The organism is Agromyces sp. Soil535 (genome assembly GCF_001428255.1).
Taxonomy (GTDB): domain Bacteria; phylum Actinomycetota; class Actinomycetes; order Actinomycetales; family Microbacteriaceae; genus Agromyces.
The window spans coordinates 334,703-389,396 of sequence record NZ_LMRW01000024.1; the positions used below are offsets into that span (position 1 = coordinate 334,703).

The window sequence follows — 54,694 nt, forward strand, 5'->3', positions numbered from 1 at the left end:
AGCGTCGAACTCGCCTTCCCCGAACTCGGCGAGACCGGCACGAGCGCCGAGGTCATCGCCCTGCTGCCCGCTGCCTCCGCGACGACGACCGCGCCCCACGCCGCCGACGAGGCGTGACCCGGCCCGCCGCACCCGGCGCCGGCGCGGTCACGCATGCTGCGGTCGGGCGGGTCAGGCCGCGGCGGGCTCCCGGCGACGCCCCATCCGGAGCCTGCCCTGCGTGAGCAGGATGCCGAGCAGCACGAGCACGGCACCCACGGGCTCGTGCCAGCTGAACCGCTCGCCGAGCAGCAGCACGCCGAGCACCACGCCCACCACGGGTGTCACGTAGGTGACCGTCGACGAGCCGGTCGGCCCCCACGCGCGCAGCACATTGATCATCCAGATGTAGGCGAGCCCCGTGCCGAGCACGCCGAGCGCCAGCAGTGAGCCGACGATCGCCCAGTCGAGGTCGACCGGCGACAGCGCGACCCACGGCGTCAGAGCGAGCATCACGACCGCCGAGACGCCGATCGAGAGGAACGCGAACGTCGCCGGCGCGATCGGCCGCTGGCTGAGGAAGCGGCGCTGGTAGCCGAACGTGAACCCGTAGCACAGCGTCGCCACGAGGCACGCGAGCTGGCCGGCCAGGCTGCCCGTGAGCGCCTGGTACTGCCACGGACCGATGATGACGAGCACCCCGAGGATGCCGACACCCACGCCGACCCACCGGCTCAGCCCGAGCCGCTCGACGTGGAACACGAGCGTCGCCATGAGCGCGGTCATGATCGGCGTCGTCGCGTTGTAGATCGAGGCGAGGCTCGACGACACGTACTGCTCCGCCCACGCGAAGCACAGGTACGGGATGACGCACGTGGTGAGCGACACCACGAGGAAGTGCAGCCACACCACGCGCTCGCGCGGCAGCACCGGGCCGGGCGTTCCGTCGACGCGGGGCACCCGCGGACGGGTGATGAGCACGATCGCACCGAGCGCAAGGGCGCCGAGCACGGTGCGCGACCAGGCCACCTGCCCGAACGAGACGCCCTCGAGCGCGACCTTCATGAAGAGGAAGCTCGCGCCCCACACCACGCCCATGGCGAGGAACTGCACCCACGTCGACAACCGCCTGGATCGCCTCGGCGCGGACACCGCGACGGCGGCCTGCTGGGTGGTACTGGTGCTCACCGGTCGAGCGTATGCCCGGCCACCGACCCGCGGGGAGGCCCTGGAGGGTGCTTGTCCGGAATCCGCCGGAGGTCGGCAGACACGGCATCGTCGGCGTCCGCTCGCCCGCCCGACGGCCCGCGGCATCCGCCGGCTCACTTGCCCCGCCCCCGGGGCAGCCGCCTAGGCTGGCCCGCATGACCAGCCATTTCGATGTCGTCGTCCTCGGCGCCGGCCCCGGCGGGTACGTCGCCGCCGTGCGCGCCGCCCAGCTCGGGCTCAAGACCGCCGTGATCGAGGAGAAGTACTGGGGCGGAGTGTGCCTGAACGTGGGATGCATCCCCTCGAAGGCCCTCCTCCGCAACGCGGAGCTCGCCCACATCTTCCACGCCCAGGCCGCGATGTTCGGCATCAGCGGCGAGGCGTCGTTCGACTACGGCGTCGCATACGACCGCAGCCGCACGGTGGCCGACGGTCGTGTCAAGGGCGTGCACTACCTGATGAAGAAGAACCAGATCACCGAGTTCGACGGCCGTGGCACCTTCCGCGATGCGAACACGATCGACGTCGCGAAGGCCGACGGGTCGACCGAGACGCTCACGTTCGCGAACGCGATCATCGCCACCGGATCCCGCGTGCGGCTCCTCCCGGGCGTCGAGCTGAGCCCGAACATCGTCACCTACGAGACGCAGATCATGCAGCGCGACCTGCCGCGGTCGATCGCGATCGTCGGCGCCGGCGCGATCGGCATGGAGTTCGCGTACGTCATGCGAAACTACGGCGTCGAGGTGACGATCCTCGAGTTCCTCGATCGCGCGCTGCCCATGGAGGACGTCGACGTCTCGAAGGAGATCACGAAGCAGTACCGCAAGCTCGGCGTGCCCATCCTCGCGTCGACGAAGGTCGAGGCCGTCATCGACAACGGGTCATCCGTCACCGTGACCTATACGGGTGCCGACGGACAGCCGGGATCGCTCGAGGCCGACCGGGCCCTGATCTCGGTCGGGTTCGCGCCGAACGTCGAGGGCTTCGGGCTGGAGACCACGGGCGTGCAGCTCACCGACCGCGGCGCGATCGCCATCGACGAGTTCATGCGCACGAACGTGCCGCACATCTCCGCCATCGGCGACGTCACCGCGAAGCTCATGCTCGCGCACGTCGCCGAGGCGATGGGCGTCGTGGCTGCCGAGACCATCGGCGGCGCCGAGACCATGTCGCTCGACGACTACCGCATGATGCCGCGCGCCACGTTCTGCTCCCCGCAGGTCGCGAGCTTCGGCCTCACCGAGCAGCAGGCGCGCGACGAGGGCTACGACGTGAAGGTCGCGACCTTCCCGTTCTCGGCGAACGGCAAGGCCCACGGCCTCGGCGACCCGACGGGCTTCGTGAAGCTCGTCGCCGACGCGAAGTACCTCGAGCTGCTCGGCGGCCACCTCATCGGCCCGGATGTCTCGGAGCTGCTGCCCGAGCTCACCCTCGCCCAGAAGTGGGACCTCGGCGCCCTCGAACTCGCCCGCAACGTGCACACGCACCCGACCCTCTCGGAGGCGCTGCAGGAGGCGTTCCACGGCCTCGCGGGCCACATGATCAACATGTGAGCGGCGGCGGAGCCCAGCCTCGGCGCGCGACCTGCAACGGGGGCGGATGCCGCAGCCTGACGCTGCGGCATCCGCCCCTGTTGTTCGTTCGACGCGGCCCGGGCAGGCATTCCGGCCGCGTCGAAGTCCTAGTGCTGGATCGCCTTCTCTGCGCCGACGCCCGTGAGCGAGCGCACCTCCATCTCGGACTGCTTGGCCGGGTCCTCGGTGTTCTTGTCGAGCACCGACCCGAGCCAGCCGAGGAGGAAGGCGAGCGGGATGGAGATGATGCCGGGGTTCGACAGCGGGATGATGTCGAAGTCGGCGCCCGGGATCATCGAGGTCGGAGTGCCCGAGACCACGGGCGAGAGCGCGATGACGATGAGCGCCGACGCGAGGCCGCCGTACATGCTCCAGAGCGCACCCTGCGTCGTGAACCGCTTCCAGAACAGGGAGTACACGATGGTCGGCAGGTTGGCGGATGCCGCGACGGCGAACGCCAGGGCGACGAGGAACGCGATGTTCTGGCCGTTCGCCCCGATGCCGCCGATGATCGCGATGATGCCGATCACGACGACGGTGCGACGGGCGACCTTCACCTCGGCTCCCGGCGCGGGCTTGCCCTTCTTCACGACGCTCGCGTAGATGTCGTGCGCGAACGAGGCCGCCGCGGTGATCGTGAGGCCCGCCACGACCGCGAGGATCGTCGCGAAGGCGATCGCCGCGATGAGGCCGAGCAGGATCGGCCCACCGAGTTCGAACGCCAGCAGCGGGGCCGCCGAGTTCGCGCCGCCGGGCGCAGCGGCGATGGTCTCGGGGCCGATGAGGGCCGCGGCGCCGTAGCCGAGCACGAGCGTGAACACGTAGAAGATGCCGATGAGCCAGATCGCCCACACCACCGACTTGCGCGCCTCCTTGGCGGTGGGCACCGTGTAGAACCGCATGAGCACGTGCGGCAGGGCAGCCGTGCCGAGCACGAGCGCGAGGCCGAGCGAGAGGAAGTCGAGCTTCGCGATCTCGGACACGCCGTACTTCAGGCCCGGGTCGAGGATCGCCGGGTTGCCGGCCGTCGCGACCGCGTTGTCGAGCAGCGTCGAGAAGTTGAAGCCGTTGAGCGCGAGCACCCACACGGTCATCACCGCGGCGCCGGCGATGAGCAGGCCGGCCTTGATGATCTGCACCCACGTGGTGCCCTTCATGCCGCCGATGAGCACGTACAGGATCATGAGCGCGCCGACCACGGTGATCACGACGCCCTGGCCGACCTTGTCGCCGATGCCGAGCAGCAGAGACACGAGGCCGCCCGCGCCGGCCATCTGGGCGAGCAGGTAGAAGAAGCAGACGACGAGGGTGGTCGTCGCGGCCGCGATGCGCACGGGCTTCTGCCTGAGGCGGAACGACAGCACGTCGGCCATCGTGAACCGCCCGGTGTTTCGCAGCAGTTCGGCGACGAGCAGCAGCGCCACGAGCCACGCCACGAGGAAGCCGATCGAGTAGAGGAACCCGTCGTAGCCCGTGACCGCGATCGCGCCGACGATGCCGAGGAAGGAGGCCGCCGACAGGTAGTCGCCGGCGATCGCCGAGCCGTTCTGCCCGCCGGTGAACGAGCGGCCGGCGGCGTAGTAGTCGGAGGCGGTCTTGTTGTTGCGGCTCGCGCGGAAGACGATCACGAGGGTGATCGCGACGAACGCGCCGAAGATCCCGATGTTGAGCCAGGGGTTGCCGGGCGAGGCGGATGCGGCCGCGGCTGCGAGGTGTGACATCAGCGGTTCACCTCCGAGACGGATGCCGCGGCGGCATCCAGTTCGATCTCGTCGCGGATCTCCTCGGCCAGCGGGTCGAGCCGCTTGTTCGCGAAGTGCACGTACCACATGGTCACCGCGAACGTCGTGACGACCTGCGCGAGGCCGAGCAGGATCGCGACGTTGACGCTGCCGAACACCGGCGTCGACATGAAGTCGTGCGCGTAGCCGGCGAGCAGCACGTAGACGACGTACCACGCGAGGCACGCGCCGAGCACCGGGAACACGAAGTTCCGGTGCGTGCGGCGAAGGGTCTGGAACTCAGGTGATTGCTGGATCGCGCGGTAGTCGACGTCTGGCGTCGCGGTCTCCGCGCTCAGGGCTTCGTTGCCCATGGCGTCTCTCCTTCGAAGGGGGGATCGGCGGGCCTTCGGCCGCGCCGCTGCCCTGTGTTGGTCCGTGAAGACCTGGCAGTGGCACCATGCTCGCGCTCACGCCGCACCACCGGGGGCGCTCGCCGCTCGTCGTCGCTGAGCGGCGTCCATCGTGCGACGAACGGCGGATCCGCGGCGACGAACGACGGCTACGCTTCTCTGCATGCCCGAGTCGATGCTGCTCGCCGCTGCCGCCGGCGTCGTCGCCGGGGGGCTCGCGGTCGGCGTCGTCCTCCTGCTGCGGCGCATCGTGGTCGCATCGAAGGACCTGGGCACCGATGTCGAGCGGGCGACGTACCAGACCCTGCACCTCGCGAGCCGTGCGGCGAAGCACCTCCGCAGCGGCATCGGCGAGGTCGACGCGACGCGGGCGGGCCGGCACCTGCGGGCGCTCCTCGGCTGCGAGAGCCTGGCCCTCGTCGACCCCTCGGGTGCGGTGACGGTCGAGGGCGACGATGCGGTGCGGGCGGTCGCGGGGCGACTCGCCGCCGAGGCGCGCGCGTCGGGCCGGCCGCAGGTGCAGCGGCGCATCCGCATCGGCGACCGGGAGACGGATGCCGTGGCCGCACCGATCCTCGCGAGCGGCAACCCGGCGGGCGCGATCGTCGCGTTCGCCTCCCCCGTACGCGCCGGACTCGTGCGGGCCACCGGGGAGGTCGCGGACTGGGTCGCCGCCCAGGTGGAGCTCGGCGAGCTCGACGCCTCGCGCGCGGCGCTCGCCGAAGCCGAGGTGCGGGCGCTGCGCGCCCAGATCAGCCCCCACTTCATCTACAACTCGCTCAACGCGATCGCCTCGTTCATCAACACCGACCCCGCGAAGGCCCGCGAGCTCGTGCTCGAGTTCGCCGACTTCACGCGCTACTCGTTCCGCCGCCACGGCGACTACACGACCGTCGCCGAGGAGCTGCGCTCGATCGACAGCTACCTGAAGCTCGAGCGCGCGCGGTTCGGCGACCGGCTGAAGGTGACCCTGCAGGTCGCGCCCGAAGTGCTCTCGACCGTCGTGCCGTACCTGTCGATCCAGCCGCTGGTCGAGAACGCGGTGCGGCACGGGCTGGAGTCGAAGGAGGGCGGTGGCCGTATCACGATCACCGCCGCCGACTCCGGCGCGTTCGCCGAGATCAGCGTCGAGGACGACGGCGTCGGCATCGATCCCGCGGTGCTCGAGCGCGTGCTCGCGGGCGGCGCTCCGGGCGAGCACGTGGGCCTCCGCAACGTGGACGCGCGCCTCCGTCAGGTGTACGGGGAGGAGCACGGGCTGGTCGTCGAGACCAACGTGGGGGCGGGCACGCTCGTGCGGATGCGCGTGCCGAAGTCCCAGCCGGGCCGCGTCGCGGCATCCGCCGATCCCGAACGCGACGCCGATGGGAGACTTGAACCGTGATCTCCGTGCTCATCGCCGACGACGAGCAGCCCGCGATCGACGAGCTGGCGTTCCTCCTCGGCCAGGATCCGCGCATCGGGGTGATCCACCAGGCCGCCTCGGGTGCGGAGGCCATCCGCGTGCTCACCCGAGAGCCCGTCGACGCCGCCTTCCTCGACATCCACATGCCCGGCCTCAACGGCTTCGACCTCGCGCGGGCGATGCAGCGCTTCGAGCGTCGCCCCGCCCTCGTGTTCGTCACCGCCGACGAGGAGGGCGCGCTGGAGGCGTTCGACCTCGCGGCCGTCGACTACCTGCTGAAGCCCGTGCGCACCGAACGGCTGCACCGTTCGGTGACCCGCGTCGTCGAGGCGCTGAAGGCCGCGGGGGCCGGGTCGGCGGGGCCCGCGGCATCCGAATCGCAGCCCGAGATGATCGCGGTGACCCTCGGGGGCACGACCCGCATGATCCGTCGAGACGACGTGCGCTACGTGCAGGCGCAGGGCGACTACGCGCGCCTGCACACCGAAGAGGCCAGCTACCTCGTGCGCGTGCCGATGGCGGACCTCGAGCGGCAGTGGTCGGACTCGTTCGTGCGCATCCACCGTTCGTACCTCGTCGCGATCCCGCACCTCTCGCGCATCCGGCTCGGCGGCGATCACCCGAGTGTCACCATCGACGCGGCCGAGCTGCCCGTGAGCCGGCGCCTGCTGCCCGCGCTCCGCGAACGTCTCGAGTCGGCGACCATCCGGCCGCGGCAATGAGCAGCGATCCGGAGCGCACGGATGCCACGCCGGCGAGGGTGCGGGTCACCGCCCCGCGCCCGGGGTCGGCCGCGGCATCCGCCCGCCCGTCGCCGCACCCGGGAACCGAGGCGCCGACGAGCGACATCGCGGGCGTCTACGTGCGATCGCTGATCCGGACGCAGCTGAGGCTCGGCGTCGTCTTCGCGGTCGGCTTCGTCGTCGCGACGGCGCTGTTCGTGCTGGCGATCGCGTTCGTGCCCGAGCTCGACGCCACGTTCGTGCTCGGCGTGCCGTTGTCATGGCTGCTCCTCGGCATCGGCGTGTACCCGCTCGCGATCACGGTGGCCGGGCTGTACGTGCGCGCCGCCTCGCGCAACGAGGCACGGTACCGCTCGCTCACGGAGGACGAGTGAACGCCGCGATCGGGTACACCGCGATCGTCGCCGTGGCGGTCGCGTCGGCGCTCATCGGGTTCTACGGGCTCCGGGTCTCGCGTACGACGAGCGACTTCTACGTGGCCTCGCGAACGGTGCGCCCGTGGTGGAACGCGTCGGCGATCGGCGGCGAGTACCTCTCGGCGGCGTCGTTCCTCGGCATCGCCGGGCTGATCCTGCTCACGGGGTCGGCGGCGCTGTGGTTCCCGATCGGCTACACGGCGGGCTACCTCATGCTGCTGCTGTTCGTGGCCGCCCCCCTGCGTCGGTCGGGCGCCTACACGATCCCCGACTTCACCGAGGCGCGGCTCGAGTCGGTGTGGGCGCGCCGGGTGACGAGCATCCTCGTGATCGTCGTCGGCTGGTTCTACATCGTCCCGCAGCTGCAGGGCGCCGCGCTCACCGTGCGCATCACGACGGGGCTCCCCGCGTGGGCGGGCTCGCTCGCCGTCGCCGTGATCGTGGCCGTCGTGGTGGCCGCGGGCGGCATGCGCTCGATCACGTTCGTGCAGGCGTTCCAGTTCTGGCTGAAGCTCACCGCGCTCGCGGTCCCGGTGGTCGTGCTGCTCCTCGCGCTCGGCGGCACCGAACCCGCGCTGCCGCCCGTCGAGGCGTTCCCGGCCACGGCAGGGCCGGGCGACCTCGAGGTGTATCGCACGGTGTCGCTGATGGTCGCGCTCCTGCTCGGCACGCTCGGCCTGCCGCACGTGCTCGTGCGGTTCTACACGAACCCCGACGGCGTCGCCGCACGTCGCACGACCGTGATCGTGCTCGTGCTGCTCTCGGTGTTCTACCTGTTCCCCACGGCGTTCGGCTTCCTCGGACGCGCGTTCGCCCCCGACCTCGCGACCAGCGGCGACGCCGACGCCCTCATCCTCCTGCTGCCCGACCGGCTCATCCCCGGTCCCGTGGGCGACGTGCTCACCGCGCTCGTGATCGCCGGCGCGTTCGCCGCGTTCCTCTCGACGTCGTCGGGCCTGGTCGTGTCGCTCGCGGGCGTGATCAGCCAGGACCTGCTCGGCGGCAGCGTGCGCGGCTTCCGCATCGCCGCGGTGATCTCGTCGTTCGTGCCGCTCGTCGTCGCGCTCGCCACCGAGTCGACGGGCCTCGCCGGGAGCGTCGGGCTCGTGTTCGCCTTCACGGCCTCGACCCTGTGCCCGGTGCTCCTCCTCGGCATCTGGTGGCGCGGGCTCACGGCGCGTGGCGCGGTCGCGGGCATGCTCACCGGCGCCGTGCTTTCGGGCACCGCCATCCTCGGCGGCGCGGCCATCTCTGCGGTGCTCCCCGGCATCCGCCCGTTCCTCGAGCAGCCCGCGGCCTGGACCGTGCCGCTCGCCGTGCTCGTGACCGTGCTCGCGTCGCGCGCCGACCGTCGCGGCGTGCCACGCGGCGCCGACGCGTTCCTCACCCGCCTGCACGTGCCCGAGGCGGCCCGACGACGACGGCCCGTCTGAACCGGCGGATGCCGCTACCCGCCACCCAGGCCGACGAGGTCGGCGCTGACCTTCCACAGCCGCGCCGCGGCCGCGGTGTCGTACGAAGCCCTGTTGGACCTCTTGGGCTTCCGATTGGCGAAGTACCTGCCCGATACGCCCTCGACCTCTGCGGATGAGGCGAGGTAGATCGGCGTCTCCGCGCCGCGGGCTGGCCGCTTCATGAACGGCCGCGCCACCGGGCCCATGACCTCGAAGAACCGCACCTGGTCCTCGGCGCCGAAGTCGGTCCTGGTGACTCCCGGGTGCAGCACGGTCGCCGTCACCCCGCTGCCCTGCAGGCGACGAGCGAGTTCGTACGTGAACATCACGTTGGCCAGCTTCGACTGGTTGTATGCCCGCTGACCCGAATAGTCGCGCGCGCCCTGCAGATCGTCGAAGTCGATCCGGCCCGTGGCCTGGGCGCCGGAGGAGACCGTGACCACTCGCGAGGGCGCACTGGCCTCGAGTCGCTCGAGCAGCAGGTTGGTGAGCAGGAAGGGCGCCAGGTGGTTGAGCGCGAAGGTGTGCTCCAGCCCGTCGGCCGTGACGTGCCGGTGTGCCCAGAACCCGCCGACGTTGTTGACGAGCACGTCGATTCGCGGGTACCGCTCGACCACCTCGGCGGCGAGTCGGCGCACCTCCGCCTGGGACGACATGTCCGCGACGAACACGTCGACCGACGGGTTGCCCGTCTGGCGGACGATGTCGGCAGCGGCAGCCTCGGCTCGCCCCAGGTCGCGGCCCGTGATCCCGACCCGGGCCCCCAGTGCGGAGAGGCCGATGGCCGTCGCCTTGCCGATACCACCGGTGCCGCCGGTGACCAACGCGGCCTTGCCGGCCATCGGGCCGGGCACCTGTTCAGGCACTGATTCCGCCCCTTCCGTCCCGTCGGCGGGGAACACGACCCGGCCTACTCCCCCTGCCGGGCGCCGTCAAGCTCCGCGCCGACCGACGATCCGAGCCGCAGCGGCCGGTCGCCCCACTCGGCGAGCCGGGCCTCGAGCCGGTCGCGCACCGCAGGCCACTCGTCGACGATCACCGAGTACACGGCGGAGTCGCGCCACGAGCCGTCGGCGCGAGGACGCTCGCGTCGCGTGATCCCCTCGAACTGCGCACCGAGCTTCAGGATCGCCGCCCGCGAGCGCGCATTGCGCGCATCCGCCTGCAGCTTGACCCGGCCGAACCCGTGGCCGAACGCGAGCCCCAGCAGCAGCAGCTTCGCCTCGGGGTTGACGGTGGTGCCCCAGACCCTCGGGTCGTACGCCGTCCAGCCGATGTGCGCCGATTCGTTCGGCAGGTCGAGATCACCGAGCTTCGTGGCGCCGACGATGGCGCCGTGGTCGGGCCCGCCCGCCAGGCGCACGGTCCACGGCATCGCATCGGGCCCGCCGGCGTAGTAGTCCCTGGCGAAGGCCGCGAACGCCCCGGCGTCGGCCGGCAGCCCCGCAGGGCCGCCGCCGTAGCCTCCGGCGAACACCTCTGGACGACCCAACGCGCGGTACAGCGCCGGAATGTCGGCCTCGGAGTAGGGCGTGAGCGTGATGAATCGACCGACGAGCGGCTCGGCGGCGGGGCGGCTGGCGGTCACCCTGTCGAGTCTGGCACGGACGGCGCGAAGCCTTCCGGCATCCATGCCCGGCACCTACGATGACGGGAGCAGCATTCCGACAGATTGGATGGTGGGGGACATGGGATCGCTGGACGACCTGACGAAGAAGGCACAGGACTTCGTCGAGGAGAACAAGGACAAGATCACCGAGGCGCTCAACAGCGAGCAGGCCGAGGAGATCAGCGACAAGGTCCTCGACGGCGTCGCAGAGGCGGCCAAGAAGGTCACGCCAGATGAGCACGACGCCAAGGTCGACGACGTGCGCGCGAACATCGACAAGGCCATCGGCACCGAGCCGTAGGCCATCGTCCGCATGAGTGGGGCGGATGTCGCGCAGTCGCGGCATCCGCCCCACTCATGTCCGGCGCAGGATCACCTCAGTCGAGCAGGTCGTGCAGCTGCACGATCTCCTCGCGGCCGGGGCCGACGCCGATCGCGGAGATGCGCGAGCCGCTCATGGCCTCGAGCTCGCGTACGTAGCTCTGGGCGTTCGCGGGCAGCTCCGAGAACTCGCGCGCGCCCGAGATGTCCTCGGTCCAGCCGGGGAACTCCTCGTAGACGGGCTTCGCGTGGTGGAAGTCCGACTGCGACACCGGCACCTCGTCGACCCGCTGGCCCTCGACCTCGTACGCGACCGCGACCGGGATGCGCTCGAGGCCCGTCAGCACGTCGAGCTTCGTGAGCACGAAGTCGGTGACGCCGTTGATCCGCGACGCGTAGCGGGCGATTGGCGCGTCGAACCATCCGGTGCGACGGCGGCGGCCCGTGGTGGTGCCGAACTCGAAGCCGCGCTCGGAGAGGAACTCGCCCCACTCGTCGAAGAGCTCAGTGGGGAACGGGCCTGCGCCGACGCGGGTGGTGTACGCCTTCACGACCGCGATGACCCGGTCGATGCGGTTCGGCGCGATGCCGGAGCCGGTGACCGCGCCCCCGCTCGTGGCGTTCGACGACGTGACGAACGGGTAGGTGCCGTGGTCGACGTCGAGCATGGTCGCCTGGCCGCCCTCGAAGAGCACGGTCTCACCGCGCTCGAGCGCCTGGTGCAGCAGCAGCGATGTGTCGGTGACCATCGGGCGGAGCCTGTCGACGTAGCCGAGCAGCTCCTCGACGATCTCGTCGACGCCGATGGCGCGCCGGTTGTAGACCTTCACGAGCAGGTGGTTCTTCTGGTCGAGCGCGCCCTCGACCTTCTGCCGCAGGATGTTCTCGTCGAAGAGGTCCTGCATGCGGATGCCGACGCGGTTGATCTTGTCGGCGTACGACGGGCCGATGCCCCGGCCCGTGGTGCCGATCTGGCGCTTGCCGAGGAATCGCTCCGTGACCTTGTCGAGCGTGCGGTGGTACTGGGTGATCAGGTGTGCGTTCGCCGAGACACGGAGCTTCGAGACGTCCACGCCGCGTACCTCGAGCGCCTCGAGCTCCTCGAACAGCACCTCGATGTCGACGACGACGCCGTTCGCGATCACGGGGGTGACGCCGGGCGTGAGGATGCCCGACGGCAAGAGGTGCAGGGCGTACTTCTCGTCGCCGACGACCACGGTGTGCCCGGCGTTGTTGCCGCCGTTGAACTTCACGACGAAGTCGAGCCGGGAACCCAGCAGGTCGGTCGCCTTGCCCTTGCCCTCGTCGCCCCATTGCGCTCCGATGAGTACGGCTGCGGGCATGTCAGTCCTCTCCTGCCGCGTCCACGGCGGTGGGTTCGGCGATCGGTTCGCCGGTGTGGGCCTCGAATCCGGTGGCCGGCGCGAAGATGCCGGTGGATGCCACGATCGGCATGAGCTGGGTCGGCGTGTACTCCGAGGCGATGCGGGCGGGCGCCTCTGCGTCGGCGGACGCGAGCTCTCCGGCGAGCTTCGCGGCATGGTCGTCGAGGCCGAGCGCCAGGGCCGCGCGCCGCTGCGCATCGAGCGCTCGGAGGTAGGCACGGTTGGGCTCGTCGGACCAGGGCACGGGCTCGCCGGGCTGCCAGCCTGCGGCGGCGAGCTGCTCACGAGCGAGGTCGACGGCGACGGCGGCGAACGCGAACGCCTCGATGGGCTGGCCCTCGGAGTCGGCCAGATCGGCCAGTTCGGCCCACGCGAGAGGTGACGACGGATGCCCCGCCACGACCGACGCGACGGATGCGCGATCGGCTTCGGCGAGTGCCTGCCGAACCTCGGGCTCGTCGGCGAGTGACGCCTCGCCCTCGGGTGCTGATTCGTCTGGGGTCACACTCAACCTTATCGCGGCGTGTTTCCGCGGGTTGGGGAGGTCGCGCAGCCCTCGGTCACGCGAAGGTGAGGCATCCGCGCCTCCCGTAGGCTGGAGCGCATGTCGAAAGTCCTCTCGTCCCTGCCCGTCGGCGAACGCGTCGGCATCGCCTTCTCCGGCGGCCTCGACACCTCGGTCGCAGTGGCGTGGATGCGCGAGAAGGGCGCGGTGCCCTGCACGTACACGGCCGACATCGGGCAGTACGACGAGCCCGACATCGCCGCGGTCCCCGGCCGTGCGAAGGAGTACGGCGCCGAGATCGCCCGCCACGTCGACGCGAAGGCCCCGCTCGTCGAGGAGGGCCTCGTGGCCCTGCAGTGCGGCGCCTTCCACATCCGCTCGGGCGGCAAGACGTACTTCAACACCACGCCGCTCGGCCGCGCGGTCACCGGCACGCTGCTCGTGCGCGCCATGAAGGAGGACGGCGTCGACATCTGGGGCGACGGCTCGACCTACAAGGGCAACGACATCGAGCGGTTCTACCGCTACGGCCTGATGGCCAACCCGCGGCTGCGCATCTACAAGCCGTGGCTGGATGCCGCGTTCGTGACCGAGCTCGGCGGCCGCAAGGAGATGAGCGAATGGCTCGTCGCCCGTGGCTTCCCCTACCGCGACTCCACCGAGAAGGCCTATTCGACCGACGCGAACATCTGGGGAGCCACGCACGAGGCGAAGAAGCTCGAGCACCTCGACACCGGGCTCGACATCGTCGAGCCGATCATGGGCGTCGCCGCCTGGCGCGACGACGTCGAGGTGGCCACCGAGGAGGTGTCGGTGCGGTTCGAGGCCGGGCGCCCCGTCGCGATCAACGGCGCCGAGTTCAGCGACGCGGTCGCCCTCGTCTACGAGGCGAACGCGATCGGCGGCCGCCACGGCCTCGGCGTCTCCGACCAGATCGAGAACCGCATCATCGAGGCGAAGAGCCGCGGCATCTACGAGGCGCCAGGCATGGCGCTGCTGCACATCGCCTACGAGCGGCTGCTCAACGCCATCCACAACGAGGACACCGTCGCGAACTACCACGCGGAGGGCCGTCGCCTGGGGCGTCTCATGTACGAGGGCCGCTGGCTCGACCCGCAGTCGCTCATGCTGCGAGAGTCGATCCAGCGCTGGGTGGGATCCGCGGTCACCGGCGAGGTCACGCTGCGCCTGCGCCGCGGCGACGACTACACGATCCTCGACACCAAGGGCCCTGCCCTCAGCTACCACCCCGACAAGCTCTCGATGGAGCGGGTCGGCGACGCCGCGTTCGGCCCCGAGGACCGCATCGGCCAGCTCACCATGCGCAACCTCGACATCGCCGACTCGCGCGCCCGCCTCGAGCAGTACGCGGTGCAGGGCATCGTCGGCGGCGCGACGGCGGAGCTCGTCGGCGACCTGCAGGCCGGCCAGGCCGCCGAGATCTCGGCCGGCGAGGTCGAGACGGACCTCGAGGCGGCGACGGATGCCGCGAACGAGGCCGCGGCGTTCGACCTCGGCACCGACTGACCCGTCACCCGGTTGCGGCCTTTCACGCGGGCGGGGGCGGTGCCATACTCAGACGACCGACCGATCGGCGCATTCTGCGGCGGTCGGCGCGACCGTACTGGGGAGGGCGCGATGGCCCGTGGTCTGAAGAAGCGAACGGGCGTGCCGGCGTGAGCGCCGAGACCGCCGTGATCATCGGCTGGGTGCTCATCCTGGCCGACCTGGCGATCCGGATCGGGGCGCTCATCATCATCCCGCGCAACCGCAAGCCCACCGCCGCGATGGCATGGCTCCTCGCGATCTTCCTGATCCCGTTCGTCGGGATCATCCTGTTCCTGCTCATCGGCAGCCCCAAGCTGCCGAAGGCGCGGCGCGAACGGCAGCTGGAGATCAACCGGATGATCGCCGAACGCGGCGACCGACTCGACCTGCCCGACGGCAGGGCGGAGTGGCCGACGTGGTTCGCGACGGCCGTCGAACAGAACCGGACGCTCGGTGCGCTGCCCGCCGTCGGCGGCAACACCGCGCGGCTGATCGGCGACTACCGGGGGTCGATCGACGCGATGGCGGCCGACATCGACACCGCGACGCGCTTCGTCCATGTGGAGTTCTTCATCGTCGCCCTCGACGAGACCACGAAGGGGTTCTTCGCCGCCATGGAACGAGCGGTGCAGCGCGGCGTCGTGGTGCGCCTTCTTCTCGACTACGTGGCATCCAGGCGCGTCTCCGTCCACGCTGCGACGGTCGCCGAACTCGACCGCATCGGCGCGAACTGGAGCTACATGCTCCCAGTGCAGCCGACCAAGGGGAAGTACCAGCGGCCCGACCTGCGCAACCACCGCAAGCTCGTCGTCGTCGACGGGCTCGTCGCCTACACGGGCTCCCAGAACCTCATCGACCGCAGTTACGACTCGCCGAAGAACCAGAAGCGCGGGCTGCAGTGGCAGGAGCTCGTGACCCGCGTGACGGGGCCCACCGTCACCGCCGTGAACGCGGTGTTCCTGTCCGACTGGTACAGCGAGACCGACGAGCTGCTCGGCGAGGAGGAGAACGTGCCGGCCCTCGCCGTTCCCGCCGATCCGTCACCCGACGCGCTCGTCTGCCAGGTCGTGCCGAGCGGGCCCGCCTACGTCGCCGAGAACAACCTGCGGCTGTTCCTCACGCTCGTCTCGTCGGCGCAGCAGAGGGTCATCATCACGAGCCCGTACTTCGTGCCCGACGAGGCGATGATGTACGCCATCACCTCGGCCAAGTACCGCGGCCTGGATGTGCAGCTGTTCGTCTCCGAGATCGGCGACCAGGGCTCCGTCTGGCACGCGCAGCGGTCGTACTACGGCGACCTGCTCCGAGCGGGCGTGCGCATCTGGCTGTACCCCGGCCCGTACATCCTCCACGCGAAGCACCTCTCGATCGACGACGACGTGGCCGTGATCGGCTCGAGCAACATGGACATCCGCTCGTTCAACCTCAACTTCGAGATCTCGCTGCTCGTGCGCGGGCACTCCTTCGTCGCCCAGATGCGCGAGGTCGAGGAGGGCTACCGCTCCATCGGGCGCGAGCTCACGCTCGAGGAGTGGGAGCGCGAACCGGCATCCGCCACCTTCCTCGACGGCATCGCGCGGCTCACGTCGGCGCTGCAATAGGCGGAAGGGGCACGGATGCTGGGCGCGATCGGACACATCCTCCCGATCGCGGTCGCGGTCGCGATCAGCTCGGTGCCGATCATGGCCACCGTTCTCATCCTCCTCTCGCCGAAAGGCAGGAGGACCGCGCTCCCGTTCCTCATCGGCTGGGTCCTCGGGATGGCGGTGATCGTCACCCTCTGCACCCTCGGCGCACAGGCGATCCCGGCGCCGCGGTCCGACCGACGTCCCGCGACCGCGATCGCCATCGCGGAGATCCTGGTCGGCATCGGGCTCGTCGTGGTCGCGATCGTGGAGTGGCGTCGCGCCCGCCGCCACCCATCCGACGCCCTCCCCAAGTGGTTGGCCTCGGTCGACAAGCTCGGGCCGTGGAGCGCGTTCGGCATCGCATTCGCCCTCAACTTCCGCCCCAAGGGCCTGCTCCTGGCGATCGCGGCCGGCCTTGCGATCCGCGCCGGGAATCTCTCCGTGGGGGAGTCTGCGATCGTGATCGGGATCTACACGATCATCGGTGCCTCATCCGTCGGGGTGCCGGTCATCCTCGCGCTGGTCGATCCGAAGGGGATGCAGCCGCGGCTCCTCGACATGAAGGAGTGGATCATGCGCAACCACGGCACGGTGACGGCGCTCATCGTGCTGATCATCGGCGTGGTCATCATCGGGGCGGGGCTGGCGAACCTGTGATCGCCTGAACTTGCACATTGCCGCCGGCCTCACCCGTCGCGCCTTCTACGGCCACTTCGCGAACCGCGACGAGCTCGTGGACGCGGTGATCGACGTGGGCGCCGCCCGACTCAACGCCGTCGCCGCCGCGACCGACCACCCCCACGCCCCCACCGCCATCGCGCTGCTCGGCGCGCGCCTGTGGGGCGCCGTCGAGCACGTTCGCGTCCTCGCGGGCATGGCCGTGCGCCAGCCCTACGCCGCCCACGCCGCCGAGGCGCTGCTGCCGGTGCGCGAGCGGCTCCGCGTCCTCGTCGCACGAGGGGCCGCCGAGGGCACCGTGCGCCCCGACATCCGCGCCGAGGTGCTCGCGCGCCTGATCGAGTCCGCGGCGATCTCGGTGCTCCTCGAAGCCGCCGCCACGGACATCGACGACGCCGAGGGCCGGCGACTCGTGATGCTCGCCGTGCTCGGCACCGCCGGGCTCTCGTGGCAGGCCAGCGCCGAGCTCATCGCCACGGCGTCCGACCTCGCGGTCCCCGAGGGTCCGCGCGCATGAGGATCGAGTTGCGCGGCGTCGGGAAGGGCCGCCGCGGGCAGGCGCTCGCGTCCACCTCCGTCGGCTTCGAGTCGGGCCGCGCAACGCTCGCGCGCGCCGAGACCGAGCAGCGGCCGACAGTGCTCGGCTCGCGGCCGGCCGCATGCGGCCCGACAGCGGCTCGGTGACGATCGACGGCCGAGCGGATGCCGCCGCGATCCGCCGAGCGATCGCCCTCATCGCGCTCGTCGCCGTGCCCGTGGTCTACGGAGGCCTCTACCTCTGGGCGAACCAGGACCCGTACGCGAAGTTCCCGTGACGCGCATGACGCACTACCGCACCCTGCGCGACCTGCAGCCGAGCCTCATCGGCTGAGCGGATGCCGCGGCATCCGCTCGCTGCGAACCGGCGTCAGGCGGGCGTCTGCTGGTGCGCGGCGACGTGCCAGGCGCCGTCGTCGTAGAGGTACGTCGTCGACATGCGCAGGTCGGCCGTGTCGTCGCCGCGCCGTGCGAGCGCCCGGTAGACGAGGATGCCGGCCCGGTCGCCGAGCCGGACGACGGCTGGCTCGTGCAGCTCGTAGGAGTCCCACCGCGGCGCGCGGCGGAACGCGGCGAGGACCTCGTCGCGGCCGAGCATCGCCCCCTCCACCACCATGAGCGCATCGCGGGTCATCGCACGCTGGTAGTGCTCGCCGCCGCGACCTTCGAGGATCGCCTTCCATCCGGCGTGCTCCTCGTGCAGCAGGCGGGCGGGCAGATCATCGGTGATCTCGGTCATGGACCCAAGCTAACCGCGATCGGATGCCGCGGGAAGGGCGTTGCCCGATGCCGTACGGCCGCGCCGCGGCATCCGCCCGCTAGAGCCAGTTGCGGCGCTTGAAGATCACGTACAGCGTCAGGCCCGAGCCCACCATGAGAGAGATCGCGAACGGGTAGCCCCACTCCCAGAGGAGTTCGGGCATGTGCCTGAAGTTCATGCCGTAGATCGTGCCGACGAGCGCGGGCGCGAACAGGATCGCCGCCCAGCTCGAGATCTTCTTCGTCTGCTCGCTCTGCGCGAGGCTCGTCTCGGTGAGGCGCTTCATCTCCTCGTTCTGCCGCTGGCCGACGAGGGTCGCGTGCACCGACAGGGCGTTCTGCAGCAGCTGCCGGAACGACTCGCCGCGCTCGACGATGCGGATGACGTGGTCCTTCACGTCGCGCAGGTACCGCTGCAGCTCGAGGTCGACGTGGTACTTCTCGAACCCGCGCTCGAGGAGGGCGAACATGTCGATGATCGGCCTGGTCGCGCGCTGGAACTCCATGACCTCGCTTGCGAGGTCGTAGATGCGCCTCGTCACCTGGGGGTCGCCGGAGAAGAGCTGCTCCTCGATCTCGTCGATGTCGTTCTCGAGGCCGAGGTCGACCGGCGAGTACTCGTCGACGACCTCGTCGAGGACCGCGTAGAGCACGGCCTCGGGCCCCTTCGCAAGGAGGTCGGGCGACCCCTCGAGCCGATGGCGCACCTTCGCGAGGTTCGGCGACTCCGCGCGCCGGATCGTGATCGCGAAGTCGCGACCGATGAACACGTGCAGCTCGCCGAACTCGACCTGCTCGACGTCGTCGAGGTAGCGCGCGGGGCGCAGCACGATGAACAGCGTCTCGCCGTACCGTTCGATCTTCGCCCGCTGGTGGCCCTTGCGGGTGTCCTCGACCGCGAGGGGGTGCAGGCCGAACTCGCTCGCCACCGCGTCGAGCTCGGCGTCGGTGGGCCGGTAGAGGCCGATCCACGCGAAGCCGCCGTGCGCCTCGCGGGTCTCGAAGGTCTCCTCGAGCGAGGCGGGTGTGGCGACCCGGCGGCCGCCCACGTAGATCGCGTTGTCGACGACGGGCATCGGGTCAAGTCTCGTGCGCGGCGGGGACGGCGACGCTTCCGACACGCGGCAGGGTCTCAGGCACCGGTGTTCGTGGCCCACTGCCCGCGCACCGCGGTGGGGCGCGAGCGCTCGAGCGTGCCCGGCACGATCCCGAGTCGCTCCTCGGCGGCCGTGAACACGACGCGGTCGGCGTCCTCGCGGCTCACGATGCCGATCGCATGGTGCTGCACCGCGATGCCGTCGGCGAGCGCGGTGAGCATGCGGGCGTCGGATGCCGGGTCGGCGCTCGTGCCGAGCCCGGCCTGGTCGAGGCGCTCGATGATGCGCGAGAGCCGGCGCTCGCAGTCACGGTGGTGCCGCGTGAGCGCGGCGTGCAACTCGGGATTGCGCGGCGCCTCGCTCCACGCGTCGATCCACACGAGGTAGTGCTCCCGCGGAGTCGACGTGAGCCAATCGGCGAGCGCCTCGACGGGCTCGACCCGCTCGGCGACCTCCTCGTCGTCCTCGAGCTCGGCGAGCACTGCCGCGTCGAACGCGGCCGCGACGAGCTGCTCGCGGGTGGGGAAGTAGTGCCGGATGAGGCCGTGCACCACGCCGACCTCGGCCGCGACGTCGCGCAGCGTGACCCGCGCGAAGCCGTCGCGGGCGACGAGCCGCAGCGTCGCGGCGAGGATCTGCTCCCGCCGCGCCGCGGGGTCGAGACGCGTCACCATGCCTCCATGCTACCCCTCTTGTCCATGCGGACAACGAATGGTAACGTGTTATCCATGTGGACAAGAAGGGGAATGGAGCCGCGCAGCGTCGACCCCCACCGCCGCCGGCTGACGACCGGCGTCGTCACGGCGACCGTGCTCATGTCCTCCGGCGCCATGGTCATCTTCCCCCTGCTGCCCACCCTCCAGGCGCAGCTCGGCATCTCCACCGCCGACATCGGGTTCATGGCCGCGGCCGGGTTCGCGGCCGCGCTCGCCGCCGAACTCATCGTCGCCCCCTACGCCGATCGCGGTCGGGCGCGCAGCATGGGCGTCGTCGGCGTGCTGCTCATGGCCGCGGCGCTCGCGGGGTCGGCGCTCGCCACCGACACCTGGCACCTCGTTGCGGGCCGCGCCCTCGGCGGATTCGGCTACGGCGTGTTCATAGCCGCGGCGAGCGCGCTGCTCGTGCGGGCCGATCCGGCGCGCGCCGGCGAGTCGCTCGGACGCCTCGGCGCCGCCGAGCTCGCGGGCGTGTCGCTCGGTCCTCTGGCGTCGGGGCTCGCGATCGCCTTCGCCGCGCCGGGCGCGATCCTCGCGTGGTCGGGCGCCGTGGTGTTGCTCGGGGTCGTCCCGGTGGCGCTGGCGTTCCGCGAACGCGCGACGGCGACGGCGACGGCGATGGCGATGGCCTCCAAGACGGCGGATGCCGCGGCCGCAGGCGCGACGGGGGTCGACGCCGCCGCGGCATCCGTCACCCCTGCGGCGCGCCCGCCGCGCGTGAGCTTCGACCTGCTGCGCTCGCCGATGGTGGTCGGCGTGCTGCTGCTGTACGGCGCCGTCATGGTGCCGACGGGCGCCTACGACGCGATCTGGCCGCGGTTCATGGCCGACATCGGCGCGAGCGAGTGGCTCACCGCGCTCAGCTACACGCTGTTCGCCGTGCCGTACGCGCTCGTCGCGGGCTGGGCGGGCCGGCTCGCCGACCGCCGCGGCGGGGTCTCGGCGTTCGTGCGCGGCGCCGTGGTGCTCGTGCCGATCGTGGCGCTCTACGGCGTGATCGGCAACCCGTGGGTCGCGACCGGCGTCGGCTTCGTGGAGTCGAGCGGGCAGGCGCTCGCGTTCATCGGCGCCGCCGCAGCGATGGCACAGACCGTGCCCGCGGCCAGGGCGGGGGCATCGCAGGGGCTCATGCGGGCATTCGGGCTGCTCACCGCGACGATCGCGGCAGCGCTCTCGGGCATCGCCTACGAGACGGGGGGACCGTTGCTGCTTTTCGGCGGCACGGCGATCGTCGTCGTCGTGATCATCGCCGCGGGGTTGCTCGTGGTGCGGGCCGCTCTGAACTCAGCGACGAGCGTGCCTGCGCACCCACTCGTGCATGACGATCGCCGCGGCAGCGCTCGCGTTGATCGAGCGCGTCGAGCCGTATTGCGTGATCTCCACCACGAGATCGGCGGCGGCGAGCGCCGCGTCGCTGAGGCCCGGCCCCTCCTGGCCGAAGAGCAGCACGCAGCGCTCGGGGAGCTCGACGTCGTCGACCGGCAGTGAGCCCTCGACGTTGTCGACCGCGATGACCGGCAGGGACTCCGCGCGCGCCCAGGCGACGAAGTCGGAGACATCCGGATGGTACGCGAGGTGCTGGTAGCGGTCGGTGACCATCGCGCCGCGCTTGTTCCAGCGCCGGCGCCCGATGATATGCACGGTCTCTGCGGCGAAGGCGTTGGCCGTGCGCACGATCGACCCGATGTTGAGGTCGTGCTGCCAGTTCTCGATGGCGACGTGGAACGGATGCCGGTGCGTGTCGAGATCCGCGACGATCGCCTCGAGGCGCCAGTACCGGTACCGGTCGACGACGTTGCGCGCGTCGCCGTGCTCGAGCAGCTCGGGGTCGTAGCGTGGATCGTCGGGCCATGCCGCACTGCCGCCCGGCCACGGGCCGACGCCCTGCAGCACGGTGGGCTCGTGCGGCTCCGCGGGCTCGGGCACGTCGGTTTCGTCGGTCACGCTGCAACGCTACCCGCGCATCAGGGTTCGGCTGCCCGCACACGAACACGGCCCCGACGCTGCACGCCGGGGCTGCCGGCGGAGCGAATCGCGAGTCTGCGCGACGACCAGCCACCCAGCGCCAGCAGCGTTGCCGACGACTCCGGCACTGATGCCAGAACAGCATCAGTGCCGGAGTCGGGAGGAGTGGAAATCACCCGAGAACGGGTGACAGGGGCCTCGGGCACTTACTTTCGGTGTGCCGAAATCTGTGTAATATTTCGGTATGCCGAAAGCTTCGGATGCAGCAACGATGCCATCCCCCACCCGAGCCGAACCGACCGAGCCCACGCCCTCGCGTGCGGCTCCGATCGCGACGTCGGTACCGCGCCTCGCGTGGCTGATCGGACCGGCCCTCGTCGCCGGAGTGGCGTACCTCGACCCCGGCAACGTCGCGAGCAACATGACGGCGGGCGCCCAGTACGGGTACCTGCTCGTCTGGGTCGTCGTGCTCGGCAACGTCATGGCCTGGCTCATCCAGTACCTCTCGTCCAAGCTCGGCATCGTCACCGGACGGAGCCTGCCCGAAGTGCTCGGCGGGCGCATCCGCAACCCATGGGCGCGCCGCGCGTACTGGTTGCAGGCCGAGCTCGTGGCCATGGCGACCGACCTCGCCGAGGTCATCGGCGGCGCGGTCGCGCTGAACCTGCTGTTCGGCGTCCCCCTCATCTGGGGCGGCCTCATCACCGGCACCGTCTCGATCGTGCTGCTCGTGCTGCAATCGCGTCGCGGCCCGCGTACGTTCGAATTCGTCATCATGGGCCTGCTCGTGATCATCGCGGTCGGGTTCACGGTCGGCGTCTTCGTCGCCCCGCCCGACCCGGCCGGAGTCGTCGCGGGTCTCGTGCCGCGCTTCGCCGACGCCAACTCGGTGCTGCTCGCGGCGTCGATCCTCGGGGCGACGATCATGCCCCACGCCATCTACGCGCACTCGGCACTCAGCCGCGACCGCTTCGCGACGCACCGGGGCGAGCAGGCCGGAGCGCGGGTTTCGACGAGCTCAACCGGCACCGCGTGGCACGGCTTCGGCGTCAGGCGGGGCACGGATGCCGCGCCGGAGCTCCTTCCAGGCACCGCCACGGCCGTGCCGACCGACCTGCTCATCCGCGCCACCCGCTGGGACGTGTCGATCGCCATGGCGATCGCCGGAACCGTGAACCTCTGCATCCTCCTGCTCGCGGCCGTGAACCTCTCGGGCGTCGAGGGCACCGACAGCCTCGAGGGCGCCTACGCCGCGCTCGGCGCAGCGCTCGGGCCCGCGATCGCGACGCTCTTCGCGGTCGGCCTCCTCGCCTCCGGCCTCGCGTCGACCTCGGTCGGCGCCTACGCCGGCGCCGAGATCATGTACGGCCTGTTGCACGTGCGGGTGCCGCTCATCCTCCGCCGGCTGGTCACCCTGGTCCCGGCGCTCGCGATCCTCTGGCTCGGCTTCGACCCCACGCTCTCGCTGGTGCTCAGCCAGGTGGTGCTCTCGTTCGGCATCCCGTTCGCGCTCGTGCCGCTCGTCGCCCTCACCGCGAAGGCGGGCGTCCTCGGCCGGTGGAAGAACCACTGGGCGACGACCGCCGCGGGGATCGCGGCATCCGTATTCCTCATCACGCTGAACGGAGTGCTGCTCTGGCTGGTGTTCACCGGAGCCTGATGCCCTAGGGTGCTGGAGAGCGCGTGACGAGGAGGCTGCGATGACGGGGTGGCGTCTCCGGGAGTTCCACAGTGACGATCTCGACGGCATCCTGCACCTGTGGGAGGAAGTGAGATCCTCGTCGATCGAGCCCGTCTACGCGCTCAGCGAGGTGATCGCCTCGTGCCAGAAGGACCATGCGATCGTCGCCGTGCATGCCGACGAGGTCGTGGGTGCGGTCGTCGGTCGCGCTGCGCACGACCAGGGTTGGGTCGTCTTCCTCGCGACGACGACCTCGTGGCGCGGGCGCGGCATCGGCGCCGCCCTGCTCGCCGCGCTCGAGAAGAAGATGGCCCCGCACGGCCTCGCGAAGCTCTCGGCCCTCATGCCGGAGGCCGAGACCCGCGTCGACGCCTTCCACAGCCAGGGCTTCGAGCTGAAGCAGAACCTGCGCTACTTCGAACGCCGCATCCCCGTGCAGCGACAGGAGCTCGACTCGTTGAGTGAGCTGGGCGGGCGCATCCTGCCGCGCGACCTGTGGGAGTCCGTCGCAGGCATGCGCAGCGAGAAGGAGATCCTCGAGCAGCGCCTCGTGCTCCCGCTCGCGCAACCCGATCTCGCCGAGGAGTTCGGCGTCGTACCGCCGCGGGCCGTCGTGCTGTTCGGCCCGCCCGGCACCGGCAAGACGACCTTCGCCAAGGCGATCGCATCTCGACTCGAGTGGTCGTTCGTCGAGGTGTTCCCCTCGCGCCTCGCGGCCGACCCACGCGGACTCGCGGGCGCGCTGCGCGAGACGTTCGTGAAGATCTCCGACCTCGAGCACGCGGTCGTGTTCATCGACGAGGTCGAGGAGATCGCCGCGCATCGCTCGGGCGAGCCGCCGTCGGCGCTGCAGGGCGTGACCAACGAGCTGCTCAAGATCATCCCGGCGTTCCGCGAGCAGCCCGGGCGCCTGCTCGTGTGCGCGACGAACTTCATCCGCGCCCTGGACACCGCGTTCCTCCGGCACGGACGCTTCGACTACGTCATCCCGATCGGCCTACCCGATGAGGCCGCTCGCCTCGCGATCTGGCATCGCTACGTGCCCGAGAGCGTCATCGACACGGTGGACCTGCCCCTGCTCGTCAGGCGGACGGCTGGCTTCTCCCCCGCGGACATCGAGTTCGCCGCCCGCAGCGCCTCGCAGCGCGCCTTCGAGGCGGCCATCGACGCGGGCGGCGCGGGCCGCACGCTCGACGGCGCGCGCGGGCCGCGCACCGAGCACTACCTCGACGCCATCGCCGGCACCCGCACCACCGTGTCGGAGGAGGTCGCCGCCGGGTTCCTCGAGGACATCGCGGCGCTCGCGCGGGTCTAGCGACGCTCGGACGCCGCCGGGCCTTCGCGACCCCGCTATCCTGAGGCCGATGCCTGCCACGAGCCCCGCCATCGAGGACTACCTGAAGACGGTGTACGCCCACACCGAGTGGCAGCCCGACCCCATCACGCCCAAGGCGCTCGCCGACCGGCTCGGCGTCGCACCCTCGTCGGTGACCGAGATGGTGAAGAAGCTGGCCGCGGCCGGGCTCGTCTCGCACGCACCCTACGGCGCAGTCCGCCTGACGGATGCCGGCATGGCCCGCGCCCTGGCGGTCGTGCGCCGCCATCGTCTCATCGAGACCTGGCTCGTGCAGGAGATGGGCTATGGCTGGGACGAGGTGCACGACGAGGCCGAGATCCTCGAGCACGCCATCTCCGACCGGCTGCTCGAGGCGATCGACGTGCGGCTCGGGCGCCCGGTGCGCGATCCGCACGGCGACGCGATCCCCTCGGCCGCCGGCACGCTCGAGCCCCGCCATGCCGTGCTGCTCGCCGACGCCCTCTCCGGCCACGAGGGGGCCGTGGTGCGCATCAGCGACCGCGATCCCGCCGTGCTCCGCGCGCTCGACCACGCGGGCATCGGCCTCGACACCGTGCTGACGGTGACGGATGCCGCCGCGGCATCCGTCAGCGTCGCCGTCGCCGGACGGGCGACCCACACCATCCCCCGCGCGACCGCCGAGGCGATCTGGGTCACCGCATAGACGCCCCTCGCGTGTGCCGCCAGCGGCATCCGCCGTTCATCGGCCCGTGACATGGGCACCCTAGGCTTGACGCATGGGACGACGTGAAGAGGTCGAGTGCTGGCTCACCGACATGGACGGGGTGCTCGTGCACGAGAACCACGCCCTGCCCGGCGCGTCCGAGCTGCTGCAGCAGTGGGAGGACGCAGGCACGCCCTACCTGGTGCTCACGAACAACTCGATCTTCACCGCGCGCGACCTCTCCGCGCGGCTGCGCTCGAGCGGGCTCAACGTCCCCGAGGAGCGCATCTGGACATCGGCCCTCGCGACGGCCGACTTCCTGAAGCAGCAGCTGCCCGGCGGCACGGCGTTCGTCATCGGCGAGGCCGGCATCCTCACGGCGCTGCACGAGGCCGGGTTCGTGATGACCGAGACGAACCCCGACTTCGTCGTCGTCGGCGAGACCCGCAACTACTCGTTCGAGGCGATCACCAAGGCGATCCGGCTCATCGGCAACGGTGCCCGGTTCATCGTCACCAATCCGGATGCCACCGGCCCGTCGGCCGACGGCCCCTTGCCCGCGACCGGCGCGATCGCGGCCCTCATCACGAAGGCCACCGGCAAGGAGCCGTACGTCGTCGGCAAGCCGAACCCGATGATGTTCCGCTCGGCGCTCAACAAGATCGGCGCGCACTCCGAGAACACCGCGATGATCGGCGACCGCATGGACACCGATATCGTCGCGGGCATCGAGGCGGGCCTGCACACGGTGCTCGTGCTCACCGGCATCAGCGACCGAGCCGAGGTCGAGCGCTACCCGTTCCGGCCCGAGGAGATCCTCGATGGCGTGCACGAGCTCGTGCGCGTCGTGCCGGTGGAGTCCGAGCTCTAAGGTCGGCGCGTCACCCCTCCCCGCATCCGCTCGCCACCGCGACGCCGGTCACGCCGGTCACGCCGCGGCGAGGCGTTCCATGGGCTCGGCGTCGAGGCGCTCGCGCACCTCGGGATCGAGATCGAGCTCGGCCGCGCCGAGCGTCTCCTCGAGCTGGGCGAGGGTCGACGCGCCGACAATCGGGATGACCGGTGCCGCTGCGCCGAGGAGCCACGCGAGTGCGACCTGGTTCGGCGTCGCGCCGACGTCGCGGGCGACCTCGTGCAGGAGCCGGATCCGCGCATGCGTCGTCGGGTGATCGACGCCGCCCCACATCGGCTTGTCGGTGCGGGTGAGCGAGCCCTGGTGCAGCGGCGAGTACGCCGTGACCGCGAGCGGCGGCCGGTCGTCGACCCCGGTGGATGCCGCGTAGTCGAGCAGTTCGGGCGTGACGAAGTTCATGCGTCCGAGCTTCGGCGTCGGATGGATGAAGCTGTACTGCTGCTGCACGAGCCCGTACGGCGCGATGCCCTGCCGTAGGGCCTCCTCGCGTGCCTCGACCACGCGCCAGACGGCCACGTTGGAGATGCCGGTGATGCCGACGACACCCTCGTCCTGCAGCGCGCCGAATGCGCCCACCGTCTCGGCGAGCGCGGTGTCGCGGTCGTCGACGTGGCCGTAGAGCACGTCGATTCGGTCGACGCCGAGGTGCGTGAGGCTCTCGTGCGCTTCGCGGTCGACGATGTCGGCGGCGAGGCCCTGGTAGTTCGTCGGCGGCGTATTCGAGAGCGGCAGCGCGGGGTCCTTCTTCGCAGCGCCGAGCTTCGTTGCGAGACGCACGCGGTCACGGAGGCCGCGGCTCGCGAGCCAGCGGCCGAGGACGTCCTCACTGTCGCGGCCGTGCCCGTCGCCCCACGCGTTGTAGTTGTTCGCAGTGTCGATGAAGCTGCCGCCGGCCTCGACGAAGCGGTCGAGGATCGCGAACGAGGTGGCTTCATCGGTCAGAGTGCCCATCAACATCGTGCCGAGGCAGAGTGTCGAGACGTCGAACGAGGTGCGCCCGTCGCCGATGGTGCGGTATCGCATGATGTGCCTTTCGATCGAGTGATGCGTTCGAGCGTACGGATCGATCGGCTCGGACATACACTCCAATCAATCACACTCTGGCCAGACCAATCCAACCCATACACGGAGGTGCTCCGGATGCCGCGACCACCAGCCGCCCCGGCCCTCGCCTGGGAGACCCTGCTCGATCTCGACGACGGCCCCGTGCCCCTGCGCGACCGCCTCGAGCGGTCGATCCGCGAGGCGGTGCACGCCGGCCGCATTCCGCCGGGGGCGGCCCTCCCACCGAGCCGCACGCTCGCCGAGACGCTCGGCGTCTCGCGATGGGTCGTCACCGAGACGTACGGCCAGCTCGTCGCCGAGGGCCTCCTCGACGCCACGGTGGGCGCGGCGACGCGCGTGGCGGCGGGCACATGGCACCCGTCCGGACGCCCATCGGCCGATGCGCGGCCGCTTCGCGGCGAGTACCGTCGGCCGACGTACGACCTGGGGCCGGGAGTGCCCGACCTGCGGCACGTGCCGCGCGCCCGATGGGCGGCCTCGGTGCGGCGGGCGCTCGACCTGCTCCCCGATGCCGAGCTCGCCGTGGTCGACCGGCTGGGTCATCCGCTCGCCCGCGCGGCCGTCGCCGACTACCTCGTGCGCTCACGTCGCGCGGTGGCACAGCCCGACGACGTCGTGATCACGCACGGCGCGACCGACGGTATGGTCGGCCTGGCCGCGGGGCTGCGCACGGCCGGCCATCGGAGCCTCCTCGTCGAGGACCCGAGCTGGAGCCGCCTGCGCGAGGTCGCGGCTGCGGCGGGTCTCACCCCCGTGCCCGTGCCGGTCGACGATGGCGGCGTAGACGTGGACGCCCTCGTCCACGCGGCCGACCGCACCGGCGCCAGGGCGGCCCTGCTCACGCCGGCCCACCAGTTCCCGCTCGGAGCGGCCCTGTCGCCGGCCCGACGGGAGGCGATCGTGCGCTGGGCGCGACAGGTCGACGGAGTGCTCATCGAGGACGACTACGATGCGGAGTTCCGCTACGACCGGCGCCCGATCGCGGCACTCCAGGGACTCGCGCCCGAGCGCATCGTGCTCCTCGGGTCGCTGTCGAAATCGGTCGCGCAGGCGCTCGGGCTCGGCTGGGCGATCATCCCGGGCGGCCTTCGGGAGAAGCTGCGCATCCCAGAGACGGCGCGGCCGTCGACGCTCGACCAAGTCGCGTTGGCACGGTTCTTCGAGTCCGGCGACCTCGAGCGGCACCTGCGTGCGGCTCGGGGGCGATTCCGCCGGCGACGGGCCGCGCTGCTCGAGGCGCTCGCGCGGGAGCTGCCCGAGCTCGCCGTGACGGGCGTCGCCGCCGGCATGCACGCCGTGCTCGAACTCCCCACCGGAGTGCGGGCGGCGCACGTGCGAGATGCGGCCGCCCGGGTCGACGTGGCGGTGTCCGACCTCGGACGGTACCGGGCGTCGAGCCGCACGCCGAAGTCGGAGGCGCTCGTGCTGGGTTACGGCAACCTCTCGGACGCGCTCGTCGACGAGGCGGTCGGGCGCCTCGCGCGCGCCATCCGGTCGTTCGCCTGAGACCGCCGACGGCGCGTCACGCGAGGCGAACGATCGCCGCCTCGACGAGGCCCCAGAACCGGTCGACGTCGAGCCCGATCGCGACCCATGCGTTCGGCTCGCGCCGCAGCATCCTGTCGAAGTCCACGCTGGTGGCGCCGACCGTCTCGGTGCCGGCGAGCTCCACGTCGAGACGCGTGTGTACGACCTCGACCGCGGCGGGGTCGGCCAGCACCGCCACGGCGACCGGGTCGTGCAGCGGTCCGTCTGGCATGCCGAACACCTCGTCGTTCGTGCGGCAGAAGAACTCGAGCAGCTCGTCGCCGAATGCCGCGGTCGCCGTGCCGACCGCGGCGAGCCGCTCGCGCACCGCTGCGGTCACGAGCGCGCGATGCGTGACGTTCAGTCCGACCATGGTGAAGCGGATGCCGCTGCCGACGACCAGGGCCAGCGCCTCGGGGTCCACCCACGCGTTGAACTCGGCGTACGGCGTCACGTTGCCGCGCTCGGTCGAGCCGCCCATCCACACGACCTCGCGGATGCGGTCGACGACATCGGGGCGGTCGCGCAGCAGGATCGCGACGTTCGTGATCGGTCCGGTCGAGACGATCGCCACCGGCTCGGGGGAGGCGAGCAGCGTGTCGGCCATGAGGTCGGTCGCGCCGCGCGGGTCGAGGGGTACGGTCGGCTCGGGCAGCACCGGGCCGCCGAGCCCGTTCTCGCCGTGGATCCACTCCGCGGTCTCGAGCGTGCGCGCGATGGGGCCGGCGGCACCCGCGGCCACCGGCACGCCGGTCACGCCCGCCACCGTGAGCGCGATCCGCGCGTTACGGCTCGTGTGCTCGACCGCCACGTTGCCGCCGACCGTCGTGACCGCGAGGAGCTCGAGCGACGGATGCCCCGCCGCGAGCCACAGCGCGAACACGTCGTCGTGCCCGGGGTCGCAGTCGACGATGACCGGAACGGTCATGCGCTCGTCGACGCGCCGTCGAGGCCGGCCGCCCGCAGCACCGCAGCTCGCGGCGCGTACGAGTCGACCGTGCCGCGCGCCTGCACCGCGAGCCCGCCTGCGGCCACGGCGAAGCGGAGGGCCTCATCGAGCGGGCGACCCTCCGCGAGGAAGGCGGCGAGGGCCCCGGTGAATCCGTCGCCCGCGCCGGTCGTGTCGACGGCCTCGACGCGCGGCGCCTCGGCGATCCACGATCCATCGGCAGAGGCGGCGACGGCGCCTGCCGCGCCGAGGGTCACGACGACCGACCGGGCCACGTGCCCGACGGCGGATGCCGCGAGCTCACGCCATGCGTCGAGCGAGGCGCCCGCGGCATCCGTGCCGATGCCGACCGCGCGCGCCTCGTGCTCGTTGACCACGAGCGGATCGGCCGAGGAGACCGTCGCCGCACGCACCGCCGCGGGCGGCGCGAGGTTGAGCACGAATCGCACGCCGGCGTCGGCGGCGAGCTCGGCGACCCGTTCGATGGTCGGCACGGGCAACTCGCCCTGCGTGAGCACCAGCCCCGCCGCCGCGATGCGCGGACGTTCGGCGTCGACGACGGCCGGCGTGACCGTGAGGTTGGCGCCACCCGTGACGATGATGGTGTTCTCGCCCGAGTCCGCGACCGTGATCTGCGCGACGCCGGTCGGCGCATCCCTCTCACGGCCCACCGCACCGGTCGGGAGGCCGAAGCGCTCGAGCGTCGAGAGGGCGAAGTCGCCCGCGGCATCCGTGCCGATGCGGGCGACGAGGTCGACGGATGCCCCGACCGCATGCGCGGCCACCGCCTGGTTGGACCCCTTGCCGCCGAGCGCGACCCTGAAGCCGTGCGACAGGATCGTCTCGCCTGGCGCCGGGAATGCCTCGACATAGCTCGTCGAATCGACATTGAGCGAGCCGAAGACGACGACCCGGCCGGATGCCGCCACGCTACGCCGCGGGCCCGGGACCGGCGATGCTCGTGGTGAACGGCTCACCGCCGGCGCGATTGGCGAAGCAGTAGTACGTGCGCTCGCCCGCGGCCCACTGTTCCTCGGTGACCGGGAACGAGGCCTGCACCTGCAGGTCGTTCACTCCCGAGACCGCGGCGACGTCGATCACGCCCGCTGCGGTGCACAGCAGGTTCATCTGCGACGCGATCTCGGCCTCGCCGGGGAACGGCGCAGTCGCGTCGCCGGGGAGCGCGCCACGATAGACGAGTTGGGCCGCGTGCGGCGCCGCGCAATCGACGACCGTGAACTCCTCGGCCCATGGCGACTCGAACGGGTCGATGCACTCGCCGCCGAAGAGCGTGTTCCAGGCATGCACGCCCACGGGCTGCGGCGCCGTGGGCGCGGCGACCGGTGTCTCGGTCGCACTCGGGGAGGCCGATGGCGAGCCGGCTTCGCCGGTCCCGCCGCCGGAGAGCAGGGTGCCGACGTAGAACAGCCCCGCGAGCACCACGAGCACGACGAGTCCGCCGGCGATCCAGAGCAGCGTGCGCACGGTGCGGTGGCCGCCGGTGCCGCCGCCCGATCCTGACGTGCCGGTGCCGGTGCCGGAGCCGCCACCCGTGCCCCCGCCGCGAGGAGCTGCAGCCGGCGACCGGGGTGCGACCGGTGCCGCGGCCGCCGAAGCGGGTGAGGCGAACGGTGAGGCCGCGGCGGCGCCGGTCGCGGCCGCGCCGAACGGGGCGCCGGCCTGCCACGGGTCCTGTATCGGCGGTGGCTGGGGCGGCGGGGGCTTGGCCCCGAAGAGCGCGGCGAGCGGGTCGTCGTCGGGCGAGGCGGGCCCTGGCGCGGCGGGCGCGGCCTGCGCCGACGGGAAGACGGAGGTCGGCGCGTCGTTGCGGGGGAAGCCGGCTGCCGCGTCATCCGTGGCATAGTCCGGCACGTCGTCGCCGAACGACCAGCTCGGCTCGGGCTCGGGCTCCGGCTCGGGCTCGGGCTCGGGTTCCGGCTCGGGCTCCGTGACGAACAGCGATGCGGTGAAGGGCGCGCGGATCCAGGGCTCGGGCTCTGGCTCGGGTTCGGGTTCGGGCTCGGGTTCGGGTTCGGGTTCGGGCTCGGGCTCATCCGAGTCAGTGTCGGCGGTCGCCGGCGTCGCGTCGGGGGCCGTGCCGTTCGTCTTCGGGTCCTCGGCCGACGGATCGGGCGTCAGGTTCCAGAAGTAGCCCGTCTCGGCGATCTCCCGTGCGATGGGCGAATCGGCGGGATGCTCCGCATCGTCCTCGTCGGGCGTCGGACGGCGCCAGAACACGCCGCCGCGGAGGTCGGCCGGGGCCTCGGGCTCGTCGGTGTCGCCCTCGTCGTCATCGTCGCCGAGGGACAGGCCGACGGCGTCGGCCCCCTCATCAGCGGGACCCGACGGAGGAGGACCGCCGCGCTCCGGGGGAGAACCCGCGCCGGAGCGATCTGGCGGCGAGCCGGCGTCACCACCCCGCCCGTCGTCACGCGTCGGACGTGCGGTGCCCGCGCCGAGCGCCGCGAGCAGGTCGTCGACGGGCTCGCCGGGCTGGGGCTCCTGGTCGGGCCGGCGATCGTCCCCGGCACCGCTGGCGGCCGCGAAGGCCGGGAAACCCGCCCAGCGGTTCGCTGCCGACTCGGCCTGCGCGCTGACCGACTCCGAAACCGCTGCCTCGGCCTCGCCGCGCACCTCGATGAACGGGAAGCCGTTCGCCCTGTTCGAGTCGTCCGAGACCTGGGGCGGCGCGGTCGGCGACGGCACGGATGCCGGGGGCGCGGCGCTCGACGGCGGCGTCTGCGGCGGCTCGACCGACTGCACCGGATGCAGAGGCTGCCCGGGCGTCGCCGAGGCGTCGATCAGCGCCCGGAAGGGGTCGATGGTGTCGGACGCGAACGCAGCGAAGCGATCGGCCCGGGGCTGCGGCGGGAGCGGTGCGGGTTCTGGTTGCGCTACGACGGCCTCGGGCTCGGGCGCGGCCTGCGCGGGCGGGCGCGGCTGCCCGGCCGGGGTGGCCGTCGGGATGATCGCCGTCGGCGGGAGGGTGGGCGGCCGCGCGGTCTCCTCGCTCTCGGTGAACGCCGACCAGAGCTCGTCGTCGAAGCGCTGGGGCTCTGTTGGACGAGCGGCTCGCTCGTCCCACCCGGCCGGCGCCGTGGCCGGGGCGATCGGATGCCGCGGCGGCGGCACGACGGGCGGGGCCGGCGGCGCGGCGTCGGCCGTCGGCGTGGGAGCGGGCGGAGTGGAAGCGGGCGGCTCGGCGCCGGGCGGAGTCACGGCACTCGGCACCGGCGTGAACGACTGCCGCGCGACCGGCGGTGGCGTGTAGTCGGCGAAGGGCGATGCCTCTGCGGCAGGTGCAGCGGGCTCAGCGGGAGCGGTGGGCGCGGCAGGTGCAGTGGGCGCCGCGGGCGCCAGGGGCGCAGCGCGCGTCTCGGCCTTCGGCGATGGCGACGCCGCGGGCTCGGCGAGGCTGCGGAACGCCGCACGGATCGCATCTTCGGAGTCGAGGTCGCCGGAACCCCACGTGAGTGCGAACTGTGCCGCAGGCGTCACCGGACCGGGCGGCATGGACGGAGCCACCGGGTGGGGCGCCCTCACGTCGGGCGGCATGACCCCACCGGGCGGGTTCGTGGGGACGAAAGGCGCGGCCTGGGGCCGGACCGGCGACGGCTCGTGCGACGCGGCGGACGGAACGTCCCCCATGGGCGGCTCGACCGACATGAGCGACGACGACGCGGGAGGTGCCGGAGGCGCGGCGCCGGGGCGTCCGACGGTGAACGGGCGGTTCCACGAGGGGAGGCCGGCCGGTGCGACCGGCGGTTCCACCACCTGGGGCGTGGGCGCGGGCGGCGCAACGGGGGTCGTGAGCGGTGTCGAGGGAGCCGGCGCCGCAACGGGGGTCGCGTGCGGAGTGGACGGGGCCGGCGGCGGGCCGCCGATCACGGGCAACGCCCGCGTCGCGGCATCCGGAGCGGTCGTCGGCTCGGCGAGCGAGAACCAGTCGAGCACCTCCTCGCGGCGGGGCGCGGGGGTCGAGGCGCGTCGTGGCACGGGCGATGGGGCGGGCGCGGCCTGCGCGGCCTGCGCGGCCGGAGTGGGCGGCGGTGCGACGGGCGGATCCTGACGCGCCGGCGTACGTCCGCTCGCGAGTTGCGCGAGCAGCCAGTCGGCGTCGTCGGAGTTTCGCCCGTCGCGGTTCATCAGGCCAAGCCCAGGTCTTCGAGGCCGATCGCGGCCAGGTACGGCACTCCCGCGGCCTCGATCACCTCGCGGGCGCCGGTGGAACGGTCGACCACCACGGCCACGGCCACGACCTCGGCGCCCGCAGTGCGGAGCGCCTCGATGGCCTTCAGCGGCGAGCCGCCGGTGGTGGAGGTGTCCTCGAGCACGATCACGCGCTTGCCCGCGACATCCGGACCCTCGACCTGCTTGCCGCGGCCGTGGTCCTTCGGCTCCTTGCGCACGACGAACGCGTCGTACGCGAGGCCGCGGGATGCGCCCTGGTGGAGGATGGCCGCGGCGATCGGGTCGGCGCCCATCGTCATGCCGCCGACGGCGTCGACGTCGGGCACGTCGGCGATGAGGTCGAGCATGACCCTGCCGATGAGCGGTGCGACCCGGTGGTCGAGGCTGACCCTGCGCAGGTCCACGTAGTACGACGCCTTCTTGCCGCTGGTCAGGGTGAAGTCGCCGTGGAACACCGCGTCGGCCGAGATGTGCTCGATGAGCTGTCGGCGCGCGTCGGTGCTGCTGTGCTGGGGCGCAAGGGTCACCTGAATACTCTACGGCCCCCCTGCCTGTGAGGAAGGGTCGGATGTCGCGACGCGGCCGTCGTGTCGGCGCGAGACGGCCTCCCCGGTGTCTGCCGGCGGCAGACGAAGGGCCGCCCAGCGGGGTGTCCCTCCCCCGCGCAGCGGCCCTGCGCCCGGGCGTGCCCGGGCAGTCGTGACACCTAGACGGTGCGCGCGAACGTCTGCTTCGGCTGGCGACGGTAGCCGTCGCGGACCGACATGACGATGGAGCCGGCGATGCCGAGGACGGAGACGATGCCGAGGATGGCGAGGAGCGTGAACACGGTGATTCCTTTCGAGATGAGGTGGGCTCGTCGAGCGACGGATGCGCCGTTGCACGTGTTCGACTCCTCTATTGTCATCCCTCCAACCATGCAGCACAAGCGCACAATACTTCATTGACGATGTAGACTGGCTACATGGAAGTACGCCGCCTCGACCTGCTCAGGGAACTCGCCGAACGCGGCAGCGTGACCGCCGTCGCCGAGGCGACCGGTCGCACGCCCTCCGCCGTCTCGCAGCAGCTCAAGGTCCTGGAGCGGGAGGCCGGCATGCCGCTCACCGAGCGCAGCGGCCGTGGCCTCGTGCTCACGAGCGCGGGGCATGCCCTCGCCCGCAGCGCCACCGACGTCGCGATCGCGCTCGAACGCGCCTCGGCGCTGTGGGACGAGTTCCGCAACCACCCGAGCGGCGAGGTCACGCTGCTCACCTTCCCGACCGTCGGCGCCACGCTGCTGCCGAGCGTGCTCACCGACCTGGCGCAGGTCGCGGGACTCGTCGTGCGCTGCACCGACCTCGATCCCGAGCTCGCCGAGTTCCCCGACCTCACGGCCGACTACGACATCGTGCTCGCCCACACCATGCCCGGCGTGCTCCCGTGGGGCGGTCGCGGCCTCAGGGCCGTGCCGCTGCTCACCGAGCCGCTCGACATCGGCCTCCCCGCCGGCCATCGCCTTGCAGGGCGGTCGCACGTGACCCCCGCCGACCTCGTCGACGAGACGTGGCTCGGCGTACCGCCGGGCTTCCCGTTCGAGCGCATCCTGCACGCGATCGAGCAGGAGGGCGGCAAGCGCGTGCAGGTGAGCCAGCGGTTCAGCGACATGCGCATCGTCGAGGCATTCATCGAGGCGGGGCTCGGTATCGCGTTCGTGCCGCGGTTCACCTCGGGCACGGTGTCGCCGAACATCGTGCGGAAGCCGATCCGCGGCGTCGCATCGGCCCGCCAGATCGTGGCGCTCGTGCGTCCGGATGTCGCGGAGCGGCTCGCGGTGCGTACCGTGCTCGACGTGCTCGTGGCCCGCGCCGCCCGACTCGAGCAGGCGCACGGGCATCCGTCGCGCGGGGGCGGGGTGATGGCGGCGAGCTGAGCCGACTCACGAACGGAGCCGCCTCGCGGAGCAGTTCAGGGTCGCCCCGGATGCGAGCACTCCCCCGCGGTCGATACATTCCGACTCATGTCGTCGAAGCGCCCTGCCGTCCTCCTCGTCCTCTCACTGGCCGCGATCGCGGCGCTCGCGGCGTGCTCGACCGGCCCGACTCCGCCGACGGTGTCTCCATCCGCCCCCGCGACGAGCTCCGCGCCCACCACGCCGATCCCGACACCCGAGCCGGTCGCGGCATCCGTCGCGTTCTCCGCCGAGGCGATCATGGTGCTCGACGCGGCCGGCGCGACGCTCGCGAGCTTCGATTACTTCCAGCCGACAGCCGAGGTGGTGACGGGGCTCACCGAGTACCTCGGCGCTCCCGTGGACAGCCCGAACGCCGGCGGAATGGAGACCCCGCCCGGGATCGACCACGTGTGGGCCGGTCTGAGACTCTTCGACACCGACACGCCGGGGAACGCACCCGAGGTGCCGAACCACGTCATGTTCGTGGACGGCCCTATGGCCGGGCCGCTCCCGATCGCGACGGCCGACGGCGTCGGCTCGCCGGAAGGCGTGGCAGTCGGCGACCCGCCCGCGAGCATGACGATCGGCGTGGAGGTGAGCCCGCCGTATACCGATCCCACGACCGGTCGCACGGTCGTCGTGTCGCGAATCGGCATCGTCACGCTGCCGCCGAACCCGGCCGACTCGATGCCGCGCAACATCGGGGTGATGGCGCTCAGCTACGACGACACCGGCGTGATCGAGCGACTCTCGGCTCCGAGCGCCAACTTCGGCGTCTGACCGGCTCGCATCGGCGCGCGGGCGAACTAGACTCCACGGTCATGAGCGATGCCGCCCGCGAAGACCCGATCCTGTTCGACGTGCATGACGGGCTGGCCCACGTCACGCTCAATCGCCCGTCCAGATTGAACGCGGTCGACCCGGACGCAATCAGGCGGTGGCAGTCGATCGCCCACGAGGTCGCCGAGCGCGACGACATCGGGGCGGTGCTGTTCGACGCCGTGGGGCGCGCGTTCTGCGCGGGCGGCGACGTGCGCGCGATGGCTGAGCTCGCCAACGCGACGGATGCCGCGGGGCGCACGATTACCGAGCTCGCCGACGTGATCCACGACGGGCACCGTGTCCTGCGCGAGAGCAGCAAGCCGATCGTCGCCGCCGTGCAGGGGCCGGTGGCGGGCGGCGGGCTCGGTTTCATGCTCGTGGCCGACCTCGTCGTGGCATCCGATCGGGCGACCTTCGCGAGCCGGTACTCGGACGTCGGGCTCACCCCAGACTGCGGCGTGAGCACGCTCCTGCCCGAGGCCATCGGCACGCGACGGGCGCTCGAGCTCACCCTGACCTCACGAAGGTTGTCGGCCGAGGAGGCGCTCGACTGGGGACTGGTCGCCGAGGTCGTCGAACCCGACGCGCTCGACGCGCGCGCCCGGGAGATCGCCACCGCCTGGCTCACCGGCGCGACGGCGGCGTACGGGCAGGCCAAGCGGCTCGTCCGCTCAGGTCTCGGCCGCGGCTTCGCCGAGGCGCTCGACGACGAGGCGCGCACCATCGGTGCGGCGTTCGAGACGCCGTACGCGCGCACCGCCGTGGCGGCGTTCGCGGCGTCCACGTCGACCCGCTGACCGCGGCGCGAGCCCCGACGCCGGGCGGCAAGCCGCCAGACCCGCGCCCTCAGATCGCAGCCGAACCCGAGGGGACCTCGCCGAAGCCATCGGCGAGCAGTCCCCGAAGCGCGGAGACCGCGGTGGCCGCGTCGGGCCCGTGGCCGTCGAGCTTGATCCGGTGACCCTGCTTGGCGCCGAGCGACAGCAGGCCGATCATGCTCTTGGCCGTGACGGGCCCTATGCCGGTGGTCAGGTTCGTCACGTCGACGAGGGCGTCGTAGCCGCCGACGGTCTGGACGAACATCGCCGCAGGCCGGGTGTGCAGTCCTTCGGGATTGATGAGGACCTCGTCCACCGAGAGCGGGTCCCAGGAGGTCGGTGGTGGCGCGTCGGGCATCGGTTCGAGCTGATCGCGTTTCGCGTCGAGCGCCCCTGCGACCTCGCGGGCGACCTCCTCCAACGGCGCGCCTGTGGCGGCGAGGACCACGCCAGCGGTGATCCCCTCCACGAACGGGCCGGCGCTCACGAGCACTTCGGTGCTCGACTCCCGGAGCTCGAGGGCCAGTCCCGCGCTCAGCACCGCCGAGCCGAGATCGGTGATGACGAGGACGCCGGGTTCCTCGCCGATCTCGTCGATGGCCGCCGCGACCGCAGCCGCGTCGGTGCCGAAGTGGCCGTCGACGCCGGCGGCGATGCGGATCGGGGGAGGACTCCCGTGCACCATCTTCAGCCCGAGCTCCACCGCCGCCTCGGCGAGCCGCGGACTGTGCGACACGATGACGAGGCCGATCATCGGACGCGCTCCGCGTGCGAGTCCGCGAGCGACTGCACGAGGAGCGCGGCCGAGGTCGCGCCCGGATCGAGGTGGTCGGCGCTGCGATCGCCCAGGTAGCTCGCCCGTCCCCTGCGGGCAACGAGCGGGATGGTCGCATCCCGGCCGGCGGCAGCGGCGGCGGCCGCCGCCTGCAACGACTTCGTGAGGGGGACACCACCTGCTGCCGCGGTGCTCAAGGCGTCCACGGTCGGCTGGAGTGCGTCGATCATCGTCTTGTCACCCGGCTCGGCGCGGCCTCGGGCCACGACGCCGGCGACGCCGGCGCGGAAGGCGTCGGCGAAGACGGTGGTGTCGAGCTCCGAGGCCGCGCCGACGCGCTTGGCCATCTCGAGGAACAACGTGCCGTACAGCGATCCGCTCGCACCGCCGACCGTCGACACGAGCGTCATGCCGCAGGACTTCAGCACGGCGCCGGCGTCATCGGGACGTGCTTCCGTGAGACGCAGCCGCACGGCGGCGGTCCCCCTGGCCATGTTCGTGCCGTGGTCGGCGTCGCCGATCGCAGAGTCGAGCTCGGTCAGGCGCTCGGCATGCTCGACGATCTGCTCGTCGAAGCGCACGAGCCACGCGATCAGGTCGTCGACCGTGAGGCGGCTGTCCTCGAGCGTCAGCATCTCCTAGGCCCCCCAGCGGAGCGCTGCGGTGCTGACGGGCGCGTCCCAGAGGCGCAGCATCTCCTCGTCGGCGCGGAGGAGGGTGAGCGAGCACCCGGCCATGTCGAGGCTCGTGATGTAGTCGCCCACGAGAGCGCGGGCCACGGTGATGCCGCGTTGCTCGAGCAGGGCGGCGACGTCGCCATAGATCGCGTAGAGCTCGATGAGGGGCGTGCCCCCGAGTCCGCTCAGCATCGCGATCACCGGTGCCCCGGAGAAGTCGTGATCCGACAGGATCGACGACACCAGCTCCTCGGCGATCTCGGACGCGGGCCGGAGGGGCACCCGCTTGCGGCCGGGCTCGCCGTGGATGCCCACGCCCATCTCGATCTCGTCCTCGGGCAGGTCGAAGCTCGGCTTCCCGACCGCGGGCAGCGTGGCGCTCGTGAGCGCGACGCCCATCGACCGGCCGTTCTCGGAGACGCGCGTGGCGAGCGCATGGACGGCATCGAGATCGCGGCCCTCCTCGGCGGCGGCGCCGGCGATCTTCTCGACCAGCACCGTCGTACCGACGCCGCGCCGCCCGGCGGTCCACGTGGAGTCCTCCACCGCGACGTCATCCGCCACGAGTACCGACTTCACCTGGACTCCGTCCGCTTCGGCGAGTTCGGCGGCCATCTCGAAGTTGAGCACGTCGCCGGTGTAGTTCTTGACGATGTAGAGGACCCCGGCTCCGGCGTTCACCGTCATGGTGGCAGCGAGCATCTGGTCGGGCGTCGGCGACGTGAAGACCTCGCCCGCACATGCCGCGTCCAGCATTCCGAGGCCGACGAAGCCGCTGTGCAGCGGTTCATGACCCGACCCGCCGCCGGAGATCAGTGCGACCTTGCCCTGCTTGACGGCCGCTCCGCGGGAGACGACGCGGTTGGCGAAGTCCACCGCGAGCTCGTGGTGTGCTGCCGCGACGCCGTTCAGCGCGTCGGCGAGCACCGTCGCCGGTGAGTTGATGAGCTTCTTCATCGCTGGGCCTCCTGTTCGACATCTGCCTCGGTGGTTGTGGTGGTGGTGCTGGTGCGATCCGCCTGCGTGCGCGAGATGAGCCCGAACAGCAGGCCGGCGGCGATGCCGCCGACCACCTCGGCGATGACGTAGACCGGCCACTGCTCCCACTGCACCGTGCCGCCGAGGATCTGCTGCACGAGCATCGGGCCGGTGGTGCGGGCGGGGTTGATGGAGGCGCCTGTCGCGGGTGCCACCGGGATGATCGCGGCGAAGACGACCAGGCCGATCACGAGGCCCGCGAAGCCCGGCGCGGCCTTGCGGTGGATCACGCCGAACACGGTGAACACGAGGAGGAACGTCCCGACGAACTCCGCCGTGAACGCCTGCGCGATCGGGATGTCGCCGTACGAGGCGACGCCGAGGCCGAGGCTGCTCGCCTGCGAGCCGAGCACCCCGACGATGGCGAACGCCCCGACGGTCGCGCCGAGCAGCTGTGCCAGCACGTAGCCGGGAACCTCACGCCAGGCGAACTTGCCGGTCACGGCGAGGGCGAGGGTGACCGCCGGGTTGATGTGGTTGCCCGAGATGTACCCGAACACGTACACCGTCGCCACGACGATGGTGCCGAAGGCCAGCGAGATGAAACCGAGATCGGCGGGCGCGAAGGGCGCGTCGCCCCTCACGAGGGCGAACGCCGGCACCGAGCCGACGCCGACGAATACGAGGAAGGCGGTGCCGAGGAACTCGGCGGCGAGCCGCTGCCAAGTCCTGTTGTCATCCATGATGTGCGTTCTCCTTTGAACAGGGGAGCCCGTCGGGCTCGGGAACCGGCTAGATTCGACATTGTCGAACTTGTTTCGGTAATACCGAATGATGCACCCCCGTCCTCGACCTGTCAAGAACGCGACAGAATGGGGAATGCGGGAATGCGCAGTGGCGCGACGACGGGCCGAGAGGGGGAACGCTGTGATCCAGTCGATCGATCGCGCAGCGAAGATCCTCGGCCTGCTGCAGGGCTCGCGCCGGATGGGGATCAGCGAGCTGGCGACCGCCCTCGACCTGCCGCCCTCGACCGTGCACGGCATCGTGAAGTCGCTGCAGTCCCACGGCTTCGTCGCCCAGCAGCCCAGCGGCAACCGGTACGTGCTCGGGCCGGCACTGCTGAAGCTCTCGAGCGTCTACCTCGACACCCTCGACGTGCGTGCCCGATCGATGCGCTGGATGCACGAGCTCTCCCGCCGCACCGGCCTCGCCTCACGGCTCGGCGTCGAGATGTTCGGCGAGGTGGTCGTCATCCACCACGATCGTCGGCCAGACGGCACCGAGCAGATGCCCGAGACGGGCGTGACGATCCCGAGCCACGTCTCGGCGATGGGCAAGGTGCTGCTCGCCTACGACGCCGCGCACGCGGCGGATGTCCTCTCGCGCCAGCTCCCCAGTCTCACCGCGGAGACCACGACGGAACCGGGTCGACTGCGGGAGGAGTTCGAACAGGTCCGGCGGGACGCGCTCGGATTCGAGAACGAGGAGGCGGTCATCGGCGAGTCCTCGGTCGCCGCACCGATCTGCGCCGAGGAGGGCGAGGTGATCGCCGCGATCGCGGTGGTCATGCCGTCGAGCGCGTGGCCTCCGACCGAGGCGGTCCTCAACGACCTCCGCGAAGCCGCACGGAACATCTCGCGAGAGCTCGGCGCGCCGACCTGGCCGCCGCGTGCCTCGGCGGCGGCCGGCTGACCGCTGGTCCTGCTGCGGGAACCCGGGGTCGAGTGCCGTTGCCCCGGCTCGAGGCGCTGCTCACCTGACGCAGCGCATGACTCGTCCTCCACAGGAGCAGCGCCGTAGGAGTTGTCCACAGGGTGAAATCCAATCGACCTACCGCGGGCAGTCGACGAGGTGCATGACCTCGACGTGCGCCACTCACTCGGATCCGGCGTGCACAGCGTCGCCGCGCCAGAGGAGTGCGACCCACGCGCCGCACCTCCGGCAGATGTACACGCCGTCGGCGAGCTCGTGCACCGACCGCCGCGGCAGCGTGCGCCCACAGCACGCGCACGTCACATCGGCTTCATCCACGAGGTCCCCTCCCGATTGCTCAGTCGTGCTGCGGGAACCCGAGGTTGAGCCCCCCGTGGCTCGGGTCGAGCCAGCGCGACGTGATCGCCTTCTCCTGGGTGAAGAAGTCGAAGCCGCGGGGGCCGTAGGCCTTCGCGTCGCCGAAGAACGAGTCCTTCCATCCGCCGAACGAGTGGTACGCCACCGGCACCGGGATCGGCACGTTGATGCCGACCATGCCGACCGTCACCTCGCGCTGGAAGCGCCGTGCAGCGCCGCCGTCGTTCGTGAAGATGGCCGTGCCGTTGCCCCATCGGCTCGCGTTGATGAGGTCGAGCCCGTCCTTGTACCCCTCGACGCGCACGACCGAGAGCACCGGGCCGAAGATCTCGTCGCGGTACACGGCCGACGAGGTGGGCACCTTGTCGACCAGGGTCGGACCCATCCAGAAGCCGTCGGGCTCGCCGTCGACCTCGGGGTCGCGCCCGTCGACCACCACGTCGGCCCCATCGGATGCCGCCACGTCGAGGTAGCCCGCGACCTTGTCACGGTGCTCGCGCGTGATGAGCGGGCCCATGTCGCAGCCACGGGTGCCGTCGCCGATCTTCAGGCGAGACATCCGCTCGGCCACCTTCGCGACGAACTCGTCGGCGATGGTGTCGACCGCGAGCACCGCCGAGATCGCCATGCAGCGCTCCCCCGCCGAGCCGAAGCCCGCATTCACGGCGGCGTCTGCGGCGAGGTCGAGGTCGGCGTCGGGCAGCACGAGCATGTGGTTCTTCGCACCGCCGAGCGCCTGCACGCGCTTGCCGTTGGCCGTCGCTGTCGAGTAGATGTACTGCGCGATCGGGGTCGAGCCCACGAACGAGATCGAACGGACTGTCGGATGCTCCAGTAGCGCGTCGACCGCGACCTTGTCGCCGTGCACCACGTTCAGCACGCCGTCGGGCAGTCCCGCCTCCTGCATGAGCTTCGCGAGCCACACCGAAGCGCTCGGGTCCTTCTCCGAGGGCTTCAGCACCACGGCGTTGCCCGTCGCGATCGCGAGCGGGAAGAACCACAACGGCACCATCGCCGGGAAGTTGAACGGGCTGATGATGCCGACCACGCCCACCGGCTGGCGCGTCGTGTACACGTCGATGCCAGTGGACACGTTCTCGGAGTACTCGCCCTTCGTGTAGCCGGGCATGGCGCAGGCGAGCTCGACGACCTCGAGCCCGCGCGCGATCTCGCCCGCGGCATCCGAGGTCACCTTGCCGTGCTCGCTCGTGAGGATCGCGGCGAGCTCGTCGGTGCGGGCGGCCAGGAGCTCGCGGAACTTGAACATGACCTGCTGCCGTTTCGCGATCGACGTGTCACGCCACGCGGGGAAGGCGCGTGCCGCGGCCTGCACGGCGGCGTCCACGTCCTCGGTCGAAGCGAAGCGCACGCGCTTCTGCACGACGCCGAGTGCCGGGTTGTAGATCGGCCCCGTGCGGTCGGAGCTCCCGGCGACGGATGCCCCGTCGATCCAGTGCTCGACGGTCGTCGTCTCGGCGACCTGCCGCTGGGTTTCTGTCAGTGTCTGGCTCATGAGTCAGCCCTCTCCTTCGAGTGCGGTTCTCAATACTTCATCGTAGATCGACATCGCCTCGGCGACCTCCTCTGCCGTGACGACGCACGGCGGCACGACGTGGATGCGGTTGTCCATGACGAACGGCAGGAGCCCACGCCCGACGAGCGCGGACTTGAGCTTGCCCATCGCGGCCGCGGGCAACGGCTCGCGGGTGTCGGGATCGGACACGAGCTCCATCGCCCAGAACACGCCCTCGCCGCGCACCTCCCCGATCAGGGCGTGCCGCTCGGCGAGGTCGGCGAGCGCCGGGCCGATCTCGGTGGCGCCGATCTCCCGGGCGTTGTCGACGATGCCCTCCGACTCCATCGCGTCGAGCGTCGCGACGATCGAGGCCATCGCGAGCGGATGCCCCGAATACGTGAGTCCGCCCGGGAACACACGGTCGTCGAACGTCGCCGCGATCGGGTCGGAGATGATCACGCCGCCCGCCGGCACGTAGCCCGAGTTCACGCCCTTCGCGAAGGTGATGAGGTCGGGCCGCACGTCGTAACCGTCGAACGCGAACCAGCGGCCCGTGCGGCCGAAGCCCGCCATCACCTCGTCGAGGATCAGCAGGATCCCGTGCCGGTCGCACAGCTCACGGACGCCGGCCAGGTACCCGGGCGGCGGCAGGAGGATGCCCGCAGTGCCGGGCACCGTCTCGAGCAGCACGGCCGCGATCGACGCGGGTCCCTCCGATTCGATGACCCTGCGCAGATGCTGCAGCGCTCGCTCCGACTCCTCCTCGGGCGTCGACGCCCAGAACTCCGAACGGTAGAGGTACGGCCCGAAGAAGTGCACGTGCGAGCGGGCGAACTCGTTGGGCACCCGCCGCCAGTCGCCCGTGGCCACGATCGCGGCGCCCGTGTTGCCGTGGTACGAGCGGTAGGTCGAGAGGATCTTGTCGCGACCGGAGTGCAGGCGCGCCATCCGGATCGCGTTCTCGATGGCGTCGGCGCCGCCGTTCGTGAAGAACACCTTGTGGAATCCGGGCGGCGCATGGCCGATGATGCGCTTGGCGGCCTCGCCGCGCGCGAGGCTCACGGTCGAGGGCGCGATCGTGGTGAGCAGCTCGGCCTGCTCGCGGATCGCCTCGACGACGGCCGGATGCTGGTGGCCGATGTTGACGTTCACGAGCTGGCTCGAGAAGTCGAGGTACTCGCGCCCGGCGTGATCCCAGACGCGGCATCCGCGGCCGCTCGCGACGACGAGCGTGGAGAGCTGCGACTGGGCCGACCAGGAGTGGAACACGTGATCGCGATCGAGCCCGCGGGCGAGCTCGTCGAGGTCCTCTACGAGGTTCTCGGTCATGGCTTCGATGCCTTTCGTTCGGTGGTGATGCCCGCGGGTTGAGGAGCGGCCCTCAGGCCGCGTCTCGAAACCGGACCCAGTGTGCGACCGGATTTCGAGACGCCGCTTCGCGGCTCCTCAACCCGCGGACATGATCAGTTGCCGCCCTCCTCGAGGGTGACCTCGATCGGCTCGTAGTCCGCGCCGAGGATGTCGACCCCGTCGGCCTCGAGGTTCGAGAGTGCCTCTTCGACGTACTCGTTGGTGTACGCCGTGTCGGGCGGGTCGGTGGTGATGACCTGGGCACCGTCCTGGTTCTTGGTGCCGAGCGCCATCTCGACCGTGGCATCCCACTGGATCTCGTTGATGCGCCCGATGCCGTCGGTGGAGGGCCAGATCAGCTTGTTGATCTCGTTGGCCATCCACAGCTGGTGGCTCGTCCCGAGCGTCGAACCCGCCGCGGTCACCGCGTCGGCGGCGGCCTGCGGGTCGTCGCGCTGGTCGATCCAGCCGAGGATCGCGCCCTGGATGAGCTTCACCGCAATGTCCTGGTACTCCTCGTCGGACTCCAGTCGCTCGGTGTTCGCCCAGATCGCGTCCTGCAGCATCGCCGTGCCGACCTCGTTCCAGTCGATGACCGAGAAGTCCTCGGGCTGGTAGAGCTCGCCGGTCTCGGGGTTGACGGCCTCGAGCAACTGCGCGTACTCGTTGTAGGTCATCGCCTGGGCGGCGTCGATCTCGTGGTTGAGCAGCGCGTTCATGTCGAAGTTCTGCTGCACGATCGAGTAGCCCGACGCATTCGCCTCGGTGAGGCCGGCGAACAGCTCCCACTCGTTGCCGAAGCCCCAGCTGCCGACCTGCTTGCCGGACAGGTCGGCCGGACCCTCGATCCCGCTGTCGGCCCAGGCGACCTGCAGGGTCGCGCTGCGCTCGAAGATCTGGGCGATGTTCGTGATGTTCGCGCCGGCCTCGATGGAGGCGAGCGCCTTCGGCACCCACGCGATCGCGAAGTCCACGTCGCCGGCGGCGAGCACGTCCTGCGGCACGATGTCGACCGCGCCGGGGATGATCTCGACGTCGAGGCCGAGGTCCTCCCAGTAGCCGTTCGCCTGCGCGAGGTAGTAGCCGCCGAACTGGGCCTGCGTGAGCCACTGGAGCTGGAGGGTCACCGGCGTGAGTTCGCCGTCCCCGCCGTCCGTGGCGTCGCCGTCGGTGCCCCCGCTGGCGCAGCCGGCGAGCACGAGCGCGGTCGCGGCGGCTGCAGCCGCGCCCGCGACGATCCTGTTGCGCATCATCTGCGTTCCTCTCTTGGTGGTGGTGCTCTGTGGTGCGGATCCGACCGGCAAGGGTGCCGGTGGCGTGGACCGGGCGTCGTCGTCCGGCGTGGCTCAGGTCATCGGTGGCGGGACGCGATCCTCTCGATCAGGGCCGTCAGGGCGAAGAACACGAGGCCGAGCAGGATCGCCCCGATGACGAACGCCCAGGCACGGGCGTAGGCGCTGGATGCCGCAGCGGTCGTAATGGCCGAGCCGAGGCCCTGACGCGGGCCGCCGAAGTACTCGGCGACGAGCGCCGAGATCACGGCGAGCGACGAGGCGATGCGCAGGCCCGTGAAGAAGTGCGGGAGGGCGGACGGGATGGTGACCGCGCGCGTCTCCTGCCTCGGGGTGGCCGCGTAGGAGCGCATGAGGTCGCGATGCACCGGCCGCACCTGGCGGAGGCCGCGGAGGGTGTTGAGGAACACCGGGACGAACGCGGCGATGGAGGCGATGATGATGCGCGCCACTTCGGACGTGGAGCCGAACAACGTGTAGAGCACGGGCGCGAGGGCGACGATGGGCACGACCGCCACGGCGGCGACGATCGGCACGAGCATGCCGTCGATCGCACGGATGAACGACGCGACGATCGCGAGCATCACGCCGACGACCGCACCGATGACGAGGCCGATCAGCGCGTTGATGCCCGTCGCGATGGTCGCCTCGAGCACCTGCGGGGCGTACAGCGCGAACTGAGTGAAGATCGCCGACGGGCTGGCCAGCACGAACGGCGGGATGCCCGCGGCGACGACGACGAGCTCGACGAGCAGCACGAGCACGATGAAGAGCGCGACCGGCGGGACCACCAGCTGCACGAACCGGCGCAGCGGTCCGGCCGACGTCGGGCGGCGGCGGCGCTCGGTCGGCGGCGCGAGCTGGGTCGCGATCGCGGCGTCGGGGAGCCCGGTCATCGCACGTCCACCCCCCTCGCGGCGCCTGCGGGCGACGCCTGCGGTCCGTGCAGCGCCTCCCGCACGGCGGTGACGCCTTCGAAGAAGGCGGTGTCCTCGCGCAGGTCCTCGCCGCGCTCGGCGGCGTCGCCGAGGCGGACGTCGATCTCGTCGGTGATGCGTCCGGGACGCGGCGACATCACGACGACCCGGTCGGAGAGGTACACCGCCTCGGGGATCGAGTGGGTCACGAACACGACCGCGGCGCCGGTCTCGGCGCGGATGCGGAGGAGCTCGGTCTGCATGCGCTCACGGGTCATCTCGTCGAGCGCGCCGAACGGCTCGTCCATGAGGAGCAGGCTCGGCCGCTCGGCGAGCGATCGGGCGATCGCCACGCGCTGCTGCATGCCGCCCGAGAGCTGGTCGGGGTAGTGCCTGGCGAAGTCGGTGAGCCCGACGAGGTCGACCAGCTCCGCCACCCGCGCCCGGCGCTCGGTCGTACCGACGCCGTGCAGCTGCAGCGGGAGCTCGATGTTCGCCGCGACCGAGCGCCACGGCAGCAGCCCGGCCTGCTGGAACGCGATGCCGTACGCCTGGTCGATGCGCGCCCGCCGCGCGGTCTTCCCGAACACCCGGATGTCGCCCGCCGTGGGCTCGTCGAGGTCGGCGATGAGCCGCAGCAGGGTGGACTTGCCGCACCCGGAGGGGCCGATGAGCGACACGAACTCCCCATCGTGGACCGTGAGGTCGATGCCGGTCAGCGCGGCGACCGTCGCGCCCTTCGCGCCGGGGAAGATCCGCTCGACGCCGCGCACGACGACGGCCTCGGTCGCATCGGCGGCGGGCGTCGGATCGGGGGCGGCAGCGGGCGCTGGCGTGCTCATGCGACGGTCTCCTGTCGGCGGAACGGGCTGAGGAAGGCGGCGAGGAGGGCGACGAACCCGGCGGCGACGAGTCCGAGCAGCACCGCGCCGAGGATCGGCGACCACGGCTTCGCGGGATCGCTCGACGCCGCGACGGCGGTCTCGAGGATGAGCCGGCCGATGCCGCCGCTGAATCCGACCGAGATCTCGGCGACGACGGTGCCGACCACGGCGTTCGCGGCGGCGAGGCGCAGCGCGGGGATGAGGAACGGCACGCTCGCGGGCAGCCGGAGCCGGAAGAGGGTGGTCCACCAGCCGGCCGCGTAGCTGCGCATGAGGTCGAGGTCCGCGACATCCGGGCTCTGCAGGCCCCGAAGCGCGCCGACCGCGACCGGGAAGAAGGCGAGGTAGCTCGCGATGATCACGACCGACATCCAGCTCTCCCACGAGAAGGCACCGAACTCGAGCCGCGAGCCCCAGTTGCGGATGAGCGGGGCCAGCGCGATGAGCGGGACGGTCTGGCTGAGGATGACGAACGGCAGCACGGCCCGCTCGGCGATGCGGAACCCGAGCATGAGCAGGGCCAGGGCGAATCCGACCACCACGCCGAGGAGCCAGCCGAGAGCCGCGACCCCGAGGCTCACGAGTGCCGCGAGGAGCACGACGACCCCGAGCGGCAGCGCGCCCGGGGCACGGGTGACCGGCTCGGCGGCGCGCACCAGCATCTCCCACGTGTGCGGCATCGCCTGGTCGCTCGTGCGCGGCAGGAGCCGGATGCCGCTGCCGGTGACGCCCTCCTGGGCGCCGACCAGCCAGCCGTCGGCGGGGCCGACGAGCTTGTACAGCTCCCAGACCGCGGCGAGCGCCACCAGGCCGAGCACGCCCCAGAGCACCGCGTGCCAGCGTCGTGCTCGCCTGGTGGCGGGGGTCGTCGTCGTCATGCCTTCGCCGAAATGTGCTCGGTCATGGCCGGGATCACGGTCTCGCCGTAGACCCGCAGCGTCTCCTCCTTGTTGTCGTGCTGGAGGTAGCCGGCGAACTGGTCGACGCCGAGCTCCGCGAGTTGCTTGAGCTTCGCGATGTGGTCGTCGGATGTCCCGAGGAGGCAGAAGCGATCGACGATCTCATCGGGCACGAACTGGGTGTGGACGTTGCCCGCGCGACCGTGCTCGTTGTAGTCGTAGCCCTCGCGGCCGCGGATGTAGTCGGTGAGCGCGTCGGGCACCGTGCCGTGCATGCCGTACTTCGCGACGATGTCGGCGACGTGGTTGCCCACCATGCCGCCGAACCAGCGGCACTGGTCGCGCATGTGCTCCCAGTCGTCGCCGATGTAGAACGGCGCAGCGACGCAGAACTTCACCGACATCGGGTCGCGACCCGCCGCCTCGGCTGCGTCACGCACGTGCTTGATCATCCAGGCCGCGATGTCGAGGTCGGCGAGCTGCAGGATGAACCCGTCGCCCACCTCGCCTGCGAGCTTCAGCGCCATCGGGCCGTAGGCGGCAACCCAGACCTCGAGCTCGGAGCCGCGACTCCAGGGGAACTGGATCGTCGAGCCGTGGTACTCCACCGGTCGCGAGTTGGCGAGCTCGCGGATGACGTGGACGGACTCGCGCAGCTCCGCGATCGTGGTGGGCTTGCCGTTCGTGACCCGCACGGCCGAGTCGCCTCGCCCGATGCCGCAGACCGTGCGGTTGCCGAACATCTCGTTGAGGGTCGCGAACACGGAGGCCGTGACGGTCCAGTCGCGCGTGGCCGGGTTCGTGACGAACGGGCCCACCTTGATGCGCTGGGTCTGCGACAGGATCTGGCTGTAGATGACGTACGGCTCCTGCCACAGGAGATGCGAGTCGAACGTCCACACGTGCGTGAAGCCGTGCGCCTCGGCGAGCTTCGCGAGCTGGATGGTCCGCGATGCCGGGGGGTTGGTCTGGAGGACCGCTCCGAATTCCATCACGTGCTCCGATCCTTAGAAGAGGACTGTGTCATGCCAGGTACGTGCTCAAGCCGCGCTTGAGGAAGCGGCCGTCGCCCTTGGCGCCGAGGTACCGGTCGCCGTCGACGATGACCCGGCCGCGTGAGAGGACCGTGTCGACGTGGCCGTCGATCTCGAAGCCCTCCCACGCGGAGTAGTCCATGTTCATGTGCTGGGTCCCGGCCTGCCCGATCGACGTGTGGCCGTTCGGGTCGTAGACGACGATGTCGGCGTCGGCGCCGGGCTGGATGACGCCCTTCCTTCCGGCGAGGCCGAACATGCGCGCGGGGGTGGTGCTCGTGAGCTCCACCCAGCGCTCGAGCGTGATCTCGCCGGTCACGACGCCCTGGTACATGAGGTCCATGCGGTGCTCGACCCCGCCGATGCCGTTCGGGATCTTGCGGAAGTCGCCGAGCCCGAGCTCCTTCTGGTCCTTCATGCAGAACGGGCAGTGGTCGGTGGAGACCATCTGCAGGTCGTTCGTGCGCAGCGCCTGCCATATGGCGTGCTGATGGCCCTCCTCGCGGGAGCGCAGCGGGGTCGAGCACACCCACTTGGCGCCCTCGAAGGCGCCCCACTCGTCGCTCTTCGCGCCGAGCTGCTCCTCGAGGCTCAGGTAGAGGTATTGCGGACAGGTCTCGCCGTAGACGTTCCAGCCCTTGTCGCGTGCCCAGGCCAGCTGCTCGACTGCCTGCTTGGCCGACACGTGCACGACGTAGAGCGGGGCGCCCGTGAGCTTCGCGAGCATGATCGCGCGGTGCGTGGCCTCCTCTTCCATCTCCCAGGCGCGGGCGATGCCGTGGTAGTACGGGTCGGTCTCGCCCGCGGCCACGAGCTGCTCGGCGAGCACGTCGATGGCGGGGCCGTTCTCGGCGTGCATCATCGTGAGCATGCCGGTGTCGCGAGAGACCTGCATGGCCTTCAGCACCTGTGCGTCGTCGGAGTAGAAGACGCCGGGGTAGGCCATGAAGAGCTTGAAGCTCGAGACGCCCTCGTCGGGGAGCGTCCGCATCGCCGCGAGCGAGTCCTCGTCGACGCCGCCGACGATCTGGTGGAAGCCGTAGTCGATCGCGCAGTTGCCCGCCGCCTTCTCGTGCCACGCGGCCAATCCGTCCTGCACCCGCTCGCCGTACCGCTGTACGGCGAAGTCGATGATCGACGTCGTGCCGCCATGCGCGGCGGCCCTCGTGCCGGTCTCGAAGGTGTCGGATGCCTCGGTGCCGCCGAACGGCAGCTGCATGTGCGTGTGCGCGTCGATGCCGCCCGGGATGACGTACTTGCCGGACGCATCGATGACGCGGTCGACGGATGCCGCGACATCCGTGCCCAGCAGGGTGCTGCCGGGCTCCAGCACCGCCCGGATGGTCTCGCCGTCGACGAGCACGTCGGCCGCAGCGCGGCCGGTGGCGCTCACGACGGTGCCGCCGGTGATGAGGGTGGTCGCCATGGTTTGCTCCTTCGCGTGGCTCGTCGGGTTACGGCTTCGGGATGGAGGTGTAGGAGTCGGGACGGCGGTCGCGGTAGAACTGCCAGGCGTTGCGCACGTCGCGGATCATGTCCATGTCGAGGTCGCGCACCACGACCTCCTCGTGGTCCGCCGAGCCGTAGTCGCCGACGACGTTGCCCTGCGGGTCGACGAACTGGCTCTTGCCGTAGAAGTTCACGGCGAGGTCGCCGTACTCGTTGTCCTCGAGGCCGACCCGGTTCGCGGCGGCGATGAAGTAGCCGTTCGCGGCGGCCGCGGCCGGCTGCTCGATCTCCCAGAGGCGGTTGGAGAGGCCTGGCTTCGTGGCGTTCGGGTTGAACACGATCTGGGCGCCGTTGAGGCCGAGCTCGCGCCAGCCCTCGGGGAAGTGCCGGTCGTAGCAGATGTACACGCCGATGGGCCCGACCGCCGTGTTGAACACCGGGTAGCCGAGGTTGCCGGGGCGGAAGTAGAACTTCTCCCAGAACTTGTCGAGGTTCGGGATGTGGTGCTTGCGGTACGACCCGAGGATCGTGCCGTCGGCGTCGACGACGACCGCGGTGTTGTAGTAGACGCCCGGCTGCTCCTCCTCGTAGATCGGCAGGATCATCACGATGCCGAGCTCCTTCGCGAGCGCCGCGAACCGCTGCACGATGGGTCCGTCGGCGGGCTCGGCGAGGTCGTAGTACTTGGCGTCTTCGGTGATGCCGAAGTACGGGCCGTAGAAGAGCTCCTGGAAGCAGATCACCTGGGCGCCCTGCTCCTTCGCCTGGCGGGCGAACTCCTCGTGCTTCCGGATCATCGACTCCTTGTCGCCGGTCCAGGTCGTCTGGGTGATGGCCGCTCGGACGATCGTCATGTTGCCTCCTGAGTCGGTCGGCGTCGTTGCCGTCCGCTCGGTGTGCCTGGCGGTGGAACTCGTGCGCAGGCGCTCACCGGGCGATGCTGTGACGCCGAAGGTGGTGATACGGGGGGACTGCCGAACGGGGCTCGCGACCCGTTCTGTTATTGTTCGGCGTGAACATTTCTCTTTTGTTTCACACTGTGACGTTGTGGTTAATCATCCTGTCCCTTGCATCGTGAGGAGGCAATGGTCGTGTCGAGTATTCATGTGAGTGCGACTCGAGTGGATGCCCCTGCGCTGACCGCGCTCGCCGAGTTCGGTGACACGACTCCCCGCGGCATCGCCGGCGTGATCGCCCGGCTCGTCAACGCGGGCGAGCTCGAGGCCGGGTCGCGTCTCCCGACCGTCCGCGAGCTGGCGGGCGCCATCGGCGTGAGTCCGGCAACCGTGAGCCAGGCGTGGCAGGCGCTGTCGCGCGCCGGACTCATCGAGTCGCGCGGCAGGGCCGGGAGCTTCGTGCGCGACGCGGCATCCGCTCGGCTCGCCCCCCGGATGCGCGGCATGGCCGCGCCGAACGACCCCGTGCGCCTCGACCTCTCGCGGGGCACGCCCGACCCGCTGCTGCTGCCGGCGCTCGGACCGGCGCTTTCGCGCGTGTCGGCGCGCGCCGAGACCGGCAGCTACCAGGCCGAACCGGTGATCCCGGGGCTCGCCGCCGTGCTCGCCGACTCCTGGCCGTCGTCCGCCGAGTCGATCATGGTGGTCGACGGCGCCCTCGACGCGATCACCCGCACGCTCGACCAGGTGGTGCGCTTCGGCGACCGGGTGGTGGTGGAGCATCCGGGGTTCCCGCCGTTCCTCGACCTGCTCGACGCGCTCGGCGCCGAGGCCGTGCCAGTGCGGCTCGACGAGCACGGCATGCGTCCCGACGCCCTCGCCGCCGCGCTCGCCCGGCGGCCCGTCGCGGTGCTCCTGCAGCCCCGCGCCCAGAACCCGACGGGCGCGTCGATGACGGTCGAGCGGGCCGCGGAGCTCGCCCGCGTCATCCGCTCGTCCGACGACGGTGACGACGTGGTCGTGATCGAGGACGACCACTCCGGGCTGATCTCGACCGAGGGCGACGTGACCCTCGGCACGTGGCTGCCCGACCGGGTGGTGCACGTGCGCAGCTTCTCGAAGTCGCATGGACCCGACCTGCGCATCGCAGCGCTCGGCGGCCCGCGGCAGCTCATCGACCGCGTCGTCGCACGGCGGATGCTCGGACCCGGCTGGACGTCGCGGATGCTGCAGACGATCCTCGTCGACCTGCTCACCGACGGCGCCTCGATCGACGCCGTGGCCGAGGCCAGGCGGCAGTACTACACGCGGCAGCGGGCGCTCGGCGACGCGCTGCGGGCGCGCGGTGTGCCCGTGGCTCCCGCCGACGGCATCAACCTGTGGGTGCCGGTGCTGAGCGAGCGGTCCGCGCTCGTGCAGCTCGCAGCAGCGGGCATCAGGGTGGCGGCCGGCTCGCCGTTCCTCGCCGCATCCGACTCGGCGGATGCCGCGAACGGCGCGCGCTCGCGGCCCGGCGGCGACTTCGTGCGCGTCACCGTGGGCGTGCTGCGCCAGGGCACCGAGGAGGTCGCCGACGCGCTCGCGACGGCCGCGCAGCACGTCGCGGCCGGCGGCTACTGAGGCACGAGCCGCGTGATGTGACCTTCGGCCCCGGGCCGGCGCGGCATCCGGGGCAGGCTGCATCGTGGACGTGCGCGGGCACCGCGACGGCGGAACGGAGGAGTCATGCCCCTCATGGCGGCGTGGACGACACAGGGCGACGGACGCCTCGTGCGGGCGAGCCCGCCGGTTCCCGAGCCGGCGAGCGGTGAGGTGCTCGTCGAAGTGCTCGCCTGCGGGGTCTGCCGCACCGACCTGCACGTGATCGACGGGGAGCTCGAGCGCCACGCCTCGCCCGTGGTGCCAGGCCACCAGGTCGTCGGACGGGTGACGGCCGTGGGACCGAGCGTGACGCGGACGCAGGTTGGCGACCTCGTCGGCATCGCGTGGCTGCGCTCGACGTGCGGCGCATGCCGGTGGTGCCGGTCTGGGCGCGAGAACCTCTGCCCCGACGCCCGCTTCACGGGCTGGGACGCCGACGGCGGGTATGCGGATGCCGCGGTCGTGCCAGAGGCGTTCGCCTATCCGCTTCCGGCCGCCACCGATCCGGTGACGCTCGCGCCGCTCCTCTGCGCCGGCATCATCGGCTACCGCGCCCTCAGCCGCGCGAACCTGCCTCCGGGCGGCCGCCTCGGCCTGTACGGCTTCGGATCGAGTGCGCACCTGACCGCCCTCCTCGCGATGGCCCAGGGCGCATCGGTCTCCGCGATGACCCGCGGCGAGGGCAACCGCAGGCTCGCACGCGAGCTCGGCGTCGACTTCGTGGGGGA

The 54,694-nt window shown here is 71.3% G+C and carries 56 protein-coding genes and 1 pseudogene (2 of these 57 cut by a window edge); 26 read left to right on the top strand and 31 right to left on the bottom strand.

What is annotated here, in order from left to right; translation table 11 throughout:
• Positions 1–117 carry the end of an isochorismatase family protein gene (locus ASG80_RS16840; RefSeq protein WP_056732760.1) on the top strand. The gene continues 495 nt to the left of window position 1, outside the view, so the window shows 117 of its 612 coding nt (coding positions 496–612); its start codon lies off the left edge, out of view; its stop codon occupies positions 115–117.
• Positions 118–171: 54 nt separating this feature from the next.
• Here ASG80_RS16840 and ASG80_RS16845 read toward each other — a convergent pair whose 3' ends face one another.
• Positions 172–1,077, bottom strand: coding sequence for a DMT family transporter (locus ASG80_RS16845; protein WP_056732928.1), 906 nt, complete (start codon positions 1,075–1,077; stop codon positions 172–174).
• A 266-nt stretch (positions 1,078–1,343) separates the two neighbouring features.
• Between ASG80_RS16845 and lpdA the strand changes: the two genes are divergently transcribed.
• On the top strand, positions 1,344–2,744 hold the full coding sequence (lpdA, locus tag ASG80_RS16850; RefSeq protein WP_056732761.1) for a dihydrolipoyl dehydrogenase: 1,401 nt from the start codon (positions 1,344–1,346) through the stop codon (positions 2,742–2,744).
• Between the two features lie 128 nt (positions 2,745–2,872).
• Here lpdA and ASG80_RS16855 read toward each other — a convergent pair whose 3' ends face one another.
• Positions 2,873–4,486 (bottom strand): cation acetate symporter, encoded by a 1,614-nt coding sequence (locus ASG80_RS16855; RefSeq protein ID WP_056732763.1) that lies wholly within the window; start codon positions 4,484–4,486, stop codon positions 2,873–2,875.
• Positions 4,486–4,860 carry a DUF485 domain-containing protein gene (locus ASG80_RS16860; protein ID WP_056732766.1) on the bottom strand — a complete coding sequence of 125 codons (375 nt, stop codon included), beginning with the start codon at positions 4,858–4,860 and terminating at the stop codon, positions 4,486–4,488. Before ASG80_RS16860 ends, ASG80_RS16855 begins: the two co-directional genes overlap by 1 nt.
• Before the next feature lie 202 nt (positions 4,861–5,062).
• Here ASG80_RS16860 and ASG80_RS16865 point away from each other — a divergent pair, with 202 nt between their 5' ends.
• From ASG80_RS16865 to ASG80_RS16880, 4 genes are read left to right on the top strand one after another with little or no spacing between them, the layout of a single operon-like run.
• The gene (locus tag ASG80_RS16865; RefSeq protein WP_056732767.1) at positions 5,063–6,283 is read left to right on the top strand and encodes a sensor histidine kinase; all 1,221 of its coding nucleotides are present in this window, start codon (positions 5,063–5,065) and stop codon (positions 6,281–6,283) included.
• Positions 6,280–7,026, top strand: coding sequence for a LytTR family DNA-binding domain-containing protein (locus tag ASG80_RS16870; RefSeq protein WP_056732769.1), 747 nt, complete (start codon positions 6,280–6,282; stop codon positions 7,024–7,026). Before ASG80_RS16865 ends, ASG80_RS16870 begins: the two co-directional genes overlap by 4 nt.
• Entirely contained in the window at positions 7,023–7,421 is a 399-nt protein-coding gene (locus tag ASG80_RS16875) for a DUF485 domain-containing protein (protein ID WP_056732771.1), read from the top strand. The genes ASG80_RS16870 and ASG80_RS16875 overlap by 4 nt, the downstream gene beginning before the upstream one ends.
• On the top strand, positions 7,418–8,896 hold the full coding sequence (locus ASG80_RS16880) for a cation acetate symporter (RefSeq protein WP_056732772.1): 1,479 nt from the start codon (positions 7,418–7,420) through the stop codon (positions 8,894–8,896). Before ASG80_RS16875 ends, ASG80_RS16880 begins: the two co-directional genes overlap by 4 nt.
• 14 nt (positions 8,897–8,910) lie before the next feature.
• Here ASG80_RS16880 and ASG80_RS16885 read toward each other — a convergent pair whose 3' ends face one another.
• A complete protein-coding gene (locus tag ASG80_RS16885) occupies positions 8,911–9,783 on the bottom strand; it encodes an SDR family oxidoreductase (protein WP_235508365.1) in 873 nt (290 codons plus the stop codon).
• A gap of 44 nt (positions 9,784–9,827) precedes the next feature.
• On the bottom strand, positions 9,828–10,505 hold the full coding sequence (locus ASG80_RS16890; RefSeq protein WP_056732930.1) for a GNAT family N-acetyltransferase: 678 nt from the start codon (positions 10,503–10,505) through the stop codon (positions 9,828–9,830).
• Between the two features lie 100 nt (positions 10,506–10,605).
• Here ASG80_RS16890 and ASG80_RS16895 point away from each other — a divergent pair, with 100 nt between their 5' ends.
• Positions 10,606–10,827, top strand: a complete 222-nt coding sequence (locus ASG80_RS16895; RefSeq protein WP_056732776.1) for an Rv0909 family putative TA system antitoxin — start codon at positions 10,606–10,608, stop codon at positions 10,825–10,827.
• A 76-nt stretch (positions 10,828–10,903) separates the two neighbouring features.
• Here the strand turns inward: ASG80_RS16895 and ASG80_RS16900 are convergent, their stop codons facing one another.
• Positions 10,904–12,190, bottom strand: coding sequence for an adenylosuccinate synthase (locus ASG80_RS16900; protein ID WP_056732778.1), 1,287 nt, complete (start codon positions 12,188–12,190; stop codon positions 10,904–10,906).
• A 1-nt stretch (position 12,191) separates the two neighbouring features.
• Entirely contained in the window at positions 12,192–12,737 is a 546-nt protein-coding gene (locus ASG80_RS23950; protein ID WP_056732781.1) for a DUF3151 family protein, read from the bottom strand.
• A gap of 99 nt (positions 12,738–12,836) precedes the next feature.
• On the opposite strand from ASG80_RS23950, the gene argG reads away from it, so the two are divergent.
• The 6 genes from argG to ASG80_RS24750 all read left to right on the top strand — a co-directional run bounded on the left by argG (position 12,837) and on the right by ASG80_RS24750 (position 17,406).
• On the top strand, positions 12,837–14,264 hold the full coding sequence (gene argG / locus ASG80_RS16910; protein WP_056732783.1) for an argininosuccinate synthase: 1,428 nt from the start codon (positions 12,837–12,839) through the stop codon (positions 14,262–14,264).
• Positions 14,265–14,413: 149 nt separating this feature from the next.
• Positions 14,414–15,886: a cardiolipin synthase gene (gene cls / locus ASG80_RS16915; protein ID WP_056732785.1), complete on the top strand. Its 1,473-nt coding sequence runs from the start codon at positions 14,414–14,416 to the stop codon at positions 15,884–15,886.
• A 15-nt stretch (positions 15,887–15,901) separates the two neighbouring features.
• The gene (locus tag ASG80_RS16920) at positions 15,902–16,570 is read left to right on the top strand and encodes a GAP family protein (protein WP_056732787.1); all 669 of its coding nucleotides are present in this window, start codon (positions 15,902–15,904) and stop codon (positions 16,568–16,570) included.
• A gap of 10 nt (positions 16,571–16,580) precedes the next feature.
• The gene (locus tag ASG80_RS16925) at positions 16,581–17,108 is read left to right on the top strand and encodes a hypothetical protein (protein ID WP_056732789.1); all 528 of its coding nucleotides are present in this window, start codon (positions 16,581–16,583) and stop codon (positions 17,106–17,108) included.
• Entirely contained in the window at positions 17,105–17,275 is a 171-nt protein-coding gene (locus tag ASG80_RS23095; RefSeq protein ID WP_235508366.1) for a hypothetical protein, read from the top strand. Before ASG80_RS16925 ends, ASG80_RS23095 begins: the two co-directional genes overlap by 4 nt.
• A complete protein-coding gene (locus tag ASG80_RS24750) occupies positions 17,272–17,406 on the top strand; it encodes a hypothetical protein (protein WP_255355608.1) in 135 nt (44 codons plus the stop codon). The genes ASG80_RS23095 and ASG80_RS24750 overlap by 4 nt, the downstream gene beginning before the upstream one ends.
• A gap of 92 nt (positions 17,407–17,498) precedes the next feature.
• Here ASG80_RS24750 and ASG80_RS16930 read toward each other — a convergent pair whose 3' ends face one another.
• The 3 genes from ASG80_RS16930 to ASG80_RS16940 all read right to left on the bottom strand — a co-directional run bounded on the left by ASG80_RS16930 (position 17,499) and on the right by ASG80_RS16940 (position 19,658).
• Positions 17,499–17,867, bottom strand: a complete 369-nt coding sequence (locus ASG80_RS16930) for a nuclear transport factor 2 family protein (RefSeq protein ID WP_056732791.1) — start codon at positions 17,865–17,867, stop codon at positions 17,499–17,501.
• A 79-nt stretch (positions 17,868–17,946) separates the two neighbouring features.
• Positions 17,947–18,963 carry a magnesium and cobalt transport protein CorA gene (locus ASG80_RS16935; RefSeq protein ID WP_056732793.1) on the bottom strand — a complete coding sequence of 339 codons (1,017 nt, stop codon included), beginning with the start codon at positions 18,961–18,963 and terminating at the stop codon, positions 17,947–17,949.
• 56 nt (positions 18,964–19,019) lie between these two features.
• Positions 19,020–19,658: a TetR/AcrR family transcriptional regulator gene (locus ASG80_RS16940; protein WP_056732795.1), complete on the bottom strand. Its 639-nt coding sequence runs from the start codon at positions 19,656–19,658 to the stop codon at positions 19,020–19,022.
• Between the two features lie 72 nt (positions 19,659–19,730).
• Between ASG80_RS16940 and ASG80_RS24565 the strand changes: the two are divergent.
• Positions 19,731–20,903 (top strand): annotated as a pseudogene (locus ASG80_RS24565) (MFS transporter); the annotation flags it as partial.
• Positions 20,904–20,984: 81 nt separating this feature from the next.
• Here the strand turns inward: ASG80_RS24565 and ASG80_RS23100 are convergent.
• Positions 20,985–21,626 carry a TrmH family RNA methyltransferase gene (locus ASG80_RS23100; protein ID WP_082590554.1) on the bottom strand — a complete coding sequence of 214 codons (642 nt, stop codon included), beginning with the start codon at positions 21,624–21,626 and terminating at the stop codon, positions 20,985–20,987.
• A gap of 310 nt (positions 21,627–21,936) precedes the next feature.
• Between ASG80_RS23100 and ASG80_RS16955 the strand changes: the two genes are divergently transcribed.
• The 4 genes from ASG80_RS16955 to ASG80_RS16970 all read left to right on the top strand — a co-directional run bounded on the left by ASG80_RS16955 (position 21,937) and on the right by ASG80_RS16970 (position 26,238).
• A complete protein-coding gene (locus ASG80_RS16955) occupies positions 21,937–23,325 on the top strand; it encodes an Nramp family divalent metal transporter (protein ID WP_082590533.1) in 1,389 nt (462 codons plus the stop codon).
• A 40-nt stretch (positions 23,326–23,365) separates the two neighbouring features.
• Positions 23,366–24,661 (top strand): ATP-binding protein, encoded by a 1,296-nt coding sequence (locus tag ASG80_RS16960; RefSeq protein WP_056732799.1) that lies wholly within the window; start codon positions 23,366–23,368, stop codon positions 24,659–24,661.
• A 49-nt stretch (positions 24,662–24,710) separates the two neighbouring features.
• Entirely contained in the window at positions 24,711–25,367 is a 657-nt protein-coding gene (locus ASG80_RS16965) for a metal-dependent transcriptional regulator (protein WP_056732801.1), read from the top strand.
• Between the two features lie 73 nt (positions 25,368–25,440).
• A complete protein-coding gene (locus ASG80_RS16970) occupies positions 25,441–26,238 on the top strand; it encodes an HAD-IIA family hydrolase (protein WP_056732802.1) in 798 nt (265 codons plus the stop codon).
• A 57-nt stretch (positions 26,239–26,295) separates the two neighbouring features.
• On the opposite strand, the gene ASG80_RS16975 is transcribed toward ASG80_RS16970, so the two are convergent.
• Positions 26,296–27,303 (bottom strand): aldo/keto reductase, encoded by a 1,008-nt coding sequence (locus tag ASG80_RS16975; RefSeq protein WP_056732935.1) that lies wholly within the window; start codon positions 27,301–27,303, stop codon positions 26,296–26,298.
• A 117-nt stretch (positions 27,304–27,420) separates the two neighbouring features.
• On the opposite strand from ASG80_RS16975, the gene ASG80_RS16980 reads away from it, so the two are divergent.
• Positions 27,421–28,851, top strand: coding sequence for a PLP-dependent aminotransferase family protein (locus ASG80_RS16980; protein WP_056732804.1), 1,431 nt, complete (start codon positions 27,421–27,423; stop codon positions 28,849–28,851).
• A gap of 16 nt (positions 28,852–28,867) precedes the next feature.
• On the opposite strand, the gene ASG80_RS16985 is transcribed toward ASG80_RS16980, so the two are convergent.
• From ASG80_RS16985 to ASG80_RS16995, 3 genes are read right to left on the bottom strand one after another with little or no spacing between them, the layout of a single operon-like run.
• Complete coding sequence (locus ASG80_RS16985) at positions 28,868–29,800, bottom strand: nucleoside hydrolase (protein ID WP_056732806.1); 933 nt, start codon at positions 29,798–29,800, stop codon at positions 28,868–28,870.
• Positions 29,797–30,750: a ribokinase gene (locus tag ASG80_RS16990; protein WP_056732808.1), complete on the bottom strand. Its 954-nt coding sequence runs from the start codon at positions 30,748–30,750 to the stop codon at positions 29,797–29,799. The genes ASG80_RS16985 and ASG80_RS16990 overlap by 4 nt, the downstream gene beginning before the upstream one ends.
• A gap of 1 nt (position 30,751) precedes the next feature.
• Positions 30,752–33,334, bottom strand: coding sequence for a septum formation family protein (locus tag ASG80_RS16995; protein ID WP_156401902.1), 2,583 nt, complete (start codon positions 33,332–33,334; stop codon positions 30,752–30,754).
• Between ASG80_RS16995 and ASG80_RS23690 the strand changes: the two genes are divergently transcribed.
• The gene (locus tag ASG80_RS23690; RefSeq protein WP_156401903.1) at positions 33,333–33,890 is read left to right on the top strand and encodes a hypothetical protein; all 558 of its coding nucleotides are present in this window, start codon (positions 33,333–33,335) and stop codon (positions 33,888–33,890) included. The genes ASG80_RS16995 and ASG80_RS23690 overlap by 2 nt on opposite strands.
• A 76-nt stretch (positions 33,891–33,966) precedes the next feature.
• On the opposite strand, the gene pyrE is transcribed toward ASG80_RS23690, so the two are convergent.
• Both pyrE and ASG80_RS17005 read right to left on the bottom strand, forming a co-directional pair.
• On the bottom strand, positions 33,967–34,539 hold the full coding sequence (gene pyrE, locus ASG80_RS17000) for an orotate phosphoribosyltransferase (RefSeq protein WP_056732812.1): 573 nt from the start codon (positions 34,537–34,539) through the stop codon (positions 33,967–33,969).
• Positions 34,540–34,718: 179 nt separating this feature from the next.
• On the bottom strand, positions 34,719–34,919 hold the full coding sequence (locus ASG80_RS17005; RefSeq protein ID WP_056732815.1) for a hypothetical protein: 201 nt from the start codon (positions 34,917–34,919) through the stop codon (positions 34,719–34,721).
• A gap of 57 nt (positions 34,920–34,976) precedes the next feature.
• On the opposite strand from ASG80_RS17005, the gene ASG80_RS17010 reads away from it, so the two are divergent.
• The 3 genes from ASG80_RS17010 to ASG80_RS17020 all read left to right on the top strand — a co-directional run bounded on the left by ASG80_RS17010 (position 34,977) and on the right by ASG80_RS17020 (position 37,564).
• Entirely contained in the window at positions 34,977–35,924 is a 948-nt protein-coding gene (locus ASG80_RS17010) for a LysR family transcriptional regulator (protein WP_056732817.1), read from the top strand.
• Between the two features lie 87 nt (positions 35,925–36,011).
• A complete protein-coding gene (locus ASG80_RS17015) occupies positions 36,012–36,725 on the top strand; it encodes a hypothetical protein (RefSeq protein WP_056732818.1) in 714 nt (237 codons plus the stop codon).
• 41 nt (positions 36,726–36,766) lie between these two features.
• Positions 36,767–37,564 carry an enoyl-CoA hydratase/isomerase family protein gene (locus ASG80_RS17020; protein WP_056732820.1) on the top strand — a complete coding sequence of 266 codons (798 nt, stop codon included), beginning with the start codon at positions 36,767–36,769 and terminating at the stop codon, positions 37,562–37,564.
• A 49-nt stretch (positions 37,565–37,613) separates the two neighbouring features.
• On the opposite strand, the gene ASG80_RS17025 is transcribed toward ASG80_RS17020, so the two are convergent.
• The 4 genes from ASG80_RS17025 to ASG80_RS17040 are packed head-to-tail and all read right to left on the bottom strand — an operon-like array spanning position 37,614 to position 40,758.
• Positions 37,614–38,339 (bottom strand): HPr family phosphocarrier protein, encoded by a 726-nt coding sequence (locus ASG80_RS17025; RefSeq protein ID WP_056732822.1) that lies wholly within the window; start codon positions 38,337–38,339, stop codon positions 37,614–37,616.
• A complete protein-coding gene (dhaL, locus tag ASG80_RS17030; RefSeq protein ID WP_056732824.1) occupies positions 38,336–38,995 on the bottom strand; it encodes a dihydroxyacetone kinase subunit DhaL in 660 nt (219 codons plus the stop codon). Before dhaL ends, ASG80_RS17025 begins: the two co-directional genes overlap by 4 nt.
• Before the next feature lie 3 nt (positions 38,996–38,998).
• Positions 38,999–39,994 carry a dihydroxyacetone kinase subunit DhaK gene (gene dhaK, locus ASG80_RS17035; protein WP_056732827.1) on the bottom strand — a complete coding sequence of 332 codons (996 nt, stop codon included), beginning with the start codon at positions 39,992–39,994 and terminating at the stop codon, positions 38,999–39,001.
• Positions 39,991–40,758 carry an MIP/aquaporin family protein gene (locus ASG80_RS17040; RefSeq protein WP_056732829.1) on the bottom strand — a complete coding sequence of 256 codons (768 nt, stop codon included), beginning with the start codon at positions 40,756–40,758 and terminating at the stop codon, positions 39,991–39,993. The genes dhaK and ASG80_RS17040 overlap by 4 nt, the downstream gene beginning before the upstream one ends.
• A 184-nt stretch (positions 40,759–40,942) precedes the next feature.
• Here ASG80_RS17040 and ASG80_RS17045 point away from each other — a divergent pair, with 184 nt between their 5' ends.
• Positions 40,943–41,710: an IclR family transcriptional regulator gene (locus tag ASG80_RS17045; RefSeq protein WP_056732831.1), complete on the top strand. Its 768-nt coding sequence runs from the start codon at positions 40,943–40,945 to the stop codon at positions 41,708–41,710.
• 183 nt (positions 41,711–41,893) lie between these two features.
• On the opposite strand, the gene ASG80_RS23695 is transcribed toward ASG80_RS17045, so the two are convergent.
• From ASG80_RS23695 to ASG80_RS17090, 10 genes are all read right to left on the bottom strand, one after another.
• Positions 41,894–42,049 carry a hypothetical protein gene (locus tag ASG80_RS23695; protein ID WP_156401904.1) on the bottom strand — a complete coding sequence of 52 codons (156 nt, stop codon included), beginning with the start codon at positions 42,047–42,049 and terminating at the stop codon, positions 41,894–41,896.
• A gap of 19 nt (positions 42,050–42,068) precedes the next feature.
• On the bottom strand, positions 42,069–43,601 hold the full coding sequence (locus ASG80_RS17050; RefSeq protein ID WP_056732833.1) for a CoA-acylating methylmalonate-semialdehyde dehydrogenase: 1,533 nt from the start codon (positions 43,599–43,601) through the stop codon (positions 42,069–42,071).
• 3 nt (positions 43,602–43,604) lie between these two features.
• Positions 43,605–44,933: an aspartate aminotransferase family protein gene (locus tag ASG80_RS17055; protein WP_056732835.1), complete on the bottom strand. Its 1,329-nt coding sequence runs from the start codon at positions 44,931–44,933 to the stop codon at positions 43,605–43,607.
• A 134-nt stretch (positions 44,934–45,067) separates the two neighbouring features.
• Entirely contained in the window at positions 45,068–46,207 is a 1,140-nt protein-coding gene (locus ASG80_RS17060) for an ABC transporter substrate-binding protein (protein WP_369816275.1), read from the bottom strand.
• A 98-nt stretch (positions 46,208–46,305) separates the two neighbouring features.
• Positions 46,306–47,142 (bottom strand): ABC transporter permease, encoded by an 837-nt coding sequence (locus tag ASG80_RS17065; RefSeq protein ID WP_082590534.1) that lies wholly within the window; start codon positions 47,140–47,142, stop codon positions 46,306–46,308.
• Positions 47,139–48,005, bottom strand: a complete 867-nt coding sequence (locus tag ASG80_RS17070) for an ABC transporter ATP-binding protein (RefSeq protein WP_056732837.1) — start codon at positions 48,003–48,005, stop codon at positions 47,139–47,141. Before ASG80_RS17070 ends, ASG80_RS17065 begins: the two co-directional genes overlap by 4 nt.
• Positions 48,002–48,925 carry an ABC transporter permease gene (locus ASG80_RS17075; RefSeq protein WP_056732839.1) on the bottom strand — a complete coding sequence of 308 codons (924 nt, stop codon included), beginning with the start codon at positions 48,923–48,925 and terminating at the stop codon, positions 48,002–48,004. The genes ASG80_RS17070 and ASG80_RS17075 overlap by 4 nt, the downstream gene beginning before the upstream one ends.
• Positions 48,922–49,938 carry a TIGR03842 family LLM class F420-dependent oxidoreductase gene (locus ASG80_RS17080; RefSeq protein WP_056732841.1) on the bottom strand — a complete coding sequence of 339 codons (1,017 nt, stop codon included), beginning with the start codon at positions 49,936–49,938 and terminating at the stop codon, positions 48,922–48,924. The genes ASG80_RS17075 and ASG80_RS17080 overlap by 4 nt, the downstream gene beginning before the upstream one ends.
• Positions 49,939–49,969: 31 nt before the next feature.
• The gene (hydA, locus tag ASG80_RS17085; RefSeq protein ID WP_056732842.1) at positions 49,970–51,406 is read right to left on the bottom strand and encodes a dihydropyrimidinase; all 1,437 of its coding nucleotides are present in this window, start codon (positions 51,404–51,406) and stop codon (positions 49,970–49,972) included.
• Positions 51,407–51,434: 28 nt separating this feature from the next.
• Complete coding sequence (locus ASG80_RS17090; RefSeq protein ID WP_056732843.1) at positions 51,435–52,283, bottom strand: nitrilase-related carbon-nitrogen hydrolase; 849 nt, start codon at positions 52,281–52,283, stop codon at positions 51,435–51,437.
• Positions 52,284–52,535: 252 nt separating this feature from the next.
• Between ASG80_RS17090 and ASG80_RS17095 the strand changes: the two genes are divergently transcribed.
• Together ASG80_RS17095 and ASG80_RS17100 are read left to right on the top strand one after the other, a co-directional pair.
• On the top strand, positions 52,536–53,945 hold the full coding sequence (locus ASG80_RS17095; RefSeq protein ID WP_056732845.1) for a PLP-dependent aminotransferase family protein: 1,410 nt from the start codon (positions 52,536–52,538) through the stop codon (positions 53,943–53,945).
• 105 nt (positions 53,946–54,050) lie between these two features.
• Positions 54,051–54,694, top strand: partial view of a zinc-dependent alcohol dehydrogenase family protein gene (locus ASG80_RS17100; RefSeq protein WP_235508367.1) — the 5' portion only. The gene runs 355 nt beyond the window's last position; only the first 644 of its 999 coding nucleotides appear in the window; its start codon is at positions 54,051–54,053; its stop codon lies off the right edge, out of view.

What these genes read in the sequence shown, in the direction of transcription:
- ASG80_RS16845 (WP_056732928.1), bottom strand. Translation starts at nt 1,077, where the DNA reads ATGGGCGTGGTGTGGGGCGCGAGCTTCCTCTTCATGAAGGTCGCGCTC.
- lpdA (WP_056732761.1), top strand. Translation starts at nt 1,344, where the DNA reads ATGACCAGCCATTTCGATGTCGTCGTCCTCGGCGCCGGCCCCGGCGGG.
- ASG80_RS16855 (WP_056732763.1), bottom strand. Translation starts at nt 4,486, where the DNA reads ATGTCACACCTCGCAGCCGCGGCCGCATCCGCCTCGCCCGGCAACCCC.
- ASG80_RS16860 (WP_056732766.1), bottom strand. Translation starts at nt 4,860, where the DNA reads ATGGGCAACGAAGCCCTGAGCGCGGAGACCGCGACGCCAGACGTCGAC.
- ASG80_RS16865 (WP_056732767.1), top strand. Translation starts at nt 5,063, where the DNA reads ATGCCCGAGTCGATGCTGCTCGCCGCTGCCGCCGGCGTCGTCGCCGGG.
- ASG80_RS16875 (WP_056732771.1), top strand. Translation starts at nt 7,023, where the DNA reads ATGAGCAGCGATCCGGAGCGCACGGATGCCACGCCGGCGAGGGTGCGG.
- ASG80_RS16895 (WP_056732776.1), top strand. Translation starts at nt 10,606, where the DNA reads ATGGGATCGCTGGACGACCTGACGAAGAAGGCACAGGACTTCGTCGAG.
- ASG80_RS16900 (WP_056732778.1), bottom strand. Translation starts at nt 12,190, where the DNA reads ATGCCCGCAGCCGTACTCATCGGAGCGCAATGGGGCGACGAGGGCAAG.
- argG (WP_056732783.1), top strand. Translation starts at nt 12,837, where the DNA reads ATGTCGAAAGTCCTCTCGTCCCTGCCCGTCGGCGAACGCGTCGGCATC.
- ASG80_RS16920 (WP_056732787.1), top strand. Translation starts at nt 15,902, where the DNA reads ATGCTGGGCGCGATCGGACACATCCTCCCGATCGCGGTCGCGGTCGCG.
- ASG80_RS23095 (WP_235508366.1), top strand. Translation starts at nt 17,105, where the DNA reads ATGAGGATCGAGTTGCGCGGCGTCGGGAAGGGCCGCCGCGGGCAGGCG.
- ASG80_RS16930 (WP_056732791.1), bottom strand. Translation starts at nt 17,867, where the DNA reads ATGACCGAGATCACCGATGATCTGCCCGCCCGCCTGCTGCACGAGGAG.
- ASG80_RS16935 (WP_056732793.1), bottom strand. Translation starts at nt 18,963, where the DNA reads ATGCCCGTCGTCGACAACGCGATCTACGTGGGCGGCCGCCGGGTCGCC.
- ASG80_RS16940 (WP_056732795.1), bottom strand. Translation starts at nt 19,658, where the DNA reads ATGGTGACGCGTCTCGACCCCGCGGCGCGGCGGGAGCAGATCCTCGCC.
- ASG80_RS16955 (WP_082590533.1), top strand. Translation starts at nt 21,937, where the DNA reads ATGCCATCCCCCACCCGAGCCGAACCGACCGAGCCCACGCCCTCGCGT.
- ASG80_RS16960 (WP_056732799.1), top strand. Translation starts at nt 23,366, where the DNA reads ATGACGGGGTGGCGTCTCCGGGAGTTCCACAGTGACGATCTCGACGGC.
- ASG80_RS16965 (WP_056732801.1), top strand. Translation starts at nt 24,711, where the DNA reads ATGCCTGCCACGAGCCCCGCCATCGAGGACTACCTGAAGACGGTGTAC.
- ASG80_RS16970 (WP_056732802.1), top strand. Translation starts at nt 25,441, where the DNA reads ATGGGACGACGTGAAGAGGTCGAGTGCTGGCTCACCGACATGGACGGG.
- ASG80_RS16975 (WP_056732935.1), bottom strand. Translation starts at nt 27,303, where the DNA reads ATGCGATACCGCACCATCGGCGACGGGCGCACCTCGTTCGACGTCTCG.
- ASG80_RS16980 (WP_056732804.1), top strand. Translation starts at nt 27,421, where the DNA reads ATGCCGCGACCACCAGCCGCCCCGGCCCTCGCCTGGGAGACCCTGCTC.
- ASG80_RS16985 (WP_056732806.1), bottom strand. Translation starts at nt 29,800, where the DNA reads ATGACCGTTCCGGTCATCGTCGACTGCGACCCCGGGCACGACGACGTG.
- ASG80_RS23690 (WP_156401903.1), top strand. Translation starts at nt 33,333, where the DNA reads ATGGACGGAGCCACCGGGTGGGGCGCCCTCACGTCGGGCGGCATGACC.
- ASG80_RS16995 (WP_156401902.1), bottom strand. Translation starts at nt 33,334, where the DNA reads ATGCCGCCCGGTCCGGTGACGCCTGCGGCACAGTTCGCACTCACGTGG.
- ASG80_RS17005 (WP_056732815.1), bottom strand. Translation starts at nt 34,919, where the DNA reads ATGACAATAGAGGAGTCGAACACGTGCAACGGCGCATCCGTCGCTCGA.
- ASG80_RS17010 (WP_056732817.1), top strand. Translation starts at nt 34,977, where the DNA reads ATGGAAGTACGCCGCCTCGACCTGCTCAGGGAACTCGCCGAACGCGGC.
- ASG80_RS17015 (WP_056732818.1), top strand. Translation starts at nt 36,012, where the DNA reads ATGTCGTCGAAGCGCCCTGCCGTCCTCCTCGTCCTCTCACTGGCCGCG.
- ASG80_RS17020 (WP_056732820.1), top strand. Translation starts at nt 36,767, where the DNA reads ATGAGCGATGCCGCCCGCGAAGACCCGATCCTGTTCGACGTGCATGAC.
- ASG80_RS17025 (WP_056732822.1), bottom strand. Translation starts at nt 38,339, where the DNA reads ATGATCGGCCTCGTCATCGTGTCGCACAGTCCGCGGCTCGCCGAGGCG.
- dhaL (WP_056732824.1), bottom strand. Translation starts at nt 38,995, where the DNA reads ATGCTGACGCTCGAGGACAGCCGCCTCACGGTCGACGACCTGATCGCG.
- dhaK (WP_056732827.1), bottom strand. Translation starts at nt 39,994, where the DNA reads ATGAAGAAGCTCATCAACTCACCGGCGACGGTGCTCGCCGACGCGCTG.
- ASG80_RS17040 (WP_056732829.1), bottom strand. Translation starts at nt 40,758, where the DNA reads ATGGATGACAACAGGACTTGGCAGCGGCTCGCCGCCGAGTTCCTCGGC.
- ASG80_RS17050 (WP_056732833.1), bottom strand. Translation starts at nt 43,601, where the DNA reads ATGAGCCAGACACTGACAGAAACCCAGCGGCAGGTCGCCGAGACGACG.
- ASG80_RS17055 (WP_056732835.1), bottom strand. Translation starts at nt 44,933, where the DNA reads ATGACCGAGAACCTCGTAGAGGACCTCGACGAGCTCGCCCGCGGGCTC.
- ASG80_RS17060 (WP_369816275.1), bottom strand. Translation starts at nt 46,207, where the DNA reads ATGATGCGCAACAGGATCGTCGCGGGCGCGGCTGCAGCCGCCGCGACC.
- ASG80_RS17065 (WP_082590534.1), bottom strand. Translation starts at nt 47,142, where the DNA reads ATGACCGGGCTCCCCGACGCCGCGATCGCGACCCAGCTCGCGCCGCCG.
- ASG80_RS17070 (WP_056732837.1), bottom strand. Translation starts at nt 48,005, where the DNA reads ATGAGCACGCCAGCGCCCGCTGCCGCCCCCGATCCGACGCCCGCCGCC.
- ASG80_RS17075 (WP_056732839.1), bottom strand. Translation starts at nt 48,925, where the DNA reads ATGACGACGACGACCCCCGCCACCAGGCGAGCACGACGCTGGCACGCG.
- ASG80_RS17080 (WP_056732841.1), bottom strand. Translation starts at nt 49,938, where the DNA reads ATGGAATTCGGAGCGGTCCTCCAGACCAACCCCCCGGCATCGCGGACC.
- hydA (WP_056732842.1), bottom strand. Translation starts at nt 51,406, where the DNA reads ATGGCGACCACCCTCATCACCGGCGGCACCGTCGTGAGCGCCACCGGC.
- ASG80_RS17090 (WP_056732843.1), bottom strand. Translation starts at nt 52,283, where the DNA reads ATGACGATCGTCCGAGCGGCCATCACCCAGACGACCTGGACCGGCGAC.